The sequence below is a fragment of the Bacillus massiliglaciei genome, assembly GCF_900098925.1.
Lineage (GTDB): Bacteria > Bacillota > Bacilli > Bacillales > DSM-1321 > Peribacillus > Peribacillus massiliglaciei.
The window spans coordinates 496,964-554,634 of sequence record NZ_LT622358.1 but is presented as its reverse complement, the minus strand read 5'-3'; the positions used below and the strand labels follow the sequence as shown (position 1 = coordinate 554,634).

56 protein-coding genes, 1 pseudogene and 2 riboswitches (2 of these 59 running past the window's edge) are annotated in these 57,671 nt (G+C 42.4%); of the genes and pseudogenes, 12 read left to right on the top strand and 45 right to left on the bottom strand.

The annotated features are described in order from the left end of the window. Both BQ4305_RS11130 and ku read right to left on the bottom strand, forming a co-directional pair. Positions 1-84, bottom strand: the 5' end (the start) of a protein-coding gene (locus tag BQ4305_RS11130) for an MOSC domain-containing protein (protein ID WP_110927844.1). 561 nt of this gene lie to the left of the window's left edge; the window shows 84 of its 645 coding nt (coding positions 1-84); it begins with the start codon at positions 82-84; its stop codon lies off the left edge, out of view. Between the two features lie 320 nt (positions 85-404). Continuing rightward, positions 405-1,247, bottom strand: a complete 843-nt coding sequence (ku, locus tag BQ4305_RS11125; protein WP_110927843.1) for a non-homologous end joining protein Ku — start codon at positions 1,245-1,247, stop codon at positions 405-407. Positions 1,248-1,375: 128 nt separating this feature from the next. On the opposite strand from ku, the gene ligD reads away from it, so the two are divergent. Then, a complete protein-coding gene (gene ligD / locus BQ4305_RS11120; protein WP_110927842.1) occupies positions 1,376-3,232 on the top strand; it encodes a DNA ligase D in 1,857 nt (618 codons plus the stop codon). 22 nt (positions 3,233-3,254) lie between these two features. On the opposite strand, the gene dapF is transcribed toward ligD, so the two are convergent. The 5 genes from dapF to BQ4305_RS11095 form a co-directional block, all read right to left on the bottom strand. Next, positions 3,255-4,241 (bottom strand): diaminopimelate epimerase, encoded by a 987-nt coding sequence (gene dapF, locus BQ4305_RS11115; RefSeq protein WP_110927841.1) that lies wholly within the window; start codon positions 4,239-4,241, stop codon positions 3,255-3,257. Between the two features lie 93 nt (positions 4,242-4,334). Further along, complete coding sequence (locus BQ4305_RS11110) at positions 4,335-5,636, bottom strand: NCS2 family permease (protein ID WP_110927840.1); 1,302 nt, start codon at positions 5,634-5,636, stop codon at positions 4,335-4,337. A gap of 243 nt (positions 5,637-5,879) precedes the next feature. Continuing rightward, positions 5,880-6,452 carry a beta-class carbonic anhydrase gene (locus BQ4305_RS11105; protein ID WP_110927839.1) on the bottom strand — a complete coding sequence of 191 codons (573 nt, stop codon included), beginning with the start codon at positions 6,450-6,452 and terminating at the stop codon, positions 5,880-5,882. A 64-nt stretch (positions 6,453-6,516) separates the two neighbouring features. Continuing rightward, positions 6,517-7,305, bottom strand: coding sequence for a hypothetical protein (locus BQ4305_RS11100; protein WP_110927838.1), 789 nt, complete (start codon positions 7,303-7,305; stop codon positions 6,517-6,519). 217 nt (positions 7,306-7,522) lie between these two features. Next, entirely contained in the window at positions 7,523-7,852 is a 330-nt protein-coding gene (locus tag BQ4305_RS11095; RefSeq protein ID WP_110927837.1) for a DUF4870 domain-containing protein, read from the bottom strand. Between the two features lie 146 nt (positions 7,853-7,998). On the opposite strand from BQ4305_RS11095, the gene BQ4305_RS11090 reads away from it, so the two are divergent. The 4 genes from BQ4305_RS11090 to BQ4305_RS11075 all read left to right on the top strand — a co-directional run bounded on the left by BQ4305_RS11090 (position 7,999) and on the right by BQ4305_RS11075 (position 10,876). Beyond that, positions 7,999-8,781, top strand: a complete 783-nt coding sequence (locus BQ4305_RS11090; protein ID WP_110927836.1) for an undecaprenyl-diphosphate phosphatase — start codon at positions 7,999-8,001, stop codon at positions 8,779-8,781. Between the two features lie 303 nt (positions 8,782-9,084). Then, positions 9,085-9,639: a GNAT family N-acetyltransferase gene (locus tag BQ4305_RS11085; protein ID WP_110927835.1), complete on the top strand. Its 555-nt coding sequence runs from the start codon at positions 9,085-9,087 to the stop codon at positions 9,637-9,639. A 183-nt stretch (positions 9,640-9,822) separates the two neighbouring features. Next, a complete protein-coding gene (locus BQ4305_RS11080; protein WP_110927834.1) occupies positions 9,823-10,218 on the top strand; it encodes a CidA/LrgA family protein in 396 nt (131 codons plus the stop codon). Next, the gene (locus BQ4305_RS11075; RefSeq protein ID WP_110927833.1) at positions 10,193-10,876 is read left to right on the top strand and encodes an LrgB family protein; all 684 of its coding nucleotides are present in this window, start codon (positions 10,193-10,195) and stop codon (positions 10,874-10,876) included. Before BQ4305_RS11080 ends, BQ4305_RS11075 begins: the two co-directional genes overlap by 26 nt. 49 nt (positions 10,877-10,925) lie before the next feature. On the opposite strand, the gene BQ4305_RS11070 is transcribed toward BQ4305_RS11075, so the two are convergent. Together BQ4305_RS11070 and BQ4305_RS11065 are read right to left on the bottom strand one after the other, a co-directional pair. Beyond that, the gene (locus BQ4305_RS11070; protein WP_110927832.1) at positions 10,926-11,072 is read right to left on the bottom strand and encodes a YflJ family protein; all 147 of its coding nucleotides are present in this window, start codon (positions 11,070-11,072) and stop codon (positions 10,926-10,928) included. A gap of 49 nt (positions 11,073-11,121) precedes the next feature. After that, positions 11,122-12,210, bottom strand: a complete 1,089-nt coding sequence (locus BQ4305_RS11065; protein WP_234396941.1) for an undecaprenyldiphospho-muramoylpentapeptide beta-N-acetylglucosaminyltransferase — start codon at positions 12,208-12,210, stop codon at positions 11,122-11,124. Between the two features lie 131 nt (positions 12,211-12,341). Between BQ4305_RS11065 and BQ4305_RS11060 the strand changes: the two genes are divergently transcribed. After that, complete coding sequence (locus BQ4305_RS11060) at positions 12,342-13,706, top strand: MATE family efflux transporter (protein WP_110927831.1); 1,365 nt, start codon at positions 12,342-12,344, stop codon at positions 13,704-13,706. A gap of 231 nt (positions 13,707-13,937) precedes the next feature. Next, entirely contained in the window at positions 13,938-14,309 is a 372-nt protein-coding gene (locus BQ4305_RS11055) for an Hsp20/alpha crystallin family protein (protein ID WP_199880649.1), read from the top strand. 48 nt (positions 14,310-14,357) lie between these two features. Here the strand turns inward: BQ4305_RS11055 and BQ4305_RS11050 are convergent, their stop codons facing one another. The 7 genes from BQ4305_RS11050 to BQ4305_RS11020 form a co-directional block, all read right to left on the bottom strand. Beyond that, a complete protein-coding gene (locus tag BQ4305_RS11050; protein ID WP_110927829.1) occupies positions 14,358-15,137 on the bottom strand; it encodes a CAP domain-containing protein in 780 nt (259 codons plus the stop codon). Positions 15,138-15,516: 379 nt separating this feature from the next. After that, positions 15,517-16,776, bottom strand: a complete 1,260-nt coding sequence (ltrA, locus tag BQ4305_RS11045) for a group II intron reverse transcriptase/maturase (protein WP_110926455.1) — start codon at positions 16,774-16,776, stop codon at positions 15,517-15,519. Between the two features lie 158 nt (positions 16,777-16,934). Next, positions 16,935-17,105, bottom strand: coding sequence for a hypothetical protein (locus tag BQ4305_RS21470; protein WP_199880500.1), 171 nt, complete (start codon positions 17,103-17,105; stop codon positions 16,935-16,937). A 296-nt stretch (positions 17,106-17,401) separates the two neighbouring features. Continuing rightward, positions 17,402-18,661 carry a group II intron reverse transcriptase/maturase gene (gene ltrA, locus BQ4305_RS11035; RefSeq protein ID WP_110927828.1) on the bottom strand — a complete coding sequence of 420 codons (1,260 nt, stop codon included), beginning with the start codon at positions 18,659-18,661 and terminating at the stop codon, positions 17,402-17,404. Positions 18,662-18,819: 158 nt separating this feature from the next. Then, positions 18,820-18,990, bottom strand: coding sequence for a hypothetical protein (locus BQ4305_RS21465; RefSeq protein ID WP_199880500.1), 171 nt, complete (start codon positions 18,988-18,990; stop codon positions 18,820-18,822). Between the two features lie 265 nt (positions 18,991-19,255). Continuing rightward, positions 19,256-19,699, bottom strand: coding sequence for a FixH family protein (locus tag BQ4305_RS11025; protein ID WP_110927827.1), 444 nt, complete (start codon positions 19,697-19,699; stop codon positions 19,256-19,258). Between the two features lie 118 nt (positions 19,700-19,817). Continuing rightward, positions 19,818-20,096 (bottom strand): hypothetical protein, encoded by a 279-nt coding sequence (locus BQ4305_RS11020; protein ID WP_110927826.1) that lies wholly within the window; start codon positions 20,094-20,096, stop codon positions 19,818-19,820. Between the two features lie 71 nt (positions 20,097-20,167). Between BQ4305_RS11020 and BQ4305_RS11015 the strand changes: the two genes are divergently transcribed. Next, positions 20,168-20,410, top strand: a complete 243-nt coding sequence (locus BQ4305_RS11015; RefSeq protein ID WP_110927825.1) for a DNA alkylation repair protein — start codon at positions 20,168-20,170, stop codon at positions 20,408-20,410. A gap of 239 nt (positions 20,411-20,649) precedes the next feature. On the opposite strand, the pseudogene BQ4305_RS21460 reads toward BQ4305_RS11015, so the two are convergent. The 7 genes and pseudogenes from BQ4305_RS21460 to BQ4305_RS10985 all read right to left on the bottom strand — a co-directional run. Further along, positions 20,650-20,796, bottom strand: a pseudogene (locus tag BQ4305_RS21460) (DUF2188 domain-containing protein); the annotation flags it as partial. Positions 20,797-20,892: 96 nt separating this feature from the next. After that, a complete protein-coding gene (locus tag BQ4305_RS11010; protein WP_110927824.1) occupies positions 20,893-21,807 on the bottom strand; it encodes a CobW family GTP-binding protein in 915 nt (304 codons plus the stop codon). Positions 21,808-22,003: 196 nt separating this feature from the next. Then, positions 22,004-22,540, bottom strand: coding sequence for a cupin domain-containing protein (locus BQ4305_RS11005; protein ID WP_110927823.1), 537 nt, complete (start codon positions 22,538-22,540; stop codon positions 22,004-22,006). Between the two features lie 30 nt (positions 22,541-22,570). Next, a complete protein-coding gene (locus BQ4305_RS11000; RefSeq protein WP_407640151.1) occupies positions 22,571-23,203 on the bottom strand; it encodes a methylthioribulose 1-phosphate dehydratase in 633 nt (210 codons plus the stop codon). Continuing rightward, positions 23,203-23,862, bottom strand: a complete 660-nt coding sequence (locus BQ4305_RS10995) for a 2-hydroxy-3-keto-5-methylthiopentenyl-1-phosphate phosphatase (protein WP_110927822.1) — start codon at positions 23,860-23,862, stop codon at positions 23,203-23,205. The genes BQ4305_RS11000 and BQ4305_RS10995 overlap by 1 nt, the downstream gene beginning before the upstream one ends. Beyond that, positions 23,859-25,106 carry a 2,3-diketo-5-methylthiopentyl-1-phosphate enolase gene (mtnW, locus tag BQ4305_RS10990; protein WP_110927821.1) on the bottom strand — a complete coding sequence of 416 codons (1,248 nt, stop codon included), beginning with the start codon at positions 25,104-25,106 and terminating at the stop codon, positions 23,859-23,861. The genes BQ4305_RS10995 and mtnW overlap by 4 nt, the downstream gene beginning before the upstream one ends. A gap of 81 nt (positions 25,107-25,187) precedes the next feature. Then, a riboswitch (SAM riboswitch) is annotated at positions 25,188-25,333 on the bottom strand. Between the two features lie 161 nt (positions 25,334-25,494). Next, positions 25,495-26,688, bottom strand: coding sequence for a pyridoxal phosphate-dependent aminotransferase (locus tag BQ4305_RS10985; protein ID WP_110927820.1), 1,194 nt, complete (start codon positions 26,686-26,688; stop codon positions 25,495-25,497). A gap of 99 nt (positions 26,689-26,787) precedes the next feature. Here BQ4305_RS10985 and BQ4305_RS10980 point away from each other — a divergent pair, with 99 nt between their 5' ends. From BQ4305_RS10980 to mtnA, 3 genes are all read left to right on the top strand, one after another. After that, complete coding sequence (locus BQ4305_RS10980) at positions 26,788-27,570, top strand: carbon-nitrogen family hydrolase (RefSeq protein ID WP_110927819.1); 783 nt, start codon at positions 26,788-26,790, stop codon at positions 27,568-27,570. A gap of 116 nt (positions 27,571-27,686) precedes the next feature. Continuing rightward, positions 27,687-27,837, top strand: a riboswitch (SAM riboswitch). An 86-nt stretch (positions 27,838-27,923) separates the two neighbouring features. Further along, positions 27,924-29,123, top strand: a complete 1,200-nt coding sequence (mtnK, locus tag BQ4305_RS10975) for an S-methyl-5-thioribose kinase (RefSeq protein WP_110927818.1) — start codon at positions 27,924-27,926, stop codon at positions 29,121-29,123. 16 nt (positions 29,124-29,139) lie between these two features. Further along, positions 29,140-30,192, top strand: a complete 1,053-nt coding sequence (gene mtnA / locus BQ4305_RS10970; protein ID WP_110927817.1) for an S-methyl-5-thioribose-1-phosphate isomerase — start codon at positions 29,140-29,142, stop codon at positions 30,190-30,192. A gap of 36 nt (positions 30,193-30,228) precedes the next feature. On the opposite strand, the gene BQ4305_RS10965 is transcribed toward mtnA, so the two are convergent. The 11 genes from BQ4305_RS10965 to BQ4305_RS10915 all read right to left on the bottom strand — a co-directional run bounded on the left by BQ4305_RS10965 (position 30,229) and on the right by BQ4305_RS10915 (position 42,586). After that, positions 30,229-31,421 (bottom strand): IS3 family transposase gene (locus BQ4305_RS10965; RefSeq protein ID WP_110927237.1). Its coding sequence is split into 2 segments (ribosomal slippage): positions 30,229-31,115 and positions 31,115-31,421, totalling 1,194 coding nucleotides; the frame shifts between segments, so codons are not numbered across the junction. 96 nt (positions 31,422-31,517) lie between these two features. Beyond that, positions 31,518-32,402, bottom strand: a complete 885-nt coding sequence (locus BQ4305_RS10960; RefSeq protein WP_110927816.1) for an LCP family protein — start codon at positions 32,400-32,402, stop codon at positions 31,518-31,520. A gap of 113 nt (positions 32,403-32,515) precedes the next feature. Further along, on the bottom strand, positions 32,516-33,982 hold the full coding sequence (locus tag BQ4305_RS10955) for a lmo1851 family serine protease (RefSeq protein WP_110927815.1): 1,467 nt from the start codon (positions 33,980-33,982) through the stop codon (positions 32,516-32,518). A 193-nt stretch (positions 33,983-34,175) separates the two neighbouring features. Next, positions 34,176-34,880 (bottom strand): purine-nucleoside phosphorylase, encoded by a 705-nt coding sequence (gene deoD / locus BQ4305_RS10950; protein WP_110927814.1) that lies wholly within the window; start codon positions 34,878-34,880, stop codon positions 34,176-34,178. Positions 34,881-35,085: 205 nt separating this feature from the next. Beyond that, entirely contained in the window at positions 35,086-35,256 is a 171-nt protein-coding gene (locus BQ4305_RS10945) for a YozD family protein (RefSeq protein ID WP_110927813.1), read from the bottom strand. Between the two features lie 136 nt (positions 35,257-35,392). Further along, positions 35,393-36,106 carry a hypothetical protein gene (locus BQ4305_RS10940; protein WP_110927812.1) on the bottom strand — a complete coding sequence of 238 codons (714 nt, stop codon included), beginning with the start codon at positions 36,104-36,106 and terminating at the stop codon, positions 35,393-35,395. Between the two features lie 393 nt (positions 36,107-36,499). Continuing rightward, positions 36,500-36,721, bottom strand: coding sequence for a YozE family protein (locus BQ4305_RS10935; protein WP_110927811.1), 222 nt, complete (start codon positions 36,719-36,721; stop codon positions 36,500-36,502). A gap of 373 nt (positions 36,722-37,094) precedes the next feature. After that, the gene (locus BQ4305_RS10930; protein WP_110927810.1) at positions 37,095-38,489 is read right to left on the bottom strand and encodes a sugar porter family MFS transporter; all 1,395 of its coding nucleotides are present in this window, start codon (positions 38,487-38,489) and stop codon (positions 37,095-37,097) included. Between the two features lie 292 nt (positions 38,490-38,781). Beyond that, positions 38,782-40,206, bottom strand: coding sequence for an L-arabinose isomerase (gene araA / locus BQ4305_RS10925; RefSeq protein WP_110927809.1), 1,425 nt, complete (start codon positions 40,204-40,206; stop codon positions 38,782-38,784). 51 nt (positions 40,207-40,257) lie between these two features. Next, on the bottom strand, positions 40,258-40,953 hold the full coding sequence (locus BQ4305_RS10920; RefSeq protein WP_110927808.1) for an L-ribulose-5-phosphate 4-epimerase: 696 nt from the start codon (positions 40,951-40,953) through the stop codon (positions 40,258-40,260). 22 nt (positions 40,954-40,975) lie between these two features. Then, positions 40,976-42,586, bottom strand: a complete 1,611-nt coding sequence (locus BQ4305_RS10915; RefSeq protein WP_110927807.1) for a xylulokinase — start codon at positions 42,584-42,586, stop codon at positions 40,976-40,978. A 349-nt stretch (positions 42,587-42,935) separates the two neighbouring features. Here BQ4305_RS10915 and BQ4305_RS10910 point away from each other — a divergent pair, with 349 nt between their 5' ends. Continuing rightward, positions 42,936-44,027 carry a GntR family transcriptional regulator gene (locus tag BQ4305_RS10910; RefSeq protein ID WP_110927806.1) on the top strand — a complete coding sequence of 364 codons (1,092 nt, stop codon included), beginning with the start codon at positions 42,936-42,938 and terminating at the stop codon, positions 44,025-44,027. Between the two features lie 387 nt (positions 44,028-44,414). Here BQ4305_RS10910 and BQ4305_RS10905 read toward each other — a convergent pair whose 3' ends face one another. From BQ4305_RS10905 to BQ4305_RS10855, 11 genes are all read right to left on the bottom strand, one after another. Beyond that, a complete protein-coding gene (locus BQ4305_RS10905) occupies positions 44,415-44,693 on the bottom strand; it encodes a YokU family protein (RefSeq protein ID WP_110927805.1) in 279 nt (92 codons plus the stop codon). Next, positions 44,693-46,111, bottom strand: coding sequence for a lysine 2,3-aminomutase (gene kamA, locus BQ4305_RS10900; RefSeq protein ID WP_110927804.1), 1,419 nt, complete (start codon positions 46,109-46,111; stop codon positions 44,693-44,695). The genes BQ4305_RS10905 and kamA overlap by 1 nt, the downstream gene beginning before the upstream one ends. Positions 46,112-46,206: 95 nt before the next feature. Further along, positions 46,207-47,580, bottom strand: a complete 1,374-nt coding sequence (locus tag BQ4305_RS10895; protein ID WP_110927803.1) for a sigma-54 interaction domain-containing protein — start codon at positions 47,578-47,580, stop codon at positions 46,207-46,209. 38 nt (positions 47,581-47,618) lie between these two features. After that, a complete protein-coding gene (gene ablB, locus BQ4305_RS10890) occupies positions 47,619-48,467 on the bottom strand; it encodes a putative beta-lysine N-acetyltransferase (RefSeq protein WP_110927802.1) in 849 nt (282 codons plus the stop codon). 16 nt (positions 48,468-48,483) lie between these two features. Next, entirely contained in the window at positions 48,484-49,782 is a 1,299-nt protein-coding gene (locus tag BQ4305_RS10885; RefSeq protein WP_110927801.1) for a peptidase, read from the bottom strand. Positions 49,783-49,786: 4 nt separating this feature from the next. Next, positions 49,787-50,452: a 3-oxoacid CoA-transferase subunit B gene (locus BQ4305_RS10880; protein ID WP_110928016.1), complete on the bottom strand. Its 666-nt coding sequence runs from the start codon at positions 50,450-50,452 to the stop codon at positions 49,787-49,789. Then, positions 50,419-51,138: a CoA transferase subunit A gene (locus BQ4305_RS10875; RefSeq protein WP_407640150.1), complete on the bottom strand. Its 720-nt coding sequence runs from the start codon at positions 51,136-51,138 to the stop codon at positions 50,419-50,421. Before BQ4305_RS10875 ends, BQ4305_RS10880 begins: the two co-directional genes overlap by 34 nt. Beyond that, positions 51,113-52,474, bottom strand: a complete 1,362-nt coding sequence (locus BQ4305_RS10870; RefSeq protein WP_110927799.1) for an aspartate aminotransferase family protein — start codon at positions 52,472-52,474, stop codon at positions 51,113-51,115. The genes BQ4305_RS10875 and BQ4305_RS10870 overlap by 26 nt, the downstream gene beginning before the upstream one ends. A 370-nt stretch (positions 52,475-52,844) precedes the next feature. Next, positions 52,845-53,528: a 4'-phosphopantetheinyl transferase family protein gene (locus tag BQ4305_RS10865; RefSeq protein WP_199880648.1), complete on the bottom strand. Its 684-nt coding sequence runs from the start codon at positions 53,526-53,528 to the stop codon at positions 52,845-52,847. Positions 53,529-53,654: 126 nt separating this feature from the next. Continuing rightward, the gene (locus tag BQ4305_RS10860) at positions 53,655-53,873 is read right to left on the bottom strand and encodes an MbtH family protein (protein WP_110927797.1); all 219 of its coding nucleotides are present in this window, start codon (positions 53,871-53,873) and stop codon (positions 53,655-53,657) included. A gap of 17 nt (positions 53,874-53,890) precedes the next feature. Beyond that, positions 53,891-57,671, bottom strand: the 3' portion of a protein-coding gene (locus BQ4305_RS10855; protein ID WP_110927796.1) for an amino acid adenylation domain-containing protein. The gene runs 3,356 nt beyond the window's last position; 3,781 of the gene's 7,137 nt are visible here — the last part of the coding sequence; its start codon lies off the right edge, out of view; it ends in the stop codon at positions 53,891-53,893.

Below are 57,671 nucleotides of genomic sequence, written 5' to 3'. Positions count from 1 at the left end.
TTGTTTATCCATAGCTGTATTGATCTGCATACCCATATAATTCCGGATTTGCGGCCTCCCAATTTGCAGTGAAACGATTTCCATCTGACATCTTCTCCTTTGTACAATGTACTAACATTATACTAAATTCCATCTATTGAGTAAGAATAATTAGAATAGAATTAATTGTGTAACAATCACTGTATGAAAAAAGTGAAAAGAAGTTGATGCCAAATAATTATCTATGATAATATGATTATACAATATATGGTCGAATAATTATCTCAATCGCCTATATGTTGATTATCACGATTGATTTCCTCATTTATCCGTTCATCTGGAACGGTTTTTTTTATCGTTTTCAGGCCTTTTCACCTATGCGATCCGCAAAAAAACTGCCGGTAGGACCGGCAGCTCGCAATAGACTATGCTTCCTTCTTTTTCGTTTCTGCTTTTTTTCTCGGCGCTCTCTTTTTTACTGGTTTTTTTTCCGGCTTTGTCCGGTCGATTGATGCCTGCAGTGCGGCCATTAGATCGGTCACATTGTCTGCAGCCTTCGCTTTTGGCTTGGCAGCAACTAAGTTTTCCCCCGCTTTTTTCGATTCAATCAGTTCAATAAGTGCACTCCTATACTCATCCTGGTATTTTTCAGGCTCAAACGATGCGGTCAGCTGGTCGATCAGCATGATCGCCGTAGTCAATTCTTTTTCAGAGACCTGGTCAGCCGCGGGAATATTAGGAACATCTTCTGCCGCCCTTACCTCATCGGGATAATGGATCGTTTCCATTAACAGAAGATTTTGGACTGTCCTGATGACGGCCATCTGTTCCTTCGACCGAATCATGATTTTGGCGATTCCGACTTTTTGGGATTCTTCCAGTGCCTTCCTTAATAGGGAATAAGCTTTTGTTCCCCCTTCATTAGGAGACATGTAATAGCTTCTGTTGAAATAAATCGGATCGATGTCCTCTATTTTGACAAAATCAACAATTTCGACAGCTCTGTCTTCTGTTTTCTTCTTCAGCTGTTCTAGCTCCTCGTCTTCAATGACGACAAACTTCCCTTTGGTATATTCAAATGCCCGGACAATATCGTCTTTCCCTACTTCTTTTTCACACACGGGACATACTTTTTCATATTTAATCGGAGAATGACATTCTTTATGAAGGGTCCTTAATGAAATGTCTTTATCCTCCGTTGCGGCATGAAGCTTGATTGGTATATTCACAAGACCAAAACTTATACTGCCTTTCCACATTGTATGCACAAAATCACCCTCTTTTTAAATTTGGGCCTGTCATTAGTATTCCCCGTCATCAAAAAGCATTCGAAAAATTTTTGGCAGAATCACTTGAAACATTAACGTTAAATATAAAGGAAAAAGGAGAATTGATCATGAAGCCGATGCTTCCGACTTACCGCACAGATTTTCCGAAGGGGACGGAATGGCAGTATGAAATAAAATATGATGGTTTTCGTGCCATTCTGAGAATTGAGAAGGATGGAAAGGTAAAGCTTGATAGCAGAAATGAAAAAGAACTGCTCTCTTCTTTCCCTGAAATTAAAAACTGCCTGTCCGAGATTGATTTTTCTGCTCATGCTCCCTTAACCCTGGACGGAGAGCTTGTTTGGCTGGAAAATGAGGGTAAAGGCGATTTCGGCCATCTTCAATGGAGAGGAAGGCTGAAGACCAAAAAGACAATTGAGGCGGCTGCCGAGTTTTCCCCATGCAGAATGCTTGTATTCGATATGCTGGAATATAAAGGTGAGAACGTAACCGGGATGCCGTTAAAAAAACGAAAAAATCTGCTCAACGAGTTGTTTATTGCATGCCGCCTGCCCCTTATCCCTGATCCACGTACGAGCAAACTGATTCAGTTATTACCAGCCTATGAACAGCCGGATATTTGCATAAAAAAAACGATTCTCCTGGACGGTGAAGGTGTTGTGGCAAAACTTCCCACAAGTACATGGGAAGCCGGAAAACGCACTGAAACGTGGGTTAAAATCAAAAACTGGCGCACTGTTCCCTGTTTCATCAGCTCGCTGGATAAAGAGTCTGGGTATTTGTCCCTTTCCGTTTTCAAAGGGAATAACATTGTCATGATCGGCAAAGTCAAAAACGGTTTTACACAAGAAGACAGACGCATAATAAGTGAATTGGTTAAGAAAAATGCTGTAATGGAAGATGAATACCAATATTATATTCAGCCTTCCATCTGTCTTGCTGTTCATTATCTCCATGCCTACAAGGAAGATGAGCTGCGTGAACCGGTATTTTCTCACTGGCTGCTTGATAAGGAGCCAGATGAATGCACCTGGGAAACCTTTTTGATCAGCCAATTTACATTTCCGGAATCTGTGACGGTCACTTCTCCAGATAAACCTATTTGGCAGCTGAAAAATGAATCGATTCTCAAAATCCAGCTTCTTCAGTATTTACGTCAGGTTTCATGCTGGTTCCTTCCTTTTCTGCAAGACAGGGCTTTAACGAATATTCGGTTTCCTCACGGCACACTCCAAGAGGAACGTTTTTTCCAAAAAAATATTCCGGATTATGCTCCGTCGTTTATTCAAACCGGGCTGGAGAACGGGCATGAGCATATTCTCTGCAATAATTTAGAAACGCTTTTATGGCTGGGCAATCAGCTGGCCCTTGAATTTCATACACCATTTCAAAAAATTGGACAAAAAAAGCCTGATGAACTGGTACTGGATTTAGACCCTGCATCCCCAGGTGACTTTCCTCTTGCCATTAAAGCGGCACGTGCTGTATATGATACACTTAAACCGCTAAACCTGGCCGCATTTGTCAAAACATCTGGAAATAAAGGACTGCAAGTGCATATCCCTCTTCCGGATAATACGTTTACGTACAAAGACACCCGGATATTCACGGATTTTCTCGCCTCTTACTTGACCGGACTGCATCCAGAGGATTTCACGATTGAGCGCCTGAAGAAAAAAAGAAAAGGCCGTCTTTATCTTGACTTTGTCCAGCACAGTGAGGGAAAAACGATTATCACCCCCTACTCTCCGCGTGGAAATCATTTTGCAGGTGTCGCCGCGCCTTTATTTTGGGAAGAAGTGAATGGAAAACTGAAAATAGAGGATTTTAATCTTTTGACGGTACCCGAGCGGATTAAAAAACAGGGATGTCCGTTTACCTCCTACAGGGAAGTGGATAACAGCGACCCTTTTCGGGAAATCCTTTCTTTTTTGAAAAAGAAAAAAGGGACGGCTGCCCATTAGGCAAGCCCTCCCTAAAAAATAATTATACAGTCGCTAAGTATTCCTTCACTTCCGCCTGCAGTTTTTTGTATAGCTCAGTTTCTTCAGTATATAGCTCCCGTTCTTCCAATGTGAATGAAGAAGGTTGAGCAAGATCCACATTTACGCTCGTTTTGTATTCATAGGTCGCATTACCAATCAGATCGATCCAATATCGGCCTGTTTCAGCATCATGATGTACTACACACTTGACCTTACCGCCATTATTATAAACGGAGATTTCCTGATCGGCCTCATTCAGGCCGATCAGGCAGGTTACCAGACTTGAAGCAGACATGGCCGTGCCGCATGCATTCGTAAAGCCGACTCCCCTTTCATAGGTTCGGACATAAATATTGCCGGGTTCCAGGTTTTTGACAAAGCTGACATTAACGCCGTCGGGAAACAGCGCATTCGGTTCATTGACCCCAGCCGCAAGTTTTTCCTGTATATCTGAAGCAAGAATCTCACTGCTGACCATCGCTACAAGATGCGGATTGGGCACTGCTAAAGCAGAAAACAAAAGTGAATCATCCAGTTCAGGCAAACGTTCATTTAACAGCTTTTCCTTATCGATATGGAGCGGCAGATCTTCCGGATTAAAACTCACTGGAGAAATTTCCACTTTAAACGTGGGAATCCCTGAGTAAATTTCTTCTGTTTTTTCCACTTGAAGATCCACTTTCATCGTTTCGATAACCATGCTGGTCTTTCCCAATACTTCTGAAACGAACCTGGCTACGCAGCGCAGACCATTGCCGCACATGGAGGCTTCAGAGCCGTCTGAGTTAAAAACCCGCATTCTGGCATCCGCCCGCTCACTTTTGAGAACGAACAGGATTCCATCCGCTCCGAGTTCACTTTCCCTGTTACATAGAGACACAGCCAGGTCTCTGCGCTCTTCTTCTGTGAAAGCAAGATCGGCAGTTAATTCATCAATGATAAAAAAATCATTGCCTGAGCCGTGGGTTTTTAATAATTCAATCTTCATTCCTCAATTCCCCATTTCTAGTGCTTTTTTCATTTCATTATAATCGCTTTACTCTTCTTTTCCTATAGGTCTCTTGTGTGTTAATACTTGCGGTTATTCTAAAGTTCCGATCAAAAAATAGCCCAGGAATAAGAGAGCAATAATGAAAATGGCCGGGGAAATTTCCTTCCTTCTTCCTGTCACAAGCTTCAAAAATGGATACATAATAAACCCAAACGCCATACCATCAGCTATGCTATAAGTGAACGGAATCGCTGTCATGATTAGAATCGCAGGAATACTTTCTGTGAAATCGCTGAAATCCATTTTTTTGATGGTACCGATCATCAATATGCCTATGATGATGAGAATCGGAGCGATCGCTGTATCAGGAATGATTTTAATCACTGGGATGAACAGCAGAGATGCTAAAAACAGCACCCCTGTCATAATGGACGTCAGCCCTGTCCGTCCGCCGGAAGCAATGCCTGCCGCAGTTTCTACAGTCGCGACTGTCGGACTTGAGCCAAACAATCCGGAAAGCAGAACAGAAACACCAGTAGCCTGAAAGGACTTTTGATAACCCTCTTGACGCTGCAGGCTTTCCATGTGGCCGTGCACCAGTCCAATATTTTCAAAAATCAGCACCATCGACATGGTAAAGACAGCCATCCAAAATTCAGCCGTATTGATTTCCAGAAAGGATAAGGAAAGGAACACATTTTCATATGCATCCCCATTCAGTCCAGTCCATGTAACCCCTGAAAAATCAATATTCCCCAATAATGCTGCAATGACGCTCCCTCCCAAAATTGTCAGAAGGAAATTCCCTGGAACATTTTTTATAAACAGAGCTATGGCAAGAAAAAAGGTCAGAACCATAGCCAATACTTCAGGATCTTTAAAGTCCCCTATCGCGATAATCGAATTGGTACCCTTCTCAATAAGCCCGCCCTTTTCCAGTCCAAGCAAAATTAAAAAAAGGCCCAAGCCTACAGATATCGCTTCTTTTAACGAATTGGGGATCGAATCATTCAGCAGACGTGAGTATTTTGTAAAAGCAATCAGGACAAAAATGAGACCGGAAATAAAGACCGCTCCCAAAGCAGACTGCCAGCTTAATCCCATCGCCATAACCATTGTATAGGCAAATAGAGCATTGACCCCCATTCCCGGTACAAGAATAACGGGAACATTTGCCCAGAAGCCAATGAAGATGCAGCTGACCGCAGACAAAAGGATGGTTGCTATAATTGCTCCATCCAGAGGAATTCCGGCTTCTCCTAAAATGAGAGAATTAACAATCAGAATATAAGCAATTGTAAAATAACCGATCATCCCGGCAAACAGTTCCCGGTTCAGATTTGTGCCATACTTCGAAAGGCGGAATATAGTATCAAATTTTGTTTTTTTCATGATGTTCCTTCTATATATTATTGTAAGTCCCTCTCCCACCCGTTTGTATACGTGACAAACCGCACCTAAAAATTTTAACAGAAAAAGCACTCTAATAAAAGGCATTTACACTTTATGGACAAGAGATAAGGCTGGTTTGGCAGTACATAGAATTCTCACCTTGAAAATAACGTGCCCTTTACTCGTTCTCCTGCCAATCCTTTTTAAATGAAAAGGCCGCCGAAAATGGCAGCCAAGATTTCATTATTTCTTTATTTGCTCGTATCCGTTCACGACAACTTCTAATTTCCCGGTATCCGGAGAAACAATTAAACCGTGGACTGGAACGCTCTTAGGAATCAACGGATGATTCTTGATAATATTCACGCTTTCTCTGACACTTTCATATACATCGTCAAAGCCCTTTAGCCAGCTGCGAAGATTAATTCCAGAATGTTCAATCGTATCGATTGTTCCTTCAGGAATATCCCGGTCCACCATCTGCTTGATCACTTCATCCGGATTAACAGAAGCCATTCCGCAGTCATGATGCGGAATAACAAAAATCTCATCCGCTTTTAGCTGATACACAGCAACAATGATACTCCGCATAACGCTGCCGAACGGGTGTGAAACAATACCTCCTGCAGTCTTCAGAAACTTAACATCCCCATTCTTAACATTCATGGATTTAGGCAATAATTCAACCAGCCTGGTGTCCATACAGCTAAGAATAACCATCTTCTTATCCGGGAATTTGCCTGTCCGATATTTTTCGTATTCTTCCTCTTCAACGAACTTTTCGTTATAATCTAAGATTTCTTCCAACAGTGTCATTATTATCATCCCTTATTTCAATATATGTATTGCCTATTTATTATATCAAACTTGGTTTCATTTTTTAATGGTCATAATGGTGGAAAAGTAATGCGCACACTCCCCAAACGGCGAGTCTTTCTTTTTCACCTGCCAATGTGGTGAATGTCAGGACAGGCGTATTCGGTTCAAAACGTTTCTGCCATTCCCACGGCATCCATCCGGTTTGTATAACGGCAATACTCTTGCCGGCTGCTGTTTTTAACGGAAAGTCCCGAATGGTATTCTTTTCCGGTATAATAATCCACTCGGAATCTTCAGAATCATATAGACAGCCGTTTCTGACCAAAGATTTTTTTTCATGATAATAGCCAATAATCGTTCCTGATCTATTCTTGATTTCCATCGAATTTGAGAAAAATCCTTTGACACGATAAAAGGCCAGCACATCTCCTTCAGCACTCACCAATTCATAACTTTTCGGTAAGAATACGGAGATTGCTCCCGGAACCATCCACATAAACCATCTCATATTTTTGTCACGAAGCTCACCCAAAAGAGCACCGTTCGGCTCAAAAAGCAACAGTCTTAACGTCGGAGCCGGCATGAACTGCAGCAGTACAGTCTCTTCTCTGTGCAGACTGCCTGTGGCTATTTTTTTCTCTTCTAAATCCCGCGCTCTTTTAGCATATACATCTGAACTGAAGAAATGGGCTGTGCTGATAATGAGAAACGGCACCGTAACAAAGAAAACATTGGAAGTGATCAAGCCGGAGGCACGCAGAATGAAGAAGACGATTGCAAGACCTAAGAGAATCCACGCCGCCCAAAAATTGGATTTTGCTGTCTTTAAATAATAGTCACGTATATTCATACTTCGCTCCTTGCTTGAACCGTCGTATCCCTATCATTCTATTTCTTCTTCCAGCCGATTAATTCCTCTTTTTTCCTTATAAAGAGCATCAGCAAACCGGAGATAAAAATAGACTATCAAAAACAGTTTTCACAGCAGTTAACGTAAGCTGCCAATAAAAATGACCGCAGACGAACCCGTTTTTAACGGGACATCTGCAGCCTGGCAAAATTCCAAATTATAGAATACGGAATATAAACGGGATTCTATACTCAATCCCTTCAAAAGCTTTAACTGCAGCAATGATGGTAAACACTACAGCTGCCAATCCTACAATAGGGGCTAATACAAATCCGATCAGCACCAAAGTAAGCAGACCTGCGATTATTCCGTAAACCGTATAAGATATTAAAAAATTCAAATATTCACGGCCATGGTAGTCAATAAACGGCGAAGAATCCTTTTTAAGAAGCCAAATGACTAAAGGGCCTATAAAAGCAGTAAAGAAACTTAGGACATAAATTAGGACAGCCAAAAGACGGTCATCAGATTGCAGTTCATTTTTCATTTATTCCACCTCCACTCTATTTATACGGACAGCTATGCAGAAAGTTCCCCTCTTTTTTGTATTCTGAAAAATTCTGACATGATTATTTATATCATACATAAGCTGATAGAAGATTGTCCCACTTTTAAAAGGAATGCGGTGATTTTTTGTTAACTGAACTGCAGGCTCTTATACTCGGAATTATTCAAGGTCTTACGGAATTTCTTCCTATTTCAAGTACGGGACACCTTTATATCGGCAGGCATATGTTTGGATTGGATGAAGCCGGCATCTTCCTTGATGCGATGCTTCACATCGGAACACTGCTCGCTTTGCTGACCGTTTATAAAGATGAACTCGTGAAAATAATTAAAAACCCTTTTTCCAGGCGTTCCGCACTATTGGCTGTCGGTACACTCCCAGCTGTAATTGCTGGAATTCTGCTGAATGATTGGTTTGATAATCTGTCCAAAACTGGGTCATCAATCGGATGGGAGTTTTTAGTTACAGGATGTATCTTATGGTGGGCTGACAGTGCTCGAAAAGGACGAAAAACACTCGATGAGGTCACATTGAAGGATGCCATGATCATCGGAAGCTTCCAGGCTGCTGCAATCATGCCCGCCTTATCACGTTCCGGGCTGACCATTGCCTCAGGACTTCTTTGCAGGCTGGACAGAGAAACAGCTGCCTATTTCTCATTCTTGCTCTCCATTCCTGCCATAAGCGGAGGGATACTATTTCAGCTTAAACCCGTTATGATGGGGCAAATCGAACCTATCTCGCTGTCTTCCCTGCTTACAGGAACCATTGCCGCCTCGATTTCCGGATACCTTGCTGTTGTATGGATGATAAATTTTCTAAAAAAACGCTCACTGAAAATATTTTCTGTCTATGTGTGGCTGCTGGGAGCCCTCATCTTATGGATGCAGTACTCCGGAAAATTTTAATGATATGGCTTAATTTAAGCAAACGATTGCTTTTGTTAAAATTGGAAGAAAATTGACGAAAAAAATACATAAAAAGAGGTTCCCAAACGTGTGGAAATTTAGTATTATACCTACGTAAGATATTTTTTTGATTTATATACTTTCTGACAATAAAAATAGGGAAGGCAAATGGTGCGCCACCGGAGTTCCTCCGGTTCTAGTGGGTTCGATTCCCACCCCGAAATTTTTTGATGAACGATTTTAAAAAATTTCGAGGGTGGGCAGCATGACTCATGAGGACTGCTCTCAAACGGAGGGACGGAAATGTTAAAGAAAAGAGATTTTATGGAATGCAGTTCTCTTTATCATCTAATGACGCATCCAGATGTCTTCCCTTTCGTGCGCCAAAAAGTTGATTCATATGAAGAATATGTATTCGCAACAAAGCAAACGATTGAGGCTGAAGAATCAGGATTGCTTATCTCAAGGACCATTCTCGATGAATGGGAAAACCCGATCGGCTGTATTTCGCTTTATGATATAAAAGATAATGCAGGATTTTTAGGAACCTGGCTGGGCAAGCCATTCCATGGCAAAGGCTATAACGCCCTGGCAAAGGATGCTTTTTTCAAAGAATTATTCTTTGAAGCAGGTATCGAAACAGTTTTTATGCGCATTCGTAAGGTTAATCTCCGCTCCATTAAAGCTGCGAAGAAATTGCCTTATGTAATTGAAGCGAATGAAACAAGAAAAGCCTTATATGATCAAATCAATCAGGAGGAAGAAATTTTCGATTTATTCGAGATTTCGAAAGACCTGTATACCTTCTGGCTGTTCAGACAGCAGGAGGAAGACGATCAGCAGCTTATGGAAGCTTAATAAAGCATTTTTTATAGAAGTAGTCCGGCCTGCATGCAGCCGGGCTTTTTAATGTCTATTGCCGTTCATTTGCAATTCCTCCAATTCTTTTCTACACTTCTTCGCTATCTTTCCTTATAATAAATACATTCACATACTTTACTACTTTTATAGAGTTAACCAAGAAAGGATCTGTAATACAACATGAAAAGAGTCGTTCAGTACTTCATTTCATTCGTGTTCCTGCTATTTCTTTACGAGATATGCACCTGGATAACAGAATTGATTCATCTCCCAATACCGGGTAACGTTATCGGAATGCTATTATTATTCATTTTATTACAAACGAAAATCGTCAAGTTAGAATGGGTTGAAGCCACTTCTGGCTTCCTCGTCAAACACCTTGCCTTTTTCTTTGTCCCTATCGCAATCGGACTGATGACCATGGGGCCCATGTTCAAAAGATACGCCCTGTCTCTTGCCGTTGTCTTAATCGTCAGTCTTATTATAGGTTTCGTAATTGCAGCATATACCGTTCAAAGACTTTCCCAAAAAGAGGAGGAGGCTGAACATCATGACAGTGCCCATTACCATCTTTAATATCCTCCTGACGGCTGGTGCGTATCTCGCGGGAAGGAAAATATACGCAAGATTTCCGACTCCTTTTACCACTCCTGTCTTTTTTTGCATTGTAGTTATTATTACAATATTTTCTATAAGCGGAATTGATTATAACGATTATAAACCTGCGAAGGATTTTATTTCCTTCTTTCTTGGACCGGCAACGATCGCTTTGGCTGTTCCTTTATATAAAAACAGAGAGATTATTAGAAAGTTTGCTGTTCCTGCATTATGCGGGATTATATTCGGTCTTGCTGTGACACTGTTCACGGCCATCCTGATCGGCAAGGCTTTTTTCCTTAGTTTCGTGATGCTTCAGGCTTTGGCTGTTAAATCTGTCACAGTGCCGATTGCTATTGAAATCATGGACATAAATGGAGGAGATCAAAATATTACTGCTTCCTTTGTCATCCTGACTGGAGTATTGGGTACCATGCTTGCTCCATGGATTATGGATAAGATTCATATTAAAGACCCTTTTTCACGGGGAATCGCTTATGGCACAATCGCTCACGGACTCGGCACGGCTCAGGCAAGCCAAGAAAGTGAATTCACTGGTGCAGTGGCTGGAGCAGCAATGGCGATTGCCGGAATTGTTATTTCACTTGTCTATCCCATGATCCAGCATCTTCTCTAAATAAACAATATAAGAAAGGCCCAAAACCTTGAATGGTTTGGGCCTTTCTTTATGTCCTTTCGATGATCTGCGCATACAGATTTCTCAGAACATGCATTTTATATAATTCCAGCTTTTTTCCTTCAATAGGGTGTTTGGTTATGCCCCTCGCCTTCAATTCACGAATGAACCATCCTTTGGTATATAAATAGGCCATCTTCCATCCTCCTCCTCTATACTTGTATGTATAGAAGAGAAAAATCATGCTATCTTTTCTTGCCTAAGCTGACAAGCAGTTTATACATCTCATTTGCTGTCTTGAAAGCTTTTTCCTCTCGCATTCTTTCCTGATAAACAGCCTTCTTTTCAATCAGCTCTTTTACATTGCGGCTGAATTCATCAAAAGGCAAGCCGCCCTCTTCATCCATGACCTTGCAAAATCCCTGTTTTTCGAAACTTTTGGCATTCAGGATTTGGTCGCCCCTTGATGCCTTGGCTCCCAATGGAATGAGAAGCATGGGTTTTTGAAGTCCCAAAAATTCGAATATTGAATTCGATCCGGCACGGGATACAACCGCATCTGCTGCCGCAAGCATGTCAAACAGTTCTTCATGCACGAATTCAAACGCCGCATAACCAGGCATTTTAAGGTCTTCGTTTACATTTCCTTTTCCGCATATATGAATGATTTGATACTCTTTTAACAGTGCCGGCAAATTATCGGTGATTAAATGATTGATTCTAACAGCTCCAAGACTTCCTCCCATTACTAAGAGAACAGGGCGGCTAAGGTCGAATCCACAAAATTCTCTCCCTTTTTTCGCATCACCTTTGAAAATCCCTTCTCTCAGAACGGCACCGATATACATTGCCTTCTCTTTGGGAAGCTGTGCTGCTGATTCCTTAAATGTCGTTAATATTTTGGTGGCCATCGGCATTGCAATCTTATTCGCCAGTCCTGGCGTGTAGTCTGATTCATGGATGACAATCGGAATACGAAGCATCTTTCCTGCTATAACAACCGGAACAGACACGAAACCGCCTTTAGAGAAAATGAAATCAGGTTTCGTTTTCTTTAAAATCTTTCTTGCATCAAAAATTCCTTTTATGACTTTAAATGGATCTTTTATATTTTCTTTGGATAAATAACGGCGCAGTTTACCGACCGTTACCGTCTGATAACTAATATCAGGGAACTCTGTCTCAATAATATCTTTTTCAATACCATTTTTTGAGCCGATATAGGTTATTTCCCAATTATTCTTTTGAAATTCAGGAATAATGGCCGTATTGACGGAGACATGCCCTGCTGAGCCGCCGCCGGTAAACACGATTTTCTTTGACAAAATACTCACCTTCCAAACTAAAAATAACTTACCACTCATCATACCATATATGATCACTTCAGAAATTAAAAACCTATAAATATGTCAAAGATATGATATAATCCCATCATTGCGAAAATTTTTCTAAATGAGGTTTATCTATGAAAAAGACAACGACTTTACAAGGAAAAGCCAGTCAGCTGGCATCCATTCTCTTCCCTATTCTAATCACTCAGGTTGGCTTATATCTGATGACATTTTTTGATGTGATGATGTCGGGGCAGTACAGTACTGAGGATGTAGCAGGCGTTTCCATTGGAAGTTCGCTTTGGACCCCGGTATACACCGGATTAAGCGGAATCCTGATTGGTCTTACGCCTATTGTTTCACAGCTGATCGGAGCCGGAAAAGGAAAGAATGTTTCGTTTTCAGTTATACAGGCTGTTTATTTATCCACTTTCTTGGCCCTTGTCCTTCTCTTAATCGGATCCTTCGTATTAAATCCGCTTCTGAACTCAATGGGACTGGAACAGCCTGTTCGGGAAGTTGCCTTCGATTATTTGATAGGACTGGCAATCGGGATTGTGCCATTATTCATCTACAATGCACTTCGGTCATTCATCGATGCGCTTGGCCAAACGAAAATATCAATGATTATCACTTTACTGGCACTTCCGGTGAATATTGTGCTAAATTATCTGCTGATTTTTGGAAAGTTCGGTTTTCCTGAGCTTGGAGGAGCAGGTGCAGGTTATGCTACGGCTATTACCTACTGGATTATTGCAGCAGTGGCCTTTTTTATTGTCAAAAAGGTGAATCCATTCCATCAATACAGGGTTTTCCATACATTCTTCCGCGTTTCTTTTAAAGAATGGAAAGCTATTTTGGCCATTGGTGTACCGATTGGCTTATCGATTTTCTTTGAGACCAGTATTTTTTCAGCGGTCACGCTCTTGATGAGCAATTATGATACAGTCACGATCGCTTCGCATCAAATTGCTTTGAATTTCGCATCATTGCTGTACATGATGCCTCTCAGCACAGCCATGGCATTGACCATAATTGTAAGCTTTGAGACAGGGGCACGGCGTCTAAAAGATGCAAAGCAATACGGTCTTATCGGAATTGGTCTTGCAGTGGCAGCGGCCATTCTAAGCGCAGCTATCCTTTTCTTCTGCCGCGATGGAATTGCAGGACTATATACGAAGGATTCCCTAGTGATTGCGATGTCCAGGCATTTTCTATTATATGCAATCTTTTTCCAGGTCTCCGATGCCATTCAGGCACCGATTCAAGGCATCCTGCGGGGCTACAAAGATGTGAATGTAACCTTCTATATGTCACTCATTTCCTATTGGATCATTGGGCTTCCAAGCGGCTACTATTTTGCAAACTATACCGATTGGGGACCATATGGTTACTGGCTCGGTCTGATACTTGGCTTGGCGATCGGGGCCTTGACCCTCGGATTAAGACTCATTTACATTCAAAAACGCATGCAAAAACAGCAGTCTGGCGCTATGTAAAAAGCAGCACGAATTAAAGAGGATCAGAATGACACATTCTGATCCTCTTTTTTATAATCGTTTACAAATTGCCAGAAGAACGCCTGGGCATTCGTCAGCATAGAATATGATTGAATAATTTATTTTAAGGAAAGAGGAATGCAGATGTTTCCTTGGAGTTCAATTTTTTCTTTACCTAAAAACCAAAAAGATTTTTTGAAAAATATGGATCAAAGCGAAGTTAAGACCTTTATGGAACAACTATTTTCACAAGTCATGCCAGACAGTGTTCAATCCATGATGAATCAAGGAAATCAAGAAACCCGCCAACAGCAGAATCCTCAAACTTCACTTCAAGCTGAGGTGCTTGAGACGCTTTCTTACGTCTTCATCCGTATTCCTATGGAAGATGAGTCTTTATTAAAACAAGCAAAGATTTACCACACATCTAATCAAACAATCATTGAAGGGATACCGGAAAGCGGTGATCAGCATACGATTACTCTCCCTTCCCTTGTTCGAAAAAAAGGTGCATATGCTCAGTATAAATCAGGCATTTTGGAAATCAGGCTGCTGAAAAATGCTGATCAGTCCTTTTCAGAAGTTGATGTGCCGGAATTTTAACAAAAAAAAGAATGCCCCCTGAAAAGGAGGCATCCTGTATGGCTGTTCTTATTTACCAATGAACATTTGTGTCCAGTAGTTACCAGACTCCACATATCCTACACCAATATGTGTAAAGCTGGAATTCATAATATTTTCACGGTGCCCTTGGCTATTCATCCATGCTTCGACTACTTCTTCAGGAGTCTTTTGACCCATAGCGATATTTTCGCCTGCTGATTTATAGCTGATTCCGAAAGATTTCATCATATCGAAAGGTGAACCGTAAGTTGGGCTTGTGTGATCGAAATAGTTTTTGTTTTTCATATCTTGTGATTTAGTGCGTGCCACTTTGCTCAGTTCATTATCTAATGTTAATGGAGAAAGACCTTGTTTCGCACGTTCTTTATTTGTCAGTTCAACTACTTCTTTTTCAAACGCGCTTACTTCTGAATTAGCTTCAGCAGCTGCTGGTTTTTTCGCAGTTTCTTCTTTTGCTGATTCTTTAGGAGCTGTCTGATTAGATGAAGGCTTTGCTGATTCAGCTGGTGCAGCCTGTTGAGTTTGCTTTGCTTGTTCTTGCTGTTTAGGAGCTTGTCCGGCAGTTGTTGGGATTTGGATTAACCCGCAATTTTGCTTTAGTTGAGCAGCAGGCAATGTTACATTATATTTTTGCTGGATTTGTTTTAAAAGATCTTCCAATTGCTGTTGGTTATGTACATTCTTTACAATAACCTTTTTATTAACTTGATATTTTACTTGAGCTGCATCCGCTTGCTGAACGCCTGCTCCTGAAAATAGAATTGCTGCAGCCGCTGCTGCTGAGAAAATGATTTTTTTCTTATTCATGTTTGTCCTCCTAGTAATCTTGTTGTCTTGCTTCTGGAATCATCATATCACGCTTTTTTTGTAATAAAGACACCATCAATTACCAGCAGGGCTTGAACAGGCCTTATCCGCTTGTTCAAGAATCCGGAAAGCCTGAAAAACCGGGATTTTCAATAGTTTTTATTAATGGAATGAACAGGCGATTTATCCAGACTGCACCAGTCAATGGAAGTTTCCTATAACTGTTTCCATTGACCTACTAATTTCATAGTCTTGACAATTTTTTCACTCTGTTTCTATGTAACTTTTTTTACAATTTTGTTACAATCGAGTAGGAGGGGGTGATTAACCCCCGACCTCTCACACCACCGTACGTACCGTTCGGTATACGGCGGTTCCATTAAGTTTGACGCAGAAATTCATATCGATTATATAAACTTTTCAACCCTCGGTGACTCCAATACAAGTTATTGAGGGTTTTGTGTAAGATTGGACTACAGGCTATTCTCCAATATTTCTTTCTGGAGTTTCCCCATTCATATGCCTTTTGGTCAGGGACACCTAGACCTTTGAGTTTTCTTACTCTTGTCCTCGGTTTCTTCCATTGTTTCCATTCAAGCATACGGAGTCTCCGTCTAATCCACTCATCAAATTCTTTAAATTTACTTGGTGTATCAGCCAATGCAAAATATCCACACCATCCCGTTAGATATTGATTTAGTTTCTCGATTCTAACTTCCATAGGAATTTGTTTAGAACGGGAGGTTAACTCCCGTATTTTAGCCTTAAGCCTTTTAATACTTTCATTGGCTATTCGAACCTTCGGTTTCTTATTGACCGTAAAGCTAAAGCCAAGAAACTTTCGTTTCCACGGGCGATCAACTGCTGACTTTTCTCTATTTACTTTGAGCTTTAATTTCTGCTCAATAAAGCATGTAATTGAGTTCATCACTCGTTCTCCAGCTTTCTTCGATTTCATGTAAATATTACAATCATCGGCGTAGCGGACAAACTTGTGACCTCTCCTTTCTAACTCTTTATCAAGTTTATCCAAAAGGATATTCGAAAGAAGGGGGCTCAGTGGACCTCCTTGTGGTGTTCCTTCTTCTGCATCATAGACTACACCATTCATCATAATTCCTGCTTGGAGATATTTCCGTATAAGTTTCAAGACCAGCCGGTCTTGGATTCTACTTGCTAATATCCCCATTAACTTATCATGATTGACTCTATCAAAGAATTTCTCCAAGTCCATGTCAATCACCCATCTATAACCTTCACTTATATATTCCCTTGCTTTACGAACCGCATCATGACCTCTTCTATTTGGTCTAAACCCATAACTATGTTCTGAGAAGGTTGGGTCAAGAAGTGGGGTTAGAACTTGGGCGATAGCCTGTTGAATGAACCGGTCTGTCACGGTAGGTATTCCTAGTAATCTTACTCCACCGTTCGGTTTCGGGATTTCGACTCGACGGACTGGGTTAGGTTGATAGGTACCTTCCCTTAATGAATCACAAAGAGTTTCCCAGTTCTCATAGAGATGTCTTCGTAGGGATTTTACGGACATTCCATCTATGCCGTGACTCCCTTTGTTCTTCTCCACACGTTTAAGTGCTTCTATTAAGTTTTCCCGTGACAGAATCAGATCCATTAACATGTGATATTTCCTTTCGACGTGAACGTAGAAATCTAATTATGTTATTCCTGCTCCACCCTCATGAAGTCCCCTGTGGAATTCACCACTTCCTCCTTCAAGTAAGTCCTTTCGGATTGTCTGCTTCTATACAGGAATTATATGCCTAGTTCTCGTTCTTCCTAATAGTTCAGTCCTTCCCATTCCATCTCGAGTTGGAATGGTACTATGACCTCGGCTGACTTCTGATTGTTCAGCTGTCCATCGCTGGATAGGTTACCAAGGGAACTTGGCGTTCCAATCAGACCTCCCCGGGTAAGAGTACAGTCTTTCCCTCCATCTATCTGCTTCATTTACTCTGTACCACCTTCGGCAGTAAGGACTTCGTTTTGTTGTGCAAACTCATCCAATGGTACCTAGCCTTATATGAAGTTCGTGTTCCTCAGACCGGAGGTTTGCCGCTCGCTTCCTTCAGATTCTGCGTCACCACAGACACCCTTGCGTTAAGCTAACCATTACTACTGCCTTCATGGTTCGGGACTCTCACCCTATAGACTGCACCCATGCCGGNATTGATCGAGTAGGAGGGGGTGATTAACCCCCGACCTCTCACACCACCGTACGTACCGTTCGGTATACGGCGGTTCCATTAAGTTTGACGCAGAAATTCATATCGATTATATAAACTTTTCAACCCTCGGTGACTCCAATACAAGTTATTGAGGGTTTTGTGTAAGATTGGACTACAGGCTATTCTCCAATATTTCTTTCTGGAGTTTCCCCATTCATATGCCTTTTGGTCAGGGACACCTAGACCTTTGAGTTTTCTTACTCTTGTCCTCGGTTTCTTCCATTGTTTCCATTCAAGCATACGGAGTCTCCGTCTAATCCACTCATCAAATTCTTTAAATTTACTTGGTGTATCAGCCAATGCAAAATATCCACACCATCCCGTTAGATATTGATTTAGTTTCTCGATTCTAACTTCCATAGGAATTTGTTTAGAACGGGAGGTTAACTCCCGTATTTTAGCCTTAAGCCTTTTAATACTTTCATTGGCTATTCGAACCTTCGGTTTCTTATTGACCGTAAAGCTAAAGCCAAGAAACTTTCGTTTCCACGGGCGATCAACTGCTGACTTTTCTCTATTTACTTTGAGCTTTAATTTCTGCTCAATAAAGCATGTAATTGAGTTCATCACTCGTTCTCCAGCTTTCTTCGATTTCATGTAAATATTACAATCATCGGCGTAGCGGACAAACTTGTGACCTCTCCTTTCTAACTCTTTATCAAGTTTATCCAAAAGGATATTCGAAAGAAGGGGGCTCAGTGGACCTCCTTGTGGTGTTCCTTCTTCTGCATCATAGACTACACCATTCATCATAATTCCTGCTTGGAGATATTTCCGTATAAGTTTCAAGACCAGCCGGTCTTGGATTCTACTTGCTAATATCCCCATTAACTTATCATGATTGACTCTATCAAAGAATTTCTCCAAGTCCATGTCAATCACCCATCTATAACCTTCACTTATATATTCCCTTGCTTTACGAACCGCATCATGACCTCTTCTATTTGGTCTAAACCCATAACTATGTTCTGAGAAGGTTGGGTCAAGAAGTGGGGTTAGAACTTGGGCGATAGCCTGTTGAATGAACCGGTCTGTCACGGTAGGTATTCCTAGTAATCTTACTCCACCGTTCAGTTTCGGGATTTCGACTCGACGGACTGGGTTAGGTTGATAGGTACCTTCCCTTAATGAATCACAAAGAGTTTCCCAGTTCTCATAGAGATGTCTTCGTAGGGATTTTACGGACATTCCATCTATGCCGTGACTCCCTTTGTTCTTCTCCACACGTTTAAGTGCTTCTATTAAGTTTTCCCGTGACAGAATCAGATCCATTAACATGTGATATTTCCTTTCGACGTGAACGTAGAAATCTAATTATGTTATTCCTGCTCCACCCTCATGAAGTCCCCTGAGGAATTCACCACTTCCTCCTTCAAGTAAGTCCTTTCGGATTGTCTGCTTCTATACAGGAATTATATGCCTAGTTCTCGTTCTTCCTAATAGTTCAGTCCTTCCCATTCCATCTCGAGTTGGAATGGTACTATGACCTCGGCTGACTTCTGATTGTTCAGCTGTCCATCGCTGGATAGGTTACCAAGGGAACTTGGCGTTCCAATCAGACCTCCCCGGGTAAGAGTACAGTCTTTCCCTCCATCTATCTGCTTCATTTACTCTGTACCACCTTCGGCAGTAAGGACTTCGTTTTGTTGTGCAAACTCATCCAATGGTACCTAGCCTTATATGAAGTTCGTGTTCCTCAGACCGGAGGTTTGCCGCTCGCTTCCTTCAGATTCTGCGTCACCACAGACACCCTTGCGTTAAGCTAACCATTACTACTGCCTTCATGGTTCGGGACTCTCACCCTATAGACTGCACCCATGCCGGGCGCACACAAAAAAGGGTAAAAGCAGCTGCTATCACCCTTCTTTTCGATCATTCATTAGTGTTTGTTCCCGCTCCCGGTGCGGAATCTCCTTCATCTGATTCCGGCTCACTGGGTTTCCCTACGATAAATTCCTTCTTAGGCATATTGTGCATGCTTCTCGCAGTTACATGGGCATACACATAATAGGTTCCCTCTTCTTTAAAAGATTTCTTCAGTGTATACCTTCCATTTTCTTGATGTTTTGCTTCAATGGTTTCATGGTTCTTGCTGTTCGCACGCCAAATCTCGAATGACACTTCATCGGCATCTGGTACTTCTTCGGCTCCGTATGTCACCTTCGCCTCAAACGATATGGATTCATTTGGTTTTGCCTTTTCCGGATTAACCGTCAAATGCACATTGAGCATTTGAGGTGTCTCTTCCACTTTTTCGTTTGAACAGGCTGATACGAGAATTATAGAAACAAAAGCGATTAATAGGATTTTTTTCATAACAGGATCCTTTTCATGTATGGTTTTTCGGATAAAGAAAGAAAAATAGATGGCTAGCTGCGTATTTTCTCGCTGATCCTATTCCAGTCCACATGGAAGTCTCTTCCTTATGATAATCTCACCTTCCTTGACGTGCTGCTTCCATCTGTCCGATATAGAACTCTGTCAGGGCGTTCTTTTCCTGTTCACCCAAGTTGGAGGCCATAATTTTCTGGATGCTTACAAAGAACTTTTCATATATGGTCCTTCTTGCTCTCGGATGTGTATTCTCATCTAAAAGCTCTCTCAAAATCAACTCTTTAAGAACAGCCTCAGGCTCTGCCGTTTCTATCTGAGTCCGATTATTCCAGATTTCTACATAAGCCTTCAATAATATTGCATAATCGTTTGTGTTCATATGTATCCTTTCTATGCACTGCATATTTTTTTATGAATTAGCCATCCTAATCATAAAAAGGAGTGACCGTATTGACTCAAGTATACCGCTGTCCAAACTGCCGAACAAATAAAACACGATTTAATTTGATCGAACAAGTTTCGACGCCAGTAAAAAAAGACCCGCAGTCCGGGGAAATCATGGAGCGTTATTCTAATGAAGACACACAGCCTTTCCATTTGGCTTATAATGGACCGCAAATGAAGGTACAGTGTGCCGCATGCGGATTAATCGAAGACGAGAAAACGTTTGTCGCGTTTGGTGAGATGAATTAAGCATTAAAAAGAAATAGAAACAAATAAAAATATCCAGTTTCCTCAATGGGAAATTGGATATTTTTATTGCTTATGAAGCATGGATTTCTGGTCCAAAGATTTTGCAGGGGGAACAGCTCTGGCCTTCAGTCGTTCCCTCGTTCTGTTCCTCCACCCAGTTTATTACCTGTAATTCAAAAATTTTCCGTTTCTGTCACACCTAGAAATAAATAGTGGAACAGATATCAACCTTCCGCCATCTTTGCACGATCAATTGCGATCGGAATAGCCCGTCCGTCCTCATAGCCTTCTTCCAGCAGAGCGTTCGCAATCTCGATTGCTTTTTCCCTTACATCCTTATCAAGGTTTTTCATTGCAGCCGGATAATCATTCTTATCCCATGGCATATCACAATACCCCCCTTTTTGATTTTAACTCGTAATCAGCTAAAAGAACTGATGACAGTCTTTTCCCTCTGCTATCCCTCTTCAAACCACCGCTTCTTATTGCTCTTCTAGCTTCTCCAACTGGGATTTCATTTCCCCTATATTCATTTGTTCACCAATGATGACCAAATTCAAAGGCATACGAATCATTTCTTCCATATATATTGGCATCCCGTAAGAGTATTGAAATAAAGAAGGGTATTGTGAATTAGTGAAAGCGATATACCCTTTCATGCGATAAATCGTTTCAGGTAGGCTTCTCAGCCACTTTTCAAAAGCTGCTTTTGAAACCGAATTGGAAAATGTATAGGTAAGTGCTTCAAGGTGCAGATGCGGAATGGTTAATCTCTCCCCTTCTTTCTTGTCCCCGATATTTTTTTGTCTGAAGGAAGACAGAGAAATGCGGGCCTGCTCTGTCAGAAGGCATAAAGCATTAGGATTAATAGACTGTATGGAATAGACCATTTGTGCCGCTTCCATCTCCGTAACAAGGTCTTTTTTATTCATGACTATAAAGTCCGCATGCCGAACTTGTTCCAGCAAGAGCTGACGCAGCTGCGGCGAAAGTAATTCCCGATCCTTCCATCTGTTCAAATCGACAACTGTAATAATTCCTCTGTATTCCAGCCTGTCGGCAATAACTGGTGACAAGATAGCGTCCAGTACTTCGACAGGATGAGCCGCTCCAGTCGTTTCAATATATATAACATCAAGGTCATTATTCATCAGTAAGTCGTGAAGCTGGACTTCCAGCTTATCTTGGATCGTACAGCAAATACAGCCGTCAAATAATTCTTTAAGCGGTACATTTTCATCAAGGATTGCCGTATCAATTGAAATACTTCCCAGTTCATTCAGCAGAACAGCAGCCTTCCTTCCGGCTTCACTTTCTTCTTTTAAAATATTCCTCAGCAGGGTCGTTTTGCCGCTGCCAAGAAATCCGCCCAGGATAAATATTTCTGTTCTTTTCATCTACATTCTTCTCCCTGTCTTACAATTTAGATTCCCTACAGAGTGTATCATTTCTGAAGAATCTTTTCATTGCTGTATATACGTTATATGGAAGGTTTTTTCTAGACTTATCCTTCCTGTCATTGCAGGCTGCATTGACGCCAATAAAAAAACTGCCGGCTTGGCAGTTTTTTTAGACAGGTACATCGTTCTTTCCTTAGATAGTTTCTGTCGTTTCTTTTTCATAGATTGGAACCCATCCGGCAGGTGTCACGAAAATGCGCACCGCGACAACTCTGCGATCTTCCATCAGCGTGAAATAATGACGGGTTGATTCAGGAACGCTGATTAAATCACCCGGATCAAGACGGACGTCAAACCATCCGTCTTCTTCCCCCTGAATGGCGAAGATTCCGTGTCCTCCAGCGATGAATCTCACTTCATCGTCTTCATGGTGATGCTCCTGTTTAAAGTTAGTCAACAGTTCATCCAAGTTTGGCGCTGCATCTGAAAGAGTGATAACATCATGTGCTTTATACCCTCTTCTCTCTGAAATTTCAGCAATTTCAGTCTGATAAGCTGCAAGGATTTCCTCTTTTTCTTCATCTGTTAAAACAAATTTACCTTCAAGGTGGGCAGGGAGCTTTGAAATATCCCATTTCTCATAAATAACTTCCTGCTTTTCTAAAAACTCGCGTACTTCCTTTTCCTTTTCAATTACTGTATTTGTTTCGTGAAATCTGATTGTTGCCATAAAAAACTCCTCCTCTAATAATTAACTTTTTTATAATGTCAGCTCTGCCATTGCCAATGATTTTTGCTGATTGAGCATCAGCTGATATTGAAATAAAAACTCACAGGCTTCCAGATAACGCTTAGCTTCAAGACCGCTTCGTCCCCAAACGGTTATTCCGTGATTGCGAATCAGGACGGCCCCTGAATGATCTTGGATATGTTTCGTAAATTCTTCAGCCAGCACCGGAATATGCCCATGATTCTGAATAATCGGTATACTAAGGCGGTCATTCTCGCCCCAGCGTCCAGTAGCTTTTATGATTTCATGGTTCTTAAACGTAACCTCGCCTCTTTCCGCAAAAAGCTCTGAAATGACATTATTTTCTATCGTATGGATGTGAAGAACGCAATTAGCTTCTGTTTTACGATATACTTCGGTATGCAGAAGAGTTTCCGCAGAAGGTTTCAAATCAGTCGCTGCCGCCGGCCTTCCATCTAAGCCTACGAGAATAAAGTCCTCCGACGTTTGCTTCCTTTTATCCTTTCCGCTTGCCGTTATCAGAAATTGCTCTGCTCCCGGCTTTCGGATTGACAGGTTCCCGCTTGTTCCCATAAACCAGTCACGTACGGCAAACTCTTCTTTAATTTCAGCAAGCTCACGCCATTCAACTGTATTGATCATCAGGCTTTTACCTCCAAATTTTGTTTCACTATTTCAATAACATCAAAGAAGTCAGTAAATTCACAATGCGTAATTCCCTGTTTTATACATTCTTCTAATAAGCGGTCTCTAGCAATAACCAAGTCAGCCTTTTTAGCGGCCTCAAAATCGGTAACCGAATCGCCAATCACAATCTTAAAATGATCTTTTTCTGAAAGGCTCCTCATAATCGATGGTTTACAGCATCCGCAATGATTCGTGCATAAGTCATCGCATGTATAAGGCCATTCAATTCTTATATCGTTCTGATCAAAATGAGCTTTGTTGCAATAGACGAACTTTGGTGAAATGATCTCTTGAAGAAGCGGCTCGATAAAGAAATCCATCCCCCCGCTCACAATAAAAAATGGGATTGTTTCCGCCTTGGCATATTGAACCATTTCCGTAAAACCAGGACGAATTTTCGCTGTTTCTTTTACATAGCGGATAATCTCTTCTTTTTTTTCACTTTCAAGCAGGGCAAACATATTGCCGACCCCTTCGGAAATGCTGATTTCCTGGTTAAGAACCTGGTCCTTCCACTTTTCCCAGCCTTTCGGGCCGAAATGTTTCATAATGGAAATGATATTATCTGAATCTGTTACGGTTCCGTCAAAATCACAAAAGATGATTGGTTTCATACTTTCCCCGCAGGAGCACCTCCCCATATTTGAAGCGCACGCTCCAAGTCTTGATTATTTCTTGCGGCCTCTTCAAGTGGCTGCTGCTGAACAGCTGCCTGAAGCGCCGCCCGGAATGCTCTTCCGCCTCCCTGAGCTCCGTTTGGATGCCCGTGGATACCTCCGCCGGCGTTAATGATACTGTCCAATCCGAAATCTCTGTACAGCTGCGGAACCATCCCAGGATGAATTCCCGCAGAAGGGACAGGAAAAGCCGGTTTCCAATCTGGATCTTCTTCTGTCAGGTTTCTTGCAATTCCCAGAGCCGCTTCCCTCTTCAAGGCTACATTTCCATAAGGAGAAGGGAATAAAGAGAAATCTGCTCCGGTCATTCTTACAAGTTTGCCGAGAAGAAGGGAATGGCTCAGCCCATAGAACTCCGACTGTGTAAATGCTCCGCTGTAGGCAGGATGCGCCATGATTGGCAGTTGAACCCGGTCATTTTCCCTTAACGCCTGAAGCACATCCAGCCCGTAAGAAAAAACATTGAACAGCAAAGCGTCCGCTCCGGCTTCTGCCGCCTGTTCTGCCTTATCCATTAAATCATAGGTCTTACCCGTTAAATTAACAGCATATAGTGTGCGATGGCCTGTTTGCCCATACACATCGTCCAAAATCTTTCTTCCGGTCCGGACCCTTTCCATAAACGGCGTCAAGTCTTGATCAAAAAGAATTTCATCATCTTTAACTAAATCGACTCCGCCAAGAGCCTGTTCCCTCAGCTGCTCATTATGGAAACGCAGGTCTTTGCCGAGCACTCCTTTAAAAATGCTCATTAAAAGCGGTCTGTCGTAAGTCCCGAGCTTCTCCCTGATTCCCCCAATACCGAACCGCGGACCAGGAAAAGACTTTTTTACCTCGCCTAAAAAATCCAAATCCACTAATTTGATCTCACCATCCAGTGAAAGTTTTCCGAACACGGTGGTAAGAATGGCCGGCAGATCGAATGAGAAGTTTTCAGCAGGATAAGCAATTTTAATCAAAGAACGGCAGGTACGTTTCTTGAAGAATCTGCTTGTTTCTCCTTTCTCCGGAAGAGACTCGACAGATACCACTCTCCCTTTATGCTTTTTAAGCTGCTCCTTCTCAAGCTGCGGCAGGTCTGTCCATGTTCCGACTGTCAGTCCAAGGGCAATGCCCTCCGCCTTCTTGTGATGATCCCCTTTTGAATCATGTATTAAATAAGTTGCAATGACTTCGCTCACTATCGTTCACTCCCCTTGAATGTCTTTCCTGGAAGAAAATAAAAGCCTCTTCAACAAGAAGAGGCATCGTTAAACGCCATCTTCTTATCTTTCAGCCTTAGGCTGCTAGAATTAGCACCGTGCCTTACGGATTTACATCCGGCGGAATTCCGCCCCATTTCACAATGGTATTACGGTCGGTTGCTGGGCTTCATCGGGCTAGTCCCTCCACCTGCTCTTTATAAGAAAATGCTGTTATATGTAATTTTTGAAAATAGCAAACCTTTAAATTATTTACCATTCTGACAGAATACTTTTTCCCCGTCAATCTTTTTTTGATTTTCTTTTTCAGTCCGGCAGATTTTTCTTCTCTGAGAGCCTCTGCATTTCTCATAACCTTTCATTTCTCTTATAGGGATTTTTGCGGTTTCTTGAACAGTCCCAGTCTGCTGATGCGGTCCACGGCTTCCTTCAGCCTTTCTTCCGAAGTCAGAAGTCCGACCCTGACATATCCTTCTCCATGCTTTCCAAAACCATTTCCAGCCGCAACGGCGACATGGGCGTTTTGCAATAAGTAATCAGAAAATGCAGCAGATGTAAATCCTTCAGGCACTTTAAGCCACGCAAAGAACGAAGCAGCCGGTGCAGTTACTTCCCAGCCAATTTTTCTGAGCCCGCCGATTAAGGCATTTCTCCTTGATTCATATGTTTTATTCAGCTGTTCTACAGACTCCTGGGAGCCCGTTAATGCAGCTGTTGCTGCTTCCTGTACAGCCGGAAACAAACTGACGTACATATGGTCCTGATACAGCTCGATTGCTTCAATTACACTTTTATTTCCTACAGCGAAACCTACTCGCCAGCCTGCCATATTATATGTTTTTGATAAAGTATACACTTCTACGCCTACATCCTTTGCCCCTTCGGCTTCCAAAAAACTAGTAGGCTTCATTCCGTCAAAGCCAATCGCGCCATAAGCAAAATCATGCACAACACAGATAGAATGCTCCTTGGCAAAAGATACTGTCTCCTGAAAAAATTCTTTCGTTGCACTGGCTCCTGTTGGATTATTTGGATAGTTTAAGAACATCATCTTTGCCCGTTTTGCGGTTTCTTTCGGAATAAGACTGTAGCGCGGTAAAAACTGATTTTCTTCCAAAAGAGGCATCAGTTCCATCTCAGCTTCGGCTATCGCAACACCTGACAGATAATCCGGGTAACCCGGATCCGGCACCAGAACAGTATCTCCAGAATTCAGAAGGCACTGCGGAAGTTCAACAAGTCCTGCTTTCCCCCCAAAAAGAATGGCCACTTCGGTTGCGGGATCGATGTCCACTCCATATTCCCGCTTGTAGTATTGGGCCGCAGCTTCCTTAAAATATTTATGGCCGCGAAATGGAGAATATCTGTGATTCAATGGATTTTCCGCTGCTTCCTGAAGGCCCCTGACAATATGCTCTGGAGTAGGCTGATCCGGATTTCCCTGCCCCAAATTGATGATATCGTGGCCGGTTGCCTCCATGGCGCTTACCTTACCGACTAGACTGGCGAAGAATTGTTCTGGCAGTTTTTTTAATAGATTTGATTTTTCAAATTTGAACATTTGTGCACCTTCTCTGAAATTTCTTGAAATAATTATCCAAAATAATATATGTTTAACTTATTCCTGTAAAGGATTATTTCAGTCACTGGAGGTTTTATAATGAATTGGAAAATTTCCTGCCTGCAAATGGATATTGCATACGGATCACCCATGAACAATTTCGCAGAGGCCGAAAAAATGATTGAACAAGCGGCCGAATTAGACCCTGATATTATCATGCTTCCCGAATTGTGGACGACCGGCTATGATTTGACAAGACTTGAGGAAATCGCGGATGAACAGGCTTCAGCCTCCATTCATTTTTTAACGGAAATGGCCAAAAAACACAGAATCCATTTTATCGGCGGTTCAGTTGCCAAAAAGACAGGAAGCGGCATCTTTAATACTCTTTTGATTATTAATCGGGACGGTAAAGTCCTAAAAGAATACGATAAACTGCATCTATTCCGCTTAATGGATGAGCATCATTATCTTACCCCAGGTGAAAGTGACGGTTTATTCACACTTGATGACAAGTCTTGTGCTGGATTCATTTGTTATGATATCCGCTTTCCCGAATGGATCAGAGCCCACACATCCAAAGGAGCGGAAGTCCTATTCGTTACTGCTGAATGGCCGGAACCGCGGCTTGCTCACTGGAGAGCCCTTTTGATCAGCAGAGCCATAGAAAATCAGGCATACGTCATTGCCTGCAACCGAGCAGGGGCTGATCCGGCAAATGTTTTTGCCGGCCATTCCATCATCATTGATCCATGGGGAGAAATTATTGCAGAAGCCGGAAATGACACGGAAATTCTTACTGGCTCGATTGATCTGGATAAAGTTTCTGAAGCTAGAAACAGAATCCCTGTATTCACCGACCGCCGCCCTGAATTTTATTAAAGTTTAGAATTATCTTTCAAAAAAAGTGTTGACAATCTATTTAAAAGATTGCTATTATTCAATTCGAGACACAGGCCGCAAGTAAAACGGTCTTCATCAGAACTTAATATTGCACACTCTTATCAAGAGCAGGCTGAGGGTATGGCCCTATGAAGCCCAGCAACCGACCGTAATACCATTGTGAAATGGGGCGGAATTCCGCCGGATGTAAATCCGCAAGGCACGGTGCTAATTCCAGCAGAAAGATTCCTTTCTGAAAGATAAGAGGCCCGGAGCCTCCACTTCAGCCTCTTTCCTTTTGGAAAGAGGCTTTTTATGCTTCATTTCAACAGGAAATAAGGGGGAAAACACAAATGAGCATTGAGACCAGTTATGAATTACTTACAAACGAAACAGCGATCGCCTTAGTAAAAAAATTCAAGTTTTTAGATAAGAACGCACAACTGCACTGTACCGAAATTGGGGACGGAAATTTGAATTATGTATTTCATATAACTGATCCTGACTCTGGAAAAGGAATCATTATCAAGCAGGCTGTGCCCTATGCAAAAGTCGTTGGAGAAAGCTGGCCGCTTACGCTAAAACGAGCGTCCATGGAAGCACAGGCATTGATTAACTTTGGCAGCTATTGCCCGGAATATGTTCCGAAAGTATATTATTCGGATGAACGGCTGGCGATTACGGTCATGGAGGACCTTTCTCATTTAACCATTGCCCGGGCAGGATTCATCGAAGGACAGGATTATCCTCTGATCTCCCGTCATGTCGGCGAATATGCAGCAAGAACCAGCTTCTATACGTCAGACTTTTACCTGGATCCTTCTGTAAAAAAAGAAGTATCCCGCACTTTCACAAACCCAGAGCTTTGTAAAATCACAGAAAGCTATGTATTTACGGATCCATTCTTCTCGCATACACCAACTGACGTCGAGAACGGATTGGAAGAAGCCGCACAGGCAATCTGGAATGATGAAAATCTGAAACTAGAAGTCGCAATATTAAAAAAACAGTTCAGCAGCGAGCAGGAGGCCCTGCTTCACGGTGATTTGCATACAGGCAGTGTTTTTGCCAGTGAAACAGAATCTAAAGTCATTGATCCGGAATTTGTCTGTTATGGCCCTGTTGGCTTCGATCTTGGTCTCTTCATCGGAAACCTCACTTTCCAAGCCATAAGCCGAAAAAACGGAAAAGAAAAAATCTATAAGCATATTCAAACATTTTGGTCAGCTTTTGAGAAGACATACAGCGACCTTTGGCAAACTGAGAACAATGAGGAATTCAGGACGGCTGCCGGCTATCTTGACTATATCTTAAAGAAGTTCAAGGAAGATGCCTTCGGCTATGCAGGCTGCGAATTAATCCGAAGAACCATCGGCCTTTCTCACGTAGCTGACTTGGAGGAAATTGAAGATCAGAAGGAAAGAATTGCCGCTAAAGAAAACGCCTTGACTATCGGCAGCCTGCTAATCAAAAAAAGGAAACAATTAGATTTTAAGACATTCATTACTGAATTGCAGGATTTAGCAGAAGAAAAAAACAGCGTCCGCGTTTAATAAGGAGACCAAATAGATGACCATCCAAACGGCTTTACCGTATTCAATCCAATGGAAGGGCGATCATATCAGTATATTGAATCAGCAGGCCCTTCCGCATATAACTGAATTTATTAAACTCCAATCTGTAGAAGATGTTTTTGACAGCATTGTTACCCTCAAAGTCAGAGGGGCCCCTGCTATCGGCATTACAGCTGCATATGGAGCCGCTCTCGGAGCGATACAAGAAGAAACTGAGGATTTCTCCCTTTTTAAAGAAAAAATACTAGGCTATATTCAAAGGCTGGCATCTTCCAGACCGACTGCAGTCAATCTCTTTTGGGCATTAAATCGGATTGAACGCGTGCTCCAGGCTGCCTGCACAGTGACTGAAGCACAAAAAAACATAGTTTCTGAAGCACAGGATATTTTCCGGGAAGATGAAGAGATCTGCCGCAAAATCGGCGAATATGGGTTATCCTTATTCAATGAAGGAGACCGAGTATTGACTCACTGCAATGCAGGCGGTATTGCGACAGCCCGTTATGGAACTGCCCTTGCAGCCTTTCATTTAGCAAAAGAGCGTAATTTCCCTATCAAAGTATTTGCTTCAGAAACGAGACCAGTTTTCCAAGGTGCCCGCTTGACAGCCTGGGAACTGCAGCAGTCCGGAGTGGATGTTACTTTGATTGCCGACAGCATGGCCGCCCATACAATAAAAGAAAAAAAGATAAACGCCATTATTGTCGGTGCGGACCGCATAGCCGCTAACGGAGATACCGCTAATAAAATCGGTACGCTCAGTCTGGCTATTCTTGCCAGCCACTTCGGGATCCCCTTTTATGTTGCTGCTCCTTCCAGCACTTTCGATCTCAGCCTTTCTTCGGGTGAACAGATTCCAATCGAAGAAAGGAATGGGGACGAAATCACCACGATACAGGGAAAAAGGATAGCCCCTGAAGGCATTCAGACATTTAATCCTGCTTTCGATGTCACTCCGGCCAAATTAATCACCGGTATTATTACCGAAAACGGTATGATCCGTCCGGATTATACAAGTAATATTCCAAGCAAAATAAAAACCCGCTGATGGACTTACCCCTGTCAAGTAGACAGCTATAAAAGACTATGCAGCCATCTGGCATCGGAATTCAATCGGTGCTAGGTGGCTGAGTCGTTTTTGAAAGCGTTGATAGTTATAAAAATAAATATAGTTTTCAACAGCGAGGGTTAATTCTTCATCCGTTTCAAAATGTGAGAGATAAATGCATTCACTTTTTAAGTGGGAAAAAAATGATTCGATACAGGCATTATCATGGCAGTTCCCCTTACGGGAATGGCTACCAATAATCCCTAAATGACTCAGCTGTTTATGATACGCATGAGATGTATACTGAAATCCTTGGTCAGAGTGAAGGATACTTCTGTACACATTTCTTTTTTTCGTTAATGATTCAACTGTCTCTAAAACGAGTTTTAGATCATTACATTTACTGATTTTCCAAGCAACGATTTCATTATTATATAAATCTTGTACGGCCGATAGATATAAGAATCCTTCTTTTGCCGGTAGATATGTAATATCTGTAACCAGCACTTCATTCCATTGTCGATCTTTAAACTGACGATCTACAATATTCTCAAAAATTCGTGACTCTTTCCCTTTGAAAAAACGCCGTTTCTTACGAATGATGGATTGTACACCGAGCTCATGCATTAATCGATACACTTTTTTATGATTCACCAAGAAGCCTCGTTCTTGTAAAGCAATTTTCATGCGAGGATAGCCATATTCCTTATGTTCTTGGTGGATTGTTAAAATCTGTTGTTTTAATGATAGGTCTTTTTTCGCACGACTTGATTGACGACCATTCTTGATCCATTTGTAGTAACCAGAACGCTGTATTCCCGCCATTTCAGCTAACCAAGTGATGGGATAACGATCCTTCATGGAATCGATGATTTGATATCGATCGGAATAACTCGGTGCACCTCCTCTTACAGATTTGGATACTGCTTTTTTAAGTATTCGACCTGTGCTTTGTAATAGTCTCTTTCTTCTTCAATCGATGTAAAGTGAATGCGTTTCCCCTTTAATGGGTTCGCTACTCCCTTAGCTCCAGATCCAATGGATGGTAATCGTTTAAAGGCCTCCGTACTTTCGGCTTCCTTGAATTTTTTGACCCAGGCTTTTACTTGTGACGAATTTCTAATATTGTAAGTATCGGCAATGACTTGATAACTGCCTTCCCCACGGAGATAGGCATGAACAACCTCTAATTTTAATTCGTTTGTATAGACTTGGTTTTTTCTTGTCATAGAAAAATCCCCTCCAAGTATAGTGTATCACCATTCAATGGAAATGGTTTTTTACACTGTCTACTTAAAGGGGATAATATCATGATGCGCGGGTTTCTATTTTGCCAGAAATTGACGCAATGCCTGATTGTTTTTCTGAAAATCCAACTCCAATACCTCTCCCGCATGAGGATGGGAGGTATCTTGGAAGCTGCCTTCCATTGGTATTCTCATCGTCTCTATCTCCTGGATGGGAGTGAAAGCAGATGAGGCAGACAATTCAATGATCGTTCTAGAATCCATATCTGTATCGATATAACGCAGTCCTTCTTTGATGGCATGCGGCAGGCCCAGCAGTCCTTCAAAACCGGAGAACTGTTTTACAGCCGCTTCCTTCAAAAGACCGATTACTTCCTGCTGCCGTTTCACTCTTCCAAAATCACTTTCATCATCATGACGGAAACGAACATATTTCAAGATTTCTTCACCATGAAGCACGTTCATGCCGCTTGAGACAGGCAGGCTCATGTCCTCAATCATTTCCTGCTTTACATGTACATAGATTCCTTCCGGAGCCACCACATCCACTAAATGGGCGAATCCTTTAAAGTCAATGACCGCCGTATAATCAATTTCCACTTTGAAGTTTTTTTTAATGGTTTCCTTCAGCAGACTGACCCCTCCATAACGGTAGGCAGCGTTAATTTTATTATGACGATGACCTGGAATGTCCACATAACTGTCACGCATGATGGAGGCCAATTTCAGTTTCCCTACTTTTGGATTAAGACGGGCCAAAATAATCGTATCTGCCCTTGAGTCGGCTTCCCCCCTCGAATCAGTTCCTATAAGCAGGAATGTTTTTACAGAGTCCGAAGCCTGATTCTCTGCACCCTGATTAGCTGATTTATGCTCCGAAGGAATTTCCGGTACGGCAGTGCCTTTACAGCCGGTCAAAAACAATAGGAAAAAGAAGGAAAAAAGGAACATTTTACGCTTCATCGTGTCACCTCATTGGGAAATATGCCCTTATTTTCCCACCGAGGCTGAAAGATATACCAACAACCATGTGAAAGAAAAAAAGATGCCCGTTAAATAAACAGGCACCTTTGTCTTTATTTTATTTGTTTTTTCACTTCTTCTACTGCACGCTTCATTTGTGTGTCATTTTTTGAAATTTTGTCACGAAGTTCTTGCATCAGGCTTACGGTTGTCTCATCTTTCAGCACACCTGTTTCTTTTAAATCATGGTCTGCCTGGAATTTCTTCACGGCTTCTGCCGTTGCTGCATCATAAAAGCCGTCTGCTTTGCCAGGATTATATCCTGTTTCTTTCAGCATGGTTTCTGCAGCTTTAATTTCATTTGATGAATCCTCGATTTTCCATTCCTTATCAGGAGAAATATAAGGAAGGCTCGCATAGTCAGGAAGTTTCACTTCAATATCCGGCTTGATTCCCTTGTCATGAATCCAGTTGCCATTCGGTGTCAGCCACTTAGCTGCTGTATATTTGAAATTGGAACCATCTTTGAAATCAGTAGCCGTCTGCATCGTTCCTTTTCCGAATGTCTTGACACCGACAAGCGGAATATGGGCAGACTCACTTACAGCAGCAGCTACAATTTCAGAGGCGCTTGCACTTCCATCATCTACAAGAACGACCACAGGCTTCTTGAATTCACCGTTATTTTCAGATTTATAAACTTCTTTTTCTCCATTTCTGTACTCGATTTGAAGAAGCTTTTCCCCATTCGGAACAAAAATGCTTGCCATCTTCCAGGCCTGGTCCAGCAGGCCGCCGGGATTTCCTCTTAAATCAAGGACCATTCCCTTCATGCCTTCCTTATCCATTTTGTCCATTGCATCTTCCAGCTCTTCAACCGTATGCTCAGAGAAGCTTGTTACCTGAATCTTGGCAATTCCGTCATCCATCATTTCTGCATAAACAGTTTCAAGCGGAATCGTATCTCTTGTAAGCTTGACCTTAATTGGATCTGAAACGCCGGCCCGCTGAATAGCCAAATCAACCTTTGTCCCCTTTTTACCCCGGATTTTAAGGACAGCCTCATTTGCACTCAGACCTTCCAGACTCTTCCCATTTACCGACAATATAATATCATTCGGTTTTATACCGGCCTTTTCAGCAGGTGAATTCTTAATCGGGGAAACCACCATGATCTGACCGTCTTGTTCTTGAATTTCAGCCCCAATTCCTTCAAATGAAGAGGAAATGCTTTCATGGAAACTGCTTGCCTCTTCTTCATTCATATAATCAGAATACGGGTCTCCCAGTGCATCGATCATTCCGTTGATAGCGCCATTCACCAATTTGTCCTCATCAACATCTTCGTAGAATTTATCTTTTATGGTATCGTACGTTGAGTACAATTTATCAAATTCCGAATATGGATTGGGTGCAATCGAGCTCACCTTTTCATCTCCAAAGGTTAACGCAATCGTCGTGATGCCCGCCGTTAGGAATATCAGTAAGAAAATCCCCATAATAAAAGGGAACTTCTTCATCCTAATGTATTTACCCTCTTCCTCTTTAGGAGGATGCTTTTCGCTCTTTTCTTCATCCATTCAATCTCACCGCTTTCATATTCACTACCATGTGTTCATTAAACCTATTTTAGCAGTTTTCCCCCAAAACGGAAAATATTATTAACATAATTGTGAAGCTGTCTTAGAAATAAATAGAAAAAACGGGCAGCAGGGACACCGAACCTCTCAGCATTTCTGAAAAGCTCATCCCTTTTGCCCGCAAAGCGCTCAATCAGCCTTTGACAGCTGCCTCCAGCGCAACTTCTATCATTTCATTAAAAGTAGTCTGGCGTTCTTCCGCCGTCGTTTCCTCTCCTGTAAGAACATGATCGGAAATCGTTAGGACAGACAGCGCATTTCTGCCATATTTAGCTGCTAACGTATAAAGTGCGGTCGTTTCCATTTCAATGGCCAAAATTTGATATCTCGCAAGTTTTTCAAGATCGCTGTTATCGTTATAGAAATGATCAGCTGTAAAGACATTCCCGACTCTCAAGGAGAGTCCTTTCTCTGTTCCTGCCTCATACGCCCTTCTCAATAAACCGAAGTCTGCAGTCGGTGCATAGTCAATTCCACCGAATGTCAGCCGGTTGATCTGTGAATCGGTAGAAGAACTCATAGCCAGGATCACATCCCTTACCTTTACATCCTTTTGAATAGCCCCGGCTGTACCGACACGGATTAGATTTTTAACATTGTAGCTATTGATCAGTTCATTTACATAAATAGAAATGGAAGGAACACCCATACCTGTCCCCTGAACGGATATCCGCTTTCCTTTATATGTACCGGTATATCCAAACATATTTCTTACTTCATTATAAAGTTTGGCATCCTGCAAAAACGTCTCAGCAATATATTTTGCACGCAGTGGGTCCCCGGGCAGCAGAACCGTTTCAGCGATTTCATTTTCTTTTGCACCAATATGTACGCTCATCCATCTATTCCTCCTCTATTTCTGTTTCAATATGTATTCATTATTCACTATACCATAGCATTCCTCTTATAGTAAAAAATGAACCATATTCAACAAAAAACAGCGGATTCACTTTCTTCCTCTCACAAAAAAAATTCCAAGTAAATAACGGCGGAATATTCCGCCGTTTAATCGTCCGGTTTTCAGGGCCGAAAGCCTGCGTTCTTTATTCATCGACATCTTCATCAATGATGCACTTCTCCAACAAATAATCGAAGGTTATATCTGCCAGGTCTTCCACTTCTGTTTCATCAGGCAGATATCCCCGCCTTACTAGCTCCCGAAAAAAGAATTCAGCAATTTCTTCCGTATCGATGAACACTTCGATTTCCCGCATTCCAACGCCCCCTTCATAAAAGGTGTATGTTGTTTCAGGGACAAAAAGAACTGAAAGATTCGGATATCATTTGCCATCGTGCCCCAACCGCTGAGCCGATTCCAAGTTTGTACTTAGACTTGCCCAATGTTGGAATTTATTTTGCCTGCTGCTTTTTGGTCACAGGATATAATTCTGCTGCAGCCTTTTTGATTTTTGCTAACGCAATATTCATAATATGCCTGTATTCTTCATCCCCAAAATGCTTATATAGCCTGCAGTAATCATTATATAAATCTAACAGTCCATCAATGATTTGTTTCTGTTCATTTTTTGTCATAGTTGTTTCCCGCTCACCTTCACGAGGGTCATTTTTTTGAGGGATAATGGCCAGCTCCGTGCTCTTTTCTTGCGGAGGATGAAACAGACCCAATTTTTTGATGAGGGCCTCCGCTCTCTTCGCATCCGCAACAAGGGTCATTTCTTCTTCATGCGCTTCCAGCCATTCCCCATCAGACAGCCTGGAAAGCTCATAGATAACATCTTCCCACGCATTTTCCTTATAACGCCAAATTTCAGTGCGGTATCCGATAATGATAAAGTAATCTCCTTCGTAGCCCTCAACTTTGACTAAGTCGCCCAAGATATATTTGTATTCTATATTGATTTGTTCATTGTCATATAATAGCTCGCCTTTATATTCGTAAATGTGCTGCAGTGTATTTTCCAAATAGAGCCCTTCACTGTAATTCACTTCGTACACATAAGAACCGTCGAGAAATTTCATGTCGGTTATATTCCCGACTGTCCCATACATCGTGATGACGACTGTATCGCCAATATGAAATTTAGGCTGTTTTTTCTTCCCCATCAGAGACATCTCCTCAACTTTAGGTCCTTTGTTAGTTTTGATTAGTAAATTATATGCAGGGCAGACCTGAGGGGTTAATCAAAAAAGCAGGACTAATCTTGAACTCTGCGAAAAACTTTTTAGAAAACAGATACCTATGTAAAAAAAGAGCCGCTCTTAATGCCCTATTTACCATCCGCCGTTCGTTTCAGCCCCTTTTATTAGGAAAAGGAGACTAAACAAAATAAAACATATCAAACCCTCTATGTAGGAATGTTGATATGTTTTATTTGCGCTTTATAAATTTTTATTGAGACACATGCCGATTCTGCAGGCTCTCCCACGTACTGTCCGGACTCCTATTAAGAAAAAACGGACAACTTCTTTGCTGGCGGTTCTCTGAACATGCTTTCATCATGAACCTTCAGTCTGCAAATAGAGATCCCACGCTTCATCGAATACAGACATTGACTTAAGATAATGTCCGTTCAGTTCCAAATACTCGCTGATTTCGTCATAATGCACAGAATGCTTTGGGAAACTATGATCCAAATAGGCAGCATTTGCAAAGGCTGTTATTTCATCCACTTCCTTTGGCTGCCTGTATTTCATTAAAAACATATAGAAGGACTTCATTTTAATTCTGCTCCTATCATCAAATTCCTCTGACGGTCCAGAGTGCTCTATTTAAAAAGGCCAGATTTTCATTTTGTCACACCTACTATAACGAATGTAATAAGACCCTGTCTATCTAAAAGACGTGACAGATGTTAATAAAAGGCTATAAGAATCCATTTCCATGAATAAAAAAAGCCCCTTCACTGTAAGAAGGGACTTTCCCGCTGGAACTGTCGTTTGTTTTTTTAAAACTTATAAGGAAGGAACATGTTCAAGATGTATCCAGCTCTATAATTATAGAAAGATTTCTGACACTTTGATTTCATTGGCGTGTTTTACTTTCCTATTTGCTTATGATTTCTTTCAATTCTCTTCAAATCCAGGAGAGAAATTAAGCACTTTTTCCTTTAGCCTGTTTTTTCTCTCTGAATTTTTCAATTTCTTCCAAAGTGTGGCCTCGTGTTTCAGGAACACAGGTACGGATAAATAAAACACCAAGTAAACAAACAGCTCCAAAGATTGCAAAAACAGCTTCTTGAGTCATTGTTGCAGTCATAATTGGGAATAGTAACCCAACCATGAAAGAACCGATCCAGTTAAATGAGGAAGCTAATCCTGACGCACGTCCGCGAATTATCAGAGGGAATATTTCACCAACTATTACCCACGTTAAAGGAGCCCACGTAAAAGAATAAAGGGCTACATAGATACTTAAAAAGACAACAATCATCATCGGATTTGCGTTAGGAATTACTAGATTCAAGATTGCCGGCAAAATAAAGGACAGCCCCATAATCGTCCCGCCGACTGTCAGTAATGTACGGCGATTAAATTTATCAGCAATCATTAGGAATATTAATGAACCTAGTACAAGAATAGCCCCTTGAATAATGGGCCACATCAATACTGAACTGGCTTCATTTCCTGTCGCCTTTTCCACAATCATAGGAATATAATAAAAGATTGCGTTTGCCCCCTGGAATTGCTGAAATGCAGCAACACCCACACCAGCCATTACTAAATACCGGTATTTGCCGCTTAAGAGTGTACCCCATGATGTTTTTTGATTTACCTTCGTTTCCTCATTAACTGTTTTATAAATTTGGTTTATTTCAGAATCAATTTGTTCTTTGGTAGAGCGAATGAAACCCAACACCTTACGAGCTTCATCCGTTTTATTGTTCTTAATTAAAAAACGGGGAGATTCGGGTAATCTTAATACTCCAAAAAATAAAACCAAAGCTGGGACGGCAGCCAAACTAAGCATCAACCGCCAGGCCATCGTTCCTGGTAAGTCTTTTAATAAATATGCGACAATGTACGAAAGCAACATTCCAGAGACAATCATTGTTTGATTAATTCCTGACAGACGTCCGCGTAAACGCGCAGGCGCCATTTCCGACATATAAGCTGGGACCAGCGCAGAAGCTGCACCAACAGCCAATCCTAATAAAATCCGGGCAACAATCATAAAAAGGATTCCTTCATGAGGAGATATTCCTGCCAAAATGGATCCAACAGCAAATATAATAGAAGATATTAAAATCATTTTGCGCCGTCCTAAACGATCAGAAAGCTGACCGGCCAGTGCGCCTCCAAAAATAGCTCCAAACATCAGTGAAGAGGTAATCCAGCCAACAGCACTAGGGTTGTTTTGAAGGTTCCAATCATGTTGCAGAAAAGGCAAGGCACCTGTCATAACGCCAATATCATAACCGAAAAGAATGCCCCCAAAAGCTCCAAAAAAATAAATGAAGCCGCTTGAGATTTTTTTTTCACTCACCATTAAAAATTCCCTCCTCGATGTTTTAAAGCTATATTTTTAAAACCACTGCTATTTTTTTAAAAATCGTTTTCAAAGTTACACTATTTCCCCAGAGATTCACCCTAAGTTTTATTTAAAAAGGATTTTTCCATTTCCACCTTTATTAAAACGCTTTCATATTTTCTAAAATACAAAGAATGCGCTTACACATGGAAGAATCAGATAAATCGGTATTGTATCTATTCTTCAGCTTTCGGCGTCCAATTTCTTCCCTCCAGAAAGCAAAGCCTCCCAGAGGAAAGAGAAACATCCATTACTTAATAACTACGTATTCCAAGTCAACAAGCTTTGCATAGGTGATGATTTGGTCTGTTGTTAAGTTCAATGAAACAACTGTATGATGACCGCCGCCATTCTCTATCCAAGCTCTTACTCCATCTTGAAAGTTTGGCTTCACTTCCCAAAGTACACGGGCCACTGGCAGGTTTGGAGCTGGAACAGTCGGCTCAAATGCAGATACTTCATTAATCAAAAGTTTATAGTTTGTACCAAAGTCAGCCATAGAAACAACAACACCGTCTCCTGCTTTGCCATCGAATACTAACCGTGCCGGATCTTCACGATTACCTATACCTAATGGAGATACAACAATTTTTGGCTTGTTACTGGCTAAAGATGGGTCGACTTCAAGCATATGTGATTGAAGGATTGATTCTTGTCCGGCAGCCAGTTCATATGTGTAATCTTCCATAAAGCCGGTTGATTGGTTATGGCTCATCACCTTCAGCAAGCGATCAAGTGCGGCTGTCTTCCAATCCCCTTCACCTGCAAAGCCATACCCTTCTGCCATCAAACGCTGTACGGCAAGTCCGGGAAGCTGCCGCATCCCATATAAATCTTCGAAATTAGATGTGAAGGCTGTGTAACCACCCTTATCAAGGAAACGTTTAATCGCTATTTCATAGCTTGCTTGTACCTTTACGCTTTTCTCCCAATCTTCCCTGCTGTATGTACCATAATCAAATTCATATAGCCCTTCATATTCCGCAAATAAAGCTTCCATTTCTTCATTAGTAACCGCATTGATATATTGAACAAGGTCTCCGATTCCAAAATAGTCGACTGTCCATCCAAATTGGATTTGCGCTTCAATCTTATCCCCTTCGGTTACTCCAACATTACGCATGTTGTCTCCAAAACGGGCGACCTTAATATTAAAGCTTTCGTTATAAGCAGCCGCAACGTCCATCCATTGTGCAATTTGCTGTTGAACTTCAGGGCGTTCCCAATACCCTGTAACCACTTTATTTTGTTTTTTTAAACGGGCATTGATAAAACCATATTCACGATCTCCATGAGCAGATTGGTTTAGGTTCATAAAGTCCATATCGATTGTTGCCCAAGGAATACTTTCATTGAATTGGGTAGCTAAATGAAGCAATGGTTTTTGTAATAATTTTGTTCCGCGTATCCACATTTTTGCAGGTGAGAAAGTATGCATCCAAGTAATAACGCCTGCAACTTCGTTTCGATAGTTAACTTCTTTCATAATGCTTGTGATTTTATCTGCACTGACTGCTAAATCTTGCAAAACTAGCGGATAAGGTAAAACACTGCTTTTATTTAATGCATCGGTTATTGTTTGTGCATTTGCCTTGACCTTTGCTAACGCTTCTTCCCCGTATAGATGCTGTGAACCTACTACAAACCAAAACTCCTTTTTTTCTGTTTTTAACATAATACTCCTCTTTTCTTAATCTAATGGTTTGGCAATTTAATAGTATTTTTCTTACTTTTGACCGTAATAAGCATGTTTCCCATGTTTTCGTAAATAGTGTTTATCCAAAATATTTTGCGGCAATTCTGTTGCAAAATGATTTAATTCCCGTGTAAACAAATTCATCTTCGAAACTTCATCCAATACCACACTATTCATTACAGCGGCTTTTACGTCTTTGCCCCAAGTAAACGGACCATGACCGTGAAGTAATACACCAGGGACAGCTAAAATGTCCAGCCCTCGCTCTTCAAATGTTTCAATGATTACCTTTCCAGTCTCCGCTTCATACCCTCGATCAATTTCTTCTTGTGTTAAGTGGCGAGCACATGGAACGGGTCCGTAAAATGTGTCTGCGTGTGTGGTCCCCATCGCCGGAACATCCAGGCCTGCTTGAGCCCAGATTGTCGCCCAAGTTGAATGTGTATGCACAATACCGCCAATTTCTCGGTAATATTTATAAAGAACAGCATGGGTAGCTGTATCTGATGAAGGCCTCAGCTCACCTTCCACCACATTGCCGTCCAAATCAACAACGACCATATCACTGGCTTTTATCGTTTCGTAAACAACACCGCTAGGTTTGATAACAAATAAACCGCTTTCTCGATCAATCGCACTGGCATTTCCCCATGTATATTTCACGAGTCCATATTTCGGCAAGTCCAAATTCGCTTGAAATACCTCTTCTTTCAGTCGTTCCAGCACTTTAACCCCTCCTGTTTTCTACTCATGCCATCAAATGATCTACAGCCGCCTGCTCAATCACTAAGCCCTTCCGGTATCTTTTAATAAAGGCTTCAAATCCCTTCACGTCTTCTTGATCAGGATATATTTCTTGTCCATCAACCTCTTTAAATACTTTTTTGTCGAGAAAGTCTTCTAAACTTTCTTTTTTGTCTTTATTTATCAAGTAAGCTGCAAGAATTGCCATTCCCCACGCGCCGCCTTCTCCAGCCGTTGACATAACGGATACTGGAGTATTCATCGCCGCAGCAACTATTTTTTGTCCAACAAGCGGTGTTTTAAATAAACCGCCGTGAGCCAAAATACGGTCAATTGCAACTTTTTCATCCTTGGTCAAAATGCCCATTCCAATTTTCAAAGCACCAAATGCAGTAAATAGGTGAGTCCGCATGAAGTTTGCTAAATTGAAATGACTTTCGGGCGAGCGAACAAATAACGGTCTCCCTTTTTTTAGTCCTGTAATATTTTCCCCCGAGAAATACCCATAGCTCAGTAATCCGCCGCCATCTGGATCCGCTTCCAAAACTTTATTCAGCATTACTTCAAATAATTGATCGGTATCAACCTGCTGTCCCATTGCCTCAGAAAACTCACGGAACAATCCAAGCCAAGCATTGAGATCACTTGAACAGTTATTTGCGTGTACCATTCCAACTGGACTTCCATCTGGTGTCGTTACCAAGTCAATTTCTGGATATACTTTCGAAAGCCCTTTCTCCAGAACAATCATGGCAAAAACGGAAGTTCCTACTGAAATGTTCCCCGTCCGTTTCTTCACACTATTCGTAGCAACCATTCCAGTTCCAGCATCGCCTTCTGGCGGGCAAATTGGTATGCCTGGCTGTAAATTTCTTGATCTATCCAGGATTTTTGCTCCAATTTCGGTTAATTCACCCGCTTGCTCTCCTGCTACGAAGACTTTTGGAAGAATCTCTTTTAGCCTCCAAGGATAACCCTTCATCGCAATTAAATTGTCGAACTGCCTGACCATGGATTCATTGTAATCTTTCGTTGATTCATCAATTGGAAACATACCTGAAGCATCACCAAGGCCAATTGCTTGATTACCAGTCAATAACCAGTGAATGTATCCAGCCAAAGTCGTAATACAATCAATGCGAGGCAAATGTTTCTCTTCATTTAATATTGCTTGATAAAGGTGAGCAATACTCCATCGTTCAGGTATATTAAATTGAAATAGATTGGTTAATTCTTTTGCAGCGGTATCAGTTGTGGAGTTACGCCACGTTCGAAACGGAACAAGTAACTCCCCTGTATTGTCAAAAGCCATATAGCCATGCATCATGGCAGAAAAACCCATCGAACCTATTTTTCGAATCGTAATTCCGTACTTTCGCTCAACTTCTTGCTTCATTTTGCTATAAGCTGTTTGCAAACCCGTAATGATATCCACTAAGTTGTACGTCCAAATTCCATCTTCCAAAAAGTTTTCCCACTCATAACTGCCAGATGCGATGGTTTCGTATTGGTTATCAATCAACACCGCTTTAATCCGTGTGGATCCAAATTCAATACCAAGTGATGTCTGACCCTCTGTAATTGCTTGTTGAGTTTCCAATCGATTTCGATGCACATGTATCCCCCTTCCGACAGCGCTTTCAATAAAAAGGAGGCGCTTCAATAATTAACACTTTCATTGTAATTTTTTGTACGTACATTTGTCAACAATAAATATTATTTATACTTACAAATTTTATAGATAATTTTCTGTCTCACTTTACACTGTTAGGAAACTACTAATAAAAATTTTACTGACCAAGACAAAGAACAAATAGGAAGAATTAATCACTTTTGTATCCTTTATTTAACTAGCTGTGGAGTTGGTTTTAAATCATTCAAAACTATGTTAGAATATGTCCGCACAAATTTTTTTAAAAAGTAAAGAAAGCAGATAGTAAACAACTATGAGAGAGTGAAGTTTATTGAAACCAAAATATCAGGTAATCATTGATGATTTAAAAAATAAAATCCTTACAGGGGAATATCGTGTTGGCGAACAGATCCCTACGGAATCGACCATGCAAGAAATGTACAATGTTAGCCGACATACTGTCCGAAAGTCCATTTTAGAATTATCAAACGAGGGATTCCTAAGAAGTGAAAAAGGATCTGGTACATATGTCAGTAACCAATATCAATCAAAATCTGCCGGCAGTTCCAAAAATAAAACAATCGGTGTAATAACGACTTATATTTCTGATTACATTTTCCCTTCTATTATCCGCGGAATTGAAAGAAGGCTGAATGAAGATAATTATTCGTTACTATTGGCCAGTACAAATAACGATGTCAGTCAGGAAAAAAAAGCCTTGGAAATGATGCTGTCATTTGGAGTGGATGGTTTGATTATTGAGCCTACAAAAAGCAATCTGTATAATCCCAATATTGCCTACTACCTGTCATTTAAGGAACAAGAGATTCCGTTCATCATGATCAACGCTTATTATGAAGAATTGGAGGCTCCCTTTTTCTGCTTAGATGATGTGCAGTCAAGCTATCTCGCAACAAAAGAATTAATTTCTAAAGGACACACTCAAATTGGGCTCATTTCTAAAAACGATGATTTACAAGGAAAGTATCGAATGAAAGGATATGTAAAAGCACTCGGGGAAGCCAAATTACGCTTTAAGCCCGAACAATTGCTTTCGTATACTACAGAAACGAAGCTAGACCTGTATACGAATTTGAAAAAGTTTTTAAATGAAAATAGAGACTCGTTGACTGCCATTGTTTGTTATAACGACGAGGTAGGCTTGGAAGTAGTAAATGTATGCAGACAACTTGATATTTCAATCCCCGAACAATTATCAATTATTGGCCAGGACAATTCTTATATTGCGAAAAATGCTAATATCAAATTAACGACATTGTCACACCCACAAGAAAAAATGGGGTGTGATGCAGCGGATTGGGTCATTAAGAAGTTGCAAGGTAAAAAGGATTTGCCAAATGAAACCTATTATCAGCCCGTGTTAATTGAAGGCGAAACTGTCAAAGAGTTAGAAATTGAATAATCCTAATGAACTCGTCCAATTATGTATGTATATTGAAAATAAAAATATCAAATTTCTCAATGAGAAATTTGATATTTTTGCTGACCCTGTTGGAATTCCGTTCCTGGGACTCATTCCGGGGCGAGGCTCCAGCCAAGCCTTCAGTCTCCCCCTCCTTTTGTTCCCGCAGGAGTCGCCCCATCACTCCCATCCATCCGATAAATTCATCAATTATCCCCTATTCTAACAAATTCCCACTTTTGTCCTGGCTCTTGCATTTTCTTCTGTATTGTAATTTGCAAGCTTACACTTGATTTGCATACTCGAACACCCGGTTCAAAATCAGGTCATGAACAGATACTTTCCCCCAGCTTTCATCAAATCCTTTGCTGTCCTGGGATTTCTAAATCAGCTGAAGTCAAAGTAATTTCGTTTGAGAATCCTTTCCTTTTTCATCAGCTCAGAATAGGCTGTGCGTTTCTCAAGATTTGATGTATTAATCAAAAATAATTGATCTTCAATTGTCTTCACAGTCTCCTCACTTTGAAAACATGCCTGGCACTCAGGACAGCTGAAGGAGGGTGTATCGCTGATTTCAATGGCACGTGTCCCGTCTGGAAGTTCCCAATACACCGTTTCCTTGACTTCCTTTAGTTCACCTTGTTCACACCATGGGCATATTTCCATTATTCAGCCTCCTTTTCCTGATTCTTTGGAACTGCAGCTTTCTTTTGCTGTGCCAGAAATTTTTTCTCCTTGAGCTGATCCCGTTTTTCCCGCTGATTTTTCAGTGAGACATGTTCCGGATTGGAATTATAATCATGGCGCCGATCCATTCTCTTTAATCCTTCCGGCACTAAATTAAAATGTGTGTCTGACATCAGCCCTGATATTCCAATAGACGATTGTTTTTCTTCCGATCCCGGATAAATTTCGCTGAAGTATTCATCAGCCCTGCCCGGAGTATACTGTTCTGGTTCAGGATAAGTCGTGATGACCCCTTCAAAGTTGCGCAATACTGTTTTTTCAGGTGATTGTGAGATTATATAATTGGGCTGGAGGGATATTTTGCCCCCTCCTCCCGGGGCATCGACGACAAAGGTAGGAATTGCATAGCCTGAAGTGTGTCCGCGTAAGCCTTCAATAATCTCAATGCCTTTGGAAATCGGCGCTCTGAAATGTCCAATCCCTTCTGACAGGTCACATTGATAAATATAATAAGGCCTTACACGTATCTTCACCAGATCATGCATCAGCTTTTTCATGATGGCCACACTGTCATTAATCCCGGCTAAGATGACTGCCTGATTCCCGACAGGAACACCGGCATCTGCCAGCATTTCACACGCTTTCTTGGACTCCTCTGTTATTTCGATAGAGGTGTTAAAATGCGTGTTCAGCCAAACCGGATGATATTTTTTCAAAATGCTGCACAGATTTTCGGTAATTCTTTGCGGGAATACGACTGGAGCCCGGGTTCCAATGCGAATGATTTCCACATGCGGAATGTCCCTTAAGTTTTTTAAAATATACTCAAGAATCGTATCATTGATCAGCAATCCGTCCCCGCCAGAAAGAAGAACATCCCGTACTGCCGGTGTCTCCCGGATATATTGGATGGCTGCGTCAAGCTGTTTTTTCGGAACACCCATTCCAATTTGTCCGGAGAATCTCCTTCTCGTACAATAGCGGCAATACATCGAGCATTGATTAGTGACCAAGAACAGCACCCTGTCCGGGTAACGATGTGTCAATCCCGGAACCGGAGAATCTTCATCCTCATGCAGCGGATCCTCCATGTCATATTTCGTCTTGTGTATTTCCTGTGAAATCGGCACCGACTGCATTCGGACCGGACACCTGACATCATCAGGGTTCATTAGAGAAGCGTAGTAAGGGGTAATATTCAGCGGGATCGTTTTCGTTGATATCCTCACTCCCTCTTCTTCTTCCGGAGTCAGATTAATGACTTTTTTTAAATCATCTACTGTCCTGATGGTATTGGTCAGCTGCCAGAGCCAATTATCCCACTGCTCCTCAGTGACATCCTTCCATAATTCAATGTCCTTCCAGTCTCTTGTCGGTTTATATAAATCAAAATGCATGGTTTATTCCCCCCGGCTCTTGATACTTTTATTTAATGCAAGAGATGTGCCAAAATAGACAAAAAAACCAGCTTTTCTAAAAAGCCGGCATGTTTTTATTCTTCATTCATCTTTTGCAATTTGTATTGAAGCGTCTGTCGCGGGATTCCCAGTCTTCTGGATGCCTGGAGAACATTGCCTGCAGAAAGATCCAGCGCTTCATTGATCAGCTCTGTTTCGACTTCCTTCAAAGCTTGGCGCAGCGGTCTTTTTTCTGTTTTACGATTCAGCAGAGATTCAAAGGATGGCGGAAGATCATCACATGTCAGCCTTTGCTCTTCAGTATGGTTCATCATATATTCGATAGCATGCTTCAGCTCCCTTACATTTCCCGGCCAGGCATGCGAGCGCAGAACCTGACTGACCTCAGGTTCCATTCCGTTTACTTCCTTCATTAACTCTTGATTGAAAGACCGAATAAAATGTCCGGCCAACAGCTGAATATCTTCTTTACGATCCCTCAAAGGCGGAATTTCATAGGATAGAACATTCAGCCGGTAATAGAGATCCGGCCGAAGCCTTTCCTCTTTAAGAGCTGTGTTAGGTTCTATATTCATAGCCGTCATGATGCGTACATCGACAAATCTGCTGGAGGTTGCACCAATTCTGCGAACCATCCCATCTTCAAGGACCCGAAGGAGCTTTGCCTGAAGATCCATAGGCATTGATTGCAATTCATCAAGGAACAGCGTGCCTCCATTTGCCAATTCAAAAAGCCCTGCCCTTTCTACAGCCCCTGTATAACTCCCTTTAGCCGTTCCGAACAAAAGAGATTCCAGCAAAGAATCCGGAAGAGCCGCACAATTCTGGGCAATGAATGGATGATCCCTTCTCCTTGAAGCATTGTGAATGCTTTGTACAAATAATTCCTTGCCTGAACCGCTCTCCCCGTAAACTAAAATGGAAGAAGAAGATTGTGCCGCCCGTTTCCCTTGCCGAATCAGCTGTTTCATCCTGTCATTTGCGGTTAATATATCTTCAAACTGAAAAGCGGTTCCATTTGAGGCTCTCGCTTTCGTTCGTTTCTGTGCCCTTGATTCAAGATCCAGAAGACGTTCTGACAGACGCTTTAAGCTGGAATAATCTTTCGCAACCTCCACAGCTCCAATTAATCTGCCCTGTACATGTATGGGAAGCGTTGTATTAACAGTCTCAATTTTTTTACCATGAATATTTGTATAAACCTGTTCCTTTTGAAAAACTGGTTTTCCTGTCCGAATAACCTCCAGTAAGGTGGATGTCTGCCTGCTCAGTGATGGAAAGACATGAAGCAGCGGTTTCCCGAGAACTTCCTTTACCTTCATTCCGTCGCGATTTGCTGCAATTTTATTATAAAAGATCGTCTTTCCCTCAAGATCAACGACATGAATGCCTTCATCAATGCTTTCCAAAATAGCTTCAAGAACTTCTTTTGTATCGAAAAATACCAAATTTGATCCCCCTCTTCTTTCTGCCGGAAATCAGGCAGCTAGGATCCATTCTTCACCCACATATTCATGTCCTCCAGTTTATCAAAAATATTACAGTTATTAGCCAGTCTGCCGGCATATTGAAATCCTAGCTGATGGAGGGCGGCATTCATGCCGAAAGAAAGCGCCCTGGCGATTGAATATAAACAAAAAATCCCATGGCTGGTCAAGTACTGTTCCAGTTCAGTGATTACATGTTTCATTAAACCAAACTGCCGATGTTCCGGCAGTGTTGCACAATCTGTGATCTCCGCATTCCTGTAGAAACTGTCTATTTCTGCTGAGGCAGCACTGACAATTTCCCCTTTATGCATATAGACAAAGAAAACCGTTCCTTTCTCCATGCACTTTCTTATATAATCCGGCTGGTTCATTGGTGTCGGATATACTTGAAAAACCTTCTTATATAATTGTGCCAGTTTTTCAGCATCCCCCTTTTCTACTTTCCGCAATATATAGGAAGAAGGCACCTTCTCTTTTATCATTCCAACCTGGACTTTCTTAACAGAGACAAGCAGGTCATCCTCTTTTACCCAGCGGCTGCTTGCCCTCCGCTCATCACGAAAGTATTTTGCCCAAAAAAAGCAGTCACTGCCGAGATAGAAACGCCTGATTAAAGCTTCAAATACAAATCCATGCTCCAGCAAAGCGGCAGAATCTTCTTTTCTTGCTTTGAATATGAGTTTTTCCGCTGAAATTTCCTTAGCCGCTGACAGGGCTTCCCTCATGCAGCTTTCAAAATGTCCTAGATAATCTTCGACCCTGACCCGTTTATTAAACGGATCAACTGTTAAATGAAGACGGTATCCCTCTTTTTGAATATTTTTTTCGATTAAGTCTTCCACCATATCGCCTGCTTTCTTATTAATCACGTATTATAGCAGTTTTACGTGTCACTGCTTCATCGACCCCGCACCATCTTAATATGGTAACAGCGATGACTTTTGCTGCCTCTATCATTCTGTCAATCTCAATGTATTCATCTGCATCATGAGCCATTTTGGTTTCTCCCGGACCAAAAACAACGACTGGTATCCCTCCGACGGCTGACAGATAGCCGCCGTCTGTTCCCCAAGGGGAAGCCTCTATCACAGGTGACGTCCCCATTACATTGGAATAGGATGTTGACAAAGCTGTCATCAGCGGATGGTCCAGCTCCAGCTGACCGGGAAGCCAGCGTGCTCCAAACCACTCTAATTCAACGGGAAACTCACTGAAGCTCCCTGAATTCAAAGCAGATATCAGATCCTCCAAACACTTTTGTGCAGCTTCAGGCGTTTCATTTGGAGCAATCCCAAACCTTCCCTCCAATACGGCTTTGTCCGGAACGGAGGAAGGCCAGGTGCCGCTCGACATCTTCCCGATATTAATCGGTACTGGAATCGGAACGGTTTGATAAAGTGGGTGATTTTTTAATTCTGCATTTCTGCGGGTTTCCAGGTTCCTAATCTCTTTGATCACAATGGCAGCCTGATCAATGGCATTGACTCCTTCGTATCTCGTTCCCCCGTGGGCGGATTTCCCTTTTACAGTGAGCCTGAACCACATCGAACCTTGTTGAAGAGGAAAGAGTTTCATATTTGTAGGTTCAGGAATAATGGCACCATCCGCCTTGTAACCTCTTAAAACAGCGGCTAAGGTACCGGCTCCGCCGCTTTCCTCCTCTATAACACTCTGAAAAATCAAATCTCCCTGCAGTTGGATGCCAAGTGCGGAGATGGCTTGCATAGCAAGCAGCAAAGCCGCATTTCCTCCTTTCATATCCGTTGCTCCCCGTCCGAAAACCTTGCCTTCCTTTACAACTCCTGAAAAAGGATCCAGTGTCCAGTCATCCCTGTTTCCCTCAGGCACGACATCGATATGCCCATTCAAAATCAGCGAGTTTCCTCCCCCTGTCCCTTTTTTGACAGCAGCCAGATTAGGATTTCCGCTGAAGTCTTCACGGTCACAATGAAATTGAGGATGATGAAGCAGCTCTTCATCCCCGATTTCCCATAAATCCACATCAAAGCCAATCTCCCGGCATTTTCTTGCTACAATTTCTTGGGCAGCTGCTTCATTTCCACGCAGACTTTCCGCTTGAATCATATTTTGAAGCAATTTCACACCTACTTGCTTATTTTCCGCAATCCAGTCTTTCGTTCTTTTTTCAAGCTGGTTCATCGGCTCACTCCTTCCAGATTTTTAGCTGCTCACTTATGCGAAAGTCGGCTTCAGTCCGATTCTGAATCTCTTCAATGCTTGTTTCCTCATCCCGATCCGTCAATACCAATCCTTGATCAGTCACAGAAAAAACACCTAGTTCCGTCATGATCATATGTACACATCCAGATGCGGTCAAGGGAAGGGTACAGGATTTCACAAGTTTCGGGCGGTCCTCCTTATCACAATGATTCATTAGGACAATGACCTTTCTCGCTTTGGCAGCTAATTCCATTGCCCCTCCCATCCCCGGCACCCTTTTCCCGGGGACAATCCAATTGGCCAAATCGCCCCTTTCACTGACCTGGAGGGCACCAAGAATCGTGATATCCACGCATCCTCGCCGTATCATGCCAAAGGCGGTGGTACTGTCACAATAGGAGGCGCCTTCCTGAAGAGTGACCGGATACCCCCCTGCATTGCAGAGATGCGGATCCTCCCCCCCTTTTTTCGGTGTCGGTCCCATGCCGACAATGCCATTTTCGGCATGAAACATGACAGTATGCCCAGACGGAAGATGATCAGGCACAAGGGACGGAATTCCAATGCCTAAATTTACAAGCATCCCATTTTCGATTTCTTCAGCAGCCCTTTTGGCTAGCTTATTTCTTCCTTCTCTTCCCAGACCCATTTCCAATCCACCCCTTCTGAGAGAATAATATGATCAACGAAAGCTCCCGGCGTAATGATTTCTTCAGGGTCAAGAGAGCCAATCGGCACGATTTCACGTGTTTCTACAATCGTCTTCCTGCCGGCCATAGCAGCCAGTGGATTTGTATTGCGGGCGCTTTTATCAAAGACCAAATTTCCATACTCATCCGCTTTATCAGCATAGACAATGGCAAGATCGGCCGTTAAAGCCGGTTCAACCAAATACTCTTTTTCATCTATGACAACCGTTTGCTTATTGCGTCTTACGATATCCGCCTCTGAACCAATATCCGTCAAAATCCCGCCAAGCCCCATCCCGCCGGCCCTTAATCTTTCCGCAAGCGTCCCTTGTGGAGAAAATTCCACCTCCAATTCACCATTCGTCATGTACAGTCCAGCATTCGGATTAGAACCGATATGGGACACAATCAACTTTTTAGCCCTTTTTTCCGTGACAACCTGACCTATTCCTATGTCAGGAAACCCTGTGTCGTTTCCGATAAGGGTTAAATCCTTTATGCCAGTTTGTAAAATCAGTTTCACCAGCCCGGGCGGAGTCCCAATCCCGCCAAATCCGCCGAACGCTATCGTTTGACCATCTTGAAACAGCGGTTTTACATTTTGGAATGCGGTTATTTTATTAAACCTGTTCTGCATGGCCTTCACCTCCGTCGTCAGATAATGTAAGCATCTCCTGCTGCCAGTTTTTCAAAGCCTTTTCAAACCTGCTGAGCAGCTCATCACACTCTTCCTTAGCAATGGTCAGCGGCGGGGCTATAATCAGGCCAGCACCAGAAATCCCATCTGCTCCGGCAGCTGATGGGTACAAAACAATTCCTTCTTCCATCCCTGCTTTTATCAGCCGGTTCACCGGGTCTGCCTTACTTGGGAATGGTTTCTTTGCCGGTTTGTCCTCGACAAGTTCAAGCCCGATCAGAAGCCCTTTTCCTCTGACATCACCGATATACACTGAAGCTTTCGCAATCCGCTTTAATTCCTCCATAAGATAATCGCCCATTTTCCGGGCATTATCAGCAAGATTATGCGATTCTACATATTCAATGACTGCCAATGCTGCTGCACAGGAAAGCGGATTTGCACTCAAAGTATGGCCTCCGATAATAGCAGAGCTTCCGTTCCGGATCGGCTCCAATACCCGTTCTGTCATGATGGCGGCTCCAATCGGTGTATAACCGCCGCTCATCCCCTTGCCAAGTGTCACGATATCCGGCTCAGCCTGCCAATGTTCACATGCAAGCATTGTGCCAGTTCTGCCAATACCTGTCATGACCTCATCGGCAATAAAGAGGATTTCATACTGGTCGCAAACCTCTTTCATTCTATGAAAATAGCCATCTGGGGGGACGATTGCAGCCCCAGCTGCTCCAATCACCGGCTCCGCAATGAAAGCTGCTATTGTTTCAGCCCCGAGTCTCCGGACAGCCGTTTCAAATTCTGCAGCATAATCCTCTGCACTTTTTTCTCCATTTCGGTACACATAAGGGGGAGACAGGACTGGATAAGGTTCAAGCAATTGACTAAAACGTTCTCTTCTTAACGGATGACCGGACATGGAAAGAGCTCCGAGTGTAATGCCATGGTAGCTCATCCACCTTGAAATGATTCTCTGTTTTTGGATTCTTCCTTTTTCCTGCCAATGCTGAATGGCGATCTTCATCGCTGTTTCTGTCGCCTCTGAACCGCTGTTAACAAAGAAACTGTTGCAAAGTCTCCCTCCCGTCACCTCTGAAAGTTTTTCAGCCAATTTTTCTGCGGCTTCGCTCGTAAATTGGGATCGGTAAACAAATGAAACCTTTGATGCCTGTTCTGTAATCGACTGCAGGATCTCCGGAACGCCATGGCCGATATTCGCCGTCACTGCCCCTGAACAGGCATCCAAATATTGTTTGCCTGATAGATCATATAAATAAATGCCTTTGCCATGGCTAACAACCGGCAATTTCCCATCCAGAACAGGCTTAATCAATGACGAATGCCCCATTCGGCATACTCCCCCTTTGTAAATAGGCTTCATTCTAATGATATGTACGGCACGTTAATTTCTTCCCTCCGCCAGTAAAAATAAATACCCCATGTATGTTTTCTCTCACCGCAGCATCCTCTTGCCTGTTGATATTCTTCAGCCTTTGCTTTTTTCCTTCCTCCAATCAGCTGTTTCCTTTTTGATGATTGGAACCTTCCCCTTCAGCCCTTATCTTTTAGGCCAAAATAAAAGATATCAAATTTCCCACTGAGAAATTTGATATCTTTGCTGCATGGTATTCCATTTCAGAAGCGCTTTCCTCTGTACAGCTTGAGCGTGCAGACACTCTCGCCTGTTCATTTTCTGTTTCTATATCAGTCTCTTTCTTTCAGCTATATTTCAAAGATTCCATGATATCCGAGCATGAAATGTGGATGACATCCCGCTCCGGACAGCCGCTGATCGAGCAAACAGCCATCTGATAGCCGCCTTCAATTTCATACTGCCGGCATATAGCTTCCTCCATCACCATCTTTGTTTCAGCATCAGCCAATTTTATTTCGCCAGACTGCCCCCTTTGGATAAAGAAAGACTGCATAGGATGAAGTAACCCAGTACCTACCGCCTTTAAATAGCTTTCTTTAATGGTCCACAGACCATACAGTTCTTGATTACGGCAGTCAGACCGTTCCTCTTCGCTAAAGATGCTTTTGGCGAGATTCTGAGGAAAAAGATTCTCCTTTTCAATATCGATGCCTACTTCCTCCTTCCCGATGGCGCACACCGCCCAATCCCCGGAATGGGAAAGGTTAAATGCAATGGAAGAAGGACCTTCCATCTTTGGCTTTCCATATTTATTTGTTCCAAATGATATCTGTTCTGGATGAAGCCCATAGTTGTTTTGAATCAAATACCTTAGAAGAAGATTGCCAGTTGCTGACCTGAATGCATCATCAAGATGATGCAAGCGGCGGATTCTGTTTTGCCTGCTGAAAGGCAAATGCTTCAGCATCTCATCCAAAAGCCAAGACTCTCTTTGCTCAGGCAATCGGCAGGCGTATACCTGGCACAATATATTTCAACTCCGTTCAGCTGTTCCTTTTAATAACTCCTTTGATACAGACTTTTTACTTTTAGCGGATTTGCCCTTCCTAGACACAGAAGGGCAAACCCAAAGCTCTAAAAGCCTCCTGTCAATCTACTTGTTACTTGCTGCCAGTTCCTCTTTAATGCTGGCAGGCCTCATATCCCTCCAATTGGACTCTATATATTGCTGGCACAGCACTCTGCTGCTTTGTCCAAATTTTTTCACCCAGCCTGCAGGTACGTCCAGGAAGGCGGGCCAAAGGGAATACTGCCCTTCCTCATTCATTAACACTAAGAATAAACTGTCTTCGTTTTCAAAAGGATTTGTCATTCTGTTTCCTTCCCTTCCTACATAAGTTCTGTTTGCTTTAATTGCCGTTTGTCTAATTTCCCAGCGACTATTTCCCCTATTTCCGCGAGAGGCTCCGGCTGGCACATATCTTTATGTCTGCAGTCAATATCAATCTGTTCGATGCTTCCCTTTATATACTGTTTCCATGTCATCGGATCGATTGGACTGAACCATTCCGGCAGAATCGTTGACCGGAAGAATAACACATCACCGGTAAACACCTTTGGTTCATGTTCACTCATTATTCTAATGGAATTTTCATATGTCTCTTTTAAATTCATAATGACTTGTTTGTCCAGGCTTGCCAATGCGCTGCCATCTCTGCGCAAAATGTCAACAGCCGAATCTAAATCGAGAGGACCGTCTCCGATGGTCTCTGGATCATATCCTCCCAGTGCCAGCAATGCAATCAGCGCATCCTGTTCATCTTGGCTGGATTCCAATGGAAGAAAATGATTTGGATAAGAATCGAGCATCACCACCAGTCCTGTCTTTTCGCCCATTTGCTGGAGCCGGGCTGCCATCGCCTGAACGACGTTTCCTCCAAGTGACCATCCCAGCAGATTATAAGGGCCGGATGGCTGGATTTTCATCATTTGTTCAATATAATCTGCTGCCATTTCTTCAAGGGAAGCAGGTTTTTGTTCATCCTTGCCAATGCCTCTCGCCTGTAAACCGTAAATCGGACGGCTGCTTCCGAGTGAAGACATAAGACCGGCATAGCACCAGCTGAGTCCCCCTGCCGGATGAACACAGAATAAAGGAGCCTCCTCTCCACTTTTTCGAAGCGGCAGTAACACTTGAAGGGAATTCTCTTGACTGCCTGAATGTATCGCTTGTGCAAGGCCGGCAACAGTCGGTGCTTCGAACAAAATGCCAATTCCAAGCTCCACGCCGAACATCTCTTTCATTCTGCTCATTAATTGCACCGCTAACAAGGAATGGCCGCCGAGATCGAAAAAGCTGTCCTCGATTCCTACAGCAGAGAGATTCAGGATCTCAACGAATAAATCACAGAGCATTTCTTCCTGAGGAGTACGCGGTCCTCTTCCTGTTCCGCCGTGTGTTGTGAATTCAGGTTCCGGAAGTGCCTTGACATCAAGTTTGCCATGCGGAGTAAGCGGGATTTCATCCACTTTCATAAACACAGAGGGAACCATATAGTCCGGCAGCTTAGACTGTAAGTACTGCCGTATTTCGCGCATATCTGTTTCTTGTTCTTCCACATAATAAGCAGCGAGCCTTTTATCCCCCTGAATGTCTCGTGCAATAACTGCAGACTGTGTGATAAAAGGATGCTGGACAAGCACTGCATTGACTTCCCCTAATTCAATCCGGAAGCCGCGGATCTTAACCTGGTGATCCGAACGCCCGATATAATCCAAATTACCATCTTTCGTAAACCGGGCTAAATCACCTGTTCTGTACATTCTGCTTCCAGGAGGACCAAATGGATTAGCCACAAACCTTTCTGCAGTTAAGGCGGACCGGCCAAGATATCCCCGTGCAAGTCCTTCTCCTGCCACATACATTTCCCCAGTGACACCAGCGGGCAGCGGCTGTAAGCAATCGTCTAAAATATAAATGGCAAGATCCTCTATTTCACAGCCTATAAGACTGTTAGCCTGCAAGGATAAAAGCTCCCGCGATAGTTCCAAATAGCTGACATGGACTGTAGTCTCTGTTATGCCATACATATTGATCAGCTTTGTCTGTTCCTCCCCATGGCGGTCATACCATTCATGAAGGCGCTCTAATTCCAGAGCCTCTCCGCCAAAAATAATAAACTTTAAAGCAAGATTGGCCGAAAGATCCGGTTTTTCCTTTTCTGCCTGCATCAGCTGATAAAAAGCTGACGGAGTCTGATTCAGAACGGTTACTCCTTCCTCTGTAAGCAGCTGCAGAAATTCTCCTGGTGACCTGCTGATTGCATGAGGGACAATGACCAGCTTTCCTCCGTGAAGAAGAGGCCCCCAGATTTCCCACACAGAAAAGTCAAACGCATAGGAATGGAACATCGTCCAGACATCATCCGAACTGAAAGAAAAACAATTTTCTGTGGCAGTGAACAGCCTTACTGCATTATGGTGCGATACAATGACTCCTTTTGGCACTCCCGTTGAGCCCGATGTATAAATGACATAAGCCGCATGAAAAGGGGATAGCGGCTGCAGCCGTTCACTGTCACATATCGGTTCACTTTGTTCTTGTTCCCACTCTTTAAAATCTCCATCTATAACAAGAACTTCTGCCTCAGCTTTCCCATTAATGGTATGTCCTGATTTCCGGTCTGTAAGAATGCAGGAAGGTTTGGAGTCTTTCAGGATATACCGAATCCTTTCTTGCGGATAATCCGGATCAACCGGTACATAAGCGGCTCCCGCTTTTAATACTGCCAGAAGGCTGACAATCATATCGATTGATCGGTTTAAGGCCAAAGCTACAAAACGTTCGGGGCCGGCTCCTCTTTTGATTAAATATCTCGCCAGTTGATTAGATCTTCGTTCCAGATCTCCATAACGTATTGATTCGGTTTCACATACAACGGCAATAGCATCCGGGCGAATATTTGCCTGTTCCTCAAATATGGCCGGCAGTGTAACAGGCTCGGTTACTTTCCGTGATTTCTTGTTTCGTAATAGCAGTGACTCTTTCTCTTCTGCGGATAGGATATCCATACCGCCTATCGCCTGTTCCGGCTCATTTACGGCCTGTTCCAATAAACGAATCCATCGATCGGTCAAGACTTGAACACTCTCCCTTTCGAACAAATCAGTCCGAAATTCAGCCTGTCCTTGCAGGAATACTGTGCTGCCGCCGGCTGCTTCAGCCAATTCAAAAGTAAGATCAAATTTTGACGTGCCAGTGGCCTTCACTTCAACACTGCTTATCCCGTCAACTTCAAATACAGGCTCCGGCGCATTCTGCATAGACAGCATGATCTGGAATAAAGGATGTCTGGACTGCAGTCTTTGGGGATTTATCGCTTCTACCAGACGCTCAAAAGGCAGATCCTGATGATCATAAGCTTCCAAATTTACCTTCTTTACTCTTGCAATTAAATCCTTAAAGCTGGGATTCCCAGATGTATCTGTCCTCAGTACCAGCGTGTTAACAAATAACCCAACCATTGCATGCAATTCTGCCTCTGAGCGGCCGGCAATCGGACTTCCAATCGGAATGTCATTCCCCGCTCCAATCTTAGTGAATAAAACAGCCAGAGCAGACTGCAGAACCATAAATAAAGTTATATCCTCATCGCGGGCCAGTCTTTTCAGCTTGTCTAATAAATCAGGCTCAATTCGAAATGGAATAGATTCCCCCTGTGAACTGGACACTGCCTGACGCGGATAATCATAAGGCAATTCCATTTCCTCCGGCAACCCGGCAAGTCTTTGTTTCCAGTATTGAAGCTGATTATGCATGACACTGTTCATGTCTTCTTCGTTTCCAAGCATTTTTTTCTGCCATAGCGTATAGTCCGTATACTGAACAGGCAATGGTATAAAGTCCGGGTTCTGACCGGCTAATCTCGCTGAATAAGCTTTCGCCAAGTCTCCTGCCAATGTATTCAGTGACCAGCCATCCCCAATGATATGATGAAGCAATAAAAGCAATACGCTTTCTCGTTCACCAACAAAGAGCTCAGCCTTAAATGGAGGCTCCTCTTTCAGATCAAATGAATATTGGATAGCAGCCAAAAGCTTATCTTCCAAATCATCGCTGCTTACTTCTGATACACGAAGAGACGGCTTATACGGTTCTCCTAAAATGACC

Coding starts and splice junctions, on each gene's coding strand:
- ligD (WP_110927842.1), top strand. CDS start 1,376: ATGAAGCCGATGCTTCCGACTTACCGCACAGATTTTCCGAAGGGGACG.
- dapF (WP_110927841.1), bottom strand. CDS start 4,241: ATGAAGATTGAATTATTAAAAACCCACGGCTCAGGCAATGATTTTTTT.
- BQ4305_RS11110 (WP_110927840.1), bottom strand. CDS start 5,636: ATGAAAAAAACAAAATTTGATACTATATTCCGCCTTTCGAAGTATGGC.
- BQ4305_RS11105 (WP_110927839.1), bottom strand. CDS start 6,452: ATGACACTGTTGGAAGAAATCTTAGATTATAACGAAAAGTTCGTTGAA.
- BQ4305_RS11100 (WP_110927838.1), bottom strand. CDS start 7,305: ATGAATATACGTGACTATTATTTAAAGACAGCAAAATCCAATTTTTGG.
- BQ4305_RS11095 (WP_110927837.1), bottom strand. CDS start 7,852: ATGAAAAATGAACTGCAATCTGATGACCGTCTTTTGGCTGTCCTAATT.
- BQ4305_RS11085 (WP_110927835.1), top strand. CDS start 9,085: ATGTTAAAGAAAAGAGATTTTATGGAATGCAGTTCTCTTTATCATCTA.
- BQ4305_RS11080 (WP_110927834.1), top strand. CDS start 9,823: ATGAAAAGAGTCGTTCAGTACTTCATTTCATTCGTGTTCCTGCTATTT.
- BQ4305_RS11075 (WP_110927833.1), top strand. CDS start 10,193: ATGACAGTGCCCATTACCATCTTTAATATCCTCCTGACGGCTGGTGCG.
- BQ4305_RS11070 (WP_110927832.1), bottom strand. CDS start 11,072: ATGGCCTATTTATATACCAAAGGATGGTTCATTCGTGAATTGAAGGCG.
- BQ4305_RS11060 (WP_110927831.1), top strand. CDS start 12,342: ATGAAAAAGACAACGACTTTACAAGGAAAAGCCAGTCAGCTGGCATCC.
- BQ4305_RS11055 (WP_199880649.1), top strand. CDS start 13,938: ATGGAACAACTATTTTCACAAGTCATGCCAGACAGTGTTCAATCCATG.
- BQ4305_RS11050 (WP_110927829.1), bottom strand. CDS start 15,137: ATGAATAAGAAAAAAATCATTTTCTCAGCAGCAGCGGCTGCAGCAATT.
- ltrA (WP_110926455.1), bottom strand. CDS start 16,776: ATGTTAATGGATCTGATTCTGTCACGGGAAAACTTAATAGAAGCACTT.
- BQ4305_RS21470 (WP_199880500.1), bottom strand. CDS start 17,105: ATGAAGCAGATAGATGGAGGGAAAGACTGTACTCTTACCCGGGGAGGT.
- ltrA (WP_110927828.1), bottom strand. CDS start 18,661: ATGTTAATGGATCTGATTCTGTCACGGGAAAACTTAATAGAAGCACTT.
- BQ4305_RS21465 (WP_199880500.1), bottom strand. CDS start 18,990: ATGAAGCAGATAGATGGAGGGAAAGACTGTACTCTTACCCGGGGAGGT.
- BQ4305_RS11025 (WP_110927827.1), bottom strand. CDS start 19,699: ATGAAAAAAATCCTATTAATCGCTTTTGTTTCTATAATTCTCGTATCA.
- BQ4305_RS11020 (WP_110927826.1), bottom strand. CDS start 20,096: ATGAACACAAACGATTATGCAATATTATTGAAGGCTTATGTAGAAATC.
- BQ4305_RS11010 (WP_110927824.1), bottom strand. CDS start 21,807: ATGAAAAGAACAGAAATATTTATCCTGGGCGGATTTCTTGGCAGCGGC.
- BQ4305_RS11005 (WP_110927823.1), bottom strand. CDS start 22,540: ATGGCAACAATCAGATTTCACGAAACAAATACAGTAATTGAAAAGGAA.
- BQ4305_RS11000 (WP_407640151.1), bottom strand. CDS start 23,203: ATGATCAATACAGTTGAATGGCGTGAGCTTGCTGAAATTAAAGAAGAG.
- BQ4305_RS10995 (WP_110927822.1), bottom strand. CDS start 23,862: ATGAAACCAATCATCTTTTGTGATTTTGACGGAACCGTAACAGATTCA.
- BQ4305_RS10985 (WP_110927820.1), bottom strand. CDS start 26,688: ATGTTCAAATTTGAAAAATCAAATCTATTAAAAAAACTGCCAGAACAA.
- BQ4305_RS10980 (WP_110927819.1), top strand. CDS start 26,788: ATGAATTGGAAAATTTCCTGCCTGCAAATGGATATTGCATACGGATCA.
- mtnK (WP_110927818.1), top strand. CDS start 27,924: ATGAGCATTGAGACCAGTTATGAATTACTTACAAACGAAACAGCGATC.
- mtnA (WP_110927817.1), top strand. CDS start 29,140: ATGACCATCCAAACGGCTTTACCGTATTCAATCCAATGGAAGGGCGAT.
- BQ4305_RS10960 (WP_110927816.1), bottom strand. CDS start 32,402: ATGAAGCGTAAAATGTTCCTTTTTTCCTTCTTTTTCCTATTGTTTTTG.
- BQ4305_RS10955 (WP_110927815.1), bottom strand. CDS start 33,982: ATGGATGAAGAAAAGAGCGAAAAGCATCCTCCTAAAGAGGAAGAGGGT.
- deoD (WP_110927814.1), bottom strand. CDS start 34,880: ATGAGCGTACATATTGGTGCAAAAGAAAATGAAATCGCTGAAACGGTT.
- BQ4305_RS10945 (WP_110927813.1), bottom strand. CDS start 35,256: ATGCGGGAAATCGAAGTGTTCATCGATACGGAAGAAATTGCTGAATTC.
- BQ4305_RS10940 (WP_110927812.1), bottom strand. CDS start 36,106: ATGGGGAAGAAAAAACAGCCTAAATTTCATATTGGCGATACAGTCGTC.
- BQ4305_RS10935 (WP_110927811.1), bottom strand. CDS start 36,721: ATGAAGTCCTTCTATATGTTTTTAATGAAATACAGGCAGCCAAAGGAA.
- BQ4305_RS10930 (WP_110927810.1), bottom strand. CDS start 38,489: ATGGTGAGTGAAAAAAAAATCTCAAGCGGCTTCATTTATTTTTTTGGA.
- araA (WP_110927809.1), bottom strand. CDS start 40,206: ATGTTAAAAACAGAAAAAAAGGAGTTTTGGTTTGTAGTAGGTTCACAG.
- BQ4305_RS10905 (WP_110927805.1), bottom strand. CDS start 44,693: ATGGAAATATGCCCATGGTGTGAACAAGGTGAACTAAAGGAAGTCAAG.
- kamA (WP_110927804.1), bottom strand. CDS start 46,111: ATGCATTTTGATTTATATAAACCGACAAGAGACTGGAAGGACATTGAA.
- ablB (WP_110927802.1), bottom strand. CDS start 48,467: ATGGTGGAAGACTTAATCGAAAAAAATATTCAAAAAGAGGGATACCGT.
- BQ4305_RS10885 (WP_110927801.1), bottom strand. CDS start 49,782: ATGAACCAGCTTGAAAAAAGAACGAAAGACTGGATTGCGGAAAATAAG.
- BQ4305_RS10880 (WP_110928016.1), bottom strand. CDS start 50,452: ATGGGTCTGGGAAGAGAAGGAAGAAATAAGCTAGCCAAAAGGGCTGCT.
- BQ4305_RS10870 (WP_110927799.1), bottom strand. CDS start 52,474: ATGGGGCATTCGTCATTGATTAAGCCTGTTCTGGATGGGAAATTGCCG.
- BQ4305_RS10860 (WP_110927797.1), bottom strand. CDS start 53,873: ATGACAAATCCTTTTGAAAACGAAGACAGTTTATTCTTAGTGTTAATG.